52 protein-coding genes and 1 tRNA gene (2 of these 53 running past the window's edge) are annotated in these 57,671 nt (G+C 34.0%); 36 read left to right on the plus strand and 17 right to left on the minus strand.

Annotation, left to right across the window (positions count from 1 at the left end; genetic code table 11):
• Both BW951_RS22390 and BW951_RS11715 read right to left on the minus strand, forming a co-directional pair.
• On the minus strand, positions 1 to 1,121 hold the beginning of the coding sequence (locus BW951_RS22390) for a DUF11 domain-containing protein (protein WP_084196423.1). It extends 2,233 nt beyond the left edge of the window; only the first 1,121 of its 3,354 coding nucleotides appear in the window; it begins with the start codon at positions 1,119 to 1,121; its stop codon lies off the left edge, out of view.
• A gap of 153 nt (positions 1,122 to 1,274) precedes the next feature.
• The gene (locus BW951_RS11715) at positions 1,275 to 1,793 is read right to left on the minus strand and encodes a hypothetical protein (protein ID WP_139326148.1); all 519 of its coding nucleotides are present in this window, start codon (positions 1,791 to 1,793) and stop codon (positions 1,275 to 1,277) included.
• 236 nt (positions 1,794 to 2,029) lie between these two features.
• Here BW951_RS11715 and BW951_RS11720 point away from each other — a divergent pair, with 236 nt between their 5' ends.
• Entirely contained in the window at positions 2,030 to 3,736 is a 1,707-nt protein-coding gene (locus BW951_RS11720) for a tetratricopeptide repeat protein (protein WP_076392963.1), read from the plus strand.
• Between the two features lie 60 nt (positions 3,737 to 3,796).
• Here the strand turns inward: BW951_RS11720 and BW951_RS22760 are convergent, their stop codons facing one another.
• Together BW951_RS22760 and BW951_RS11725 are read right to left on the minus strand one after the other, a co-directional pair.
• Positions 3,797 to 3,958 carry a hypothetical protein gene (locus tag BW951_RS22760; RefSeq protein WP_175608813.1) on the minus strand — a complete coding sequence of 54 codons (162 nt, stop codon included), beginning with the start codon at positions 3,956 to 3,958 and terminating at the stop codon, positions 3,797 to 3,799.
• A 35-nt stretch (positions 3,959 to 3,993) separates the two neighbouring features.
• Positions 3,994 to 4,848: a hypothetical protein gene (locus BW951_RS11725; RefSeq protein WP_076392965.1), complete on the minus strand. Its 855-nt coding sequence runs from the start codon at positions 4,846 to 4,848 to the stop codon at positions 3,994 to 3,996.
• 302 nt (positions 4,849 to 5,150) lie between these two features.
• Here BW951_RS11725 and BW951_RS11730 point away from each other — a divergent pair, with 302 nt between their 5' ends.
• The 5 genes from BW951_RS11730 (at position 5,151) to BW951_RS11755 (ending at position 10,788) form a co-directional block, all read left to right on the plus strand.
• Positions 5,151 to 5,867 carry a hypothetical protein gene (locus tag BW951_RS11730; protein WP_076392967.1) on the plus strand — a complete coding sequence of 239 codons (717 nt, stop codon included), beginning with the start codon at positions 5,151 to 5,153 and terminating at the stop codon, positions 5,865 to 5,867.
• 603 nt (positions 5,868 to 6,470) lie between these two features.
• Entirely contained in the window at positions 6,471 to 7,244 is a 774-nt protein-coding gene (locus BW951_RS11740) for a sensor histidine kinase (RefSeq protein WP_076392971.1), read from the plus strand.
• Positions 7,245 to 7,252: 8 nt separating this feature from the next.
• Complete coding sequence (locus tag BW951_RS11745; protein ID WP_076392973.1) at positions 7,253 to 7,915, plus strand: response regulator transcription factor; 663 nt, start codon at positions 7,253 to 7,255, stop codon at positions 7,913 to 7,915.
• A gap of 619 nt (positions 7,916 to 8,534) precedes the next feature.
• Entirely contained in the window at positions 8,535 to 9,599 is a 1,065-nt protein-coding gene (locus BW951_RS11750; RefSeq protein WP_076392975.1) for a nucleoid-associated protein, read from the plus strand.
• On the plus strand, positions 9,592 to 10,788 hold the full coding sequence (locus tag BW951_RS11755; RefSeq protein ID WP_076392977.1) for a hypothetical protein: 1,197 nt from the start codon (positions 9,592 to 9,594) through the stop codon (positions 10,786 to 10,788). The genes BW951_RS11750 and BW951_RS11755 overlap by 8 nt, the downstream gene beginning before the upstream one ends.
• A 335-nt stretch (positions 10,789 to 11,123) precedes the next feature.
• Here BW951_RS11755 and BW951_RS11760 read toward each other — a convergent pair whose 3' ends face one another.
• The 3 genes from BW951_RS11760 to BW951_RS11770 are packed head-to-tail and all read right to left on the minus strand — an operon-like array spanning position 11,124 to position 13,166.
• Positions 11,124 to 12,305, minus strand: a complete 1,182-nt coding sequence (locus BW951_RS11760) for a hypothetical protein (RefSeq protein WP_076392979.1) — start codon at positions 12,303 to 12,305, stop codon at positions 11,124 to 11,126.
• A complete protein-coding gene (locus BW951_RS11765) occupies positions 12,295 to 12,570 on the minus strand; it encodes a MerR family transcriptional regulator (RefSeq protein WP_076392981.1) in 276 nt (91 codons plus the stop codon). The genes BW951_RS11760 and BW951_RS11765 overlap by 11 nt, the downstream gene beginning before the upstream one ends.
• Positions 12,567 to 13,166, minus strand: coding sequence for a hypothetical protein (locus BW951_RS11770; protein ID WP_076392983.1), 600 nt, complete (start codon positions 13,164 to 13,166; stop codon positions 12,567 to 12,569). Before BW951_RS11770 ends, BW951_RS11765 begins: the two co-directional genes overlap by 4 nt.
• A gap of 282 nt (positions 13,167 to 13,448) precedes the next feature.
• On the opposite strand from BW951_RS11770, the gene BW951_RS11775 reads away from it, so the two are divergent.
• Together BW951_RS11775 and BW951_RS11780 are read left to right on the plus strand one after the other, a co-directional pair.
• On the plus strand, positions 13,449 to 16,541 hold the full coding sequence (locus BW951_RS11775; protein ID WP_076392985.1) for a DUF262 domain-containing protein: 3,093 nt from the start codon (positions 13,449 to 13,451) through the stop codon (positions 16,539 to 16,541).
• Position 16,542: 1 nt separating this feature from the next.
• Positions 16,543 to 18,450, plus strand: a complete 1,908-nt coding sequence (locus BW951_RS11780; protein ID WP_076392987.1) for an AAA family ATPase — start codon at positions 16,543 to 16,545, stop codon at positions 18,448 to 18,450.
• Between the two features lie 379 nt (positions 18,451 to 18,829).
• On the opposite strand, the gene BW951_RS11785 is transcribed toward BW951_RS11780, so the two are convergent.
• From BW951_RS11785 to mce, 5 genes are all read right to left on the minus strand, one after another.
• A complete protein-coding gene (locus tag BW951_RS11785; RefSeq protein WP_139326149.1) occupies positions 18,830 to 19,462 on the minus strand; it encodes a hypothetical protein in 633 nt (210 codons plus the stop codon).
• 2 nt (positions 19,463 to 19,464) lie between these two features.
• Positions 19,465 to 20,151, minus strand: a complete 687-nt coding sequence (locus tag BW951_RS11790; protein WP_139326150.1) for a hypothetical protein — start codon at positions 20,149 to 20,151, stop codon at positions 19,465 to 19,467.
• 243 nt (positions 20,152 to 20,394) lie between these two features.
• Positions 20,395 to 21,405 (minus strand): tyrosine-type recombinase/integrase, encoded by a 1,011-nt coding sequence (locus BW951_RS11795; RefSeq protein ID WP_076392993.1) that lies wholly within the window; start codon positions 21,403 to 21,405, stop codon positions 20,395 to 20,397.
• Between the two features lie 500 nt (positions 21,406 to 21,905).
• Positions 21,906 to 21,979: transfer RNA gene (locus BW951_RS11800), tRNA-Ile, on the minus strand.
• 62 nt (positions 21,980 to 22,041) lie between these two features.
• The gene (gene mce / locus BW951_RS11805) at positions 22,042 to 22,440 is read right to left on the minus strand and encodes a methylmalonyl-CoA epimerase (RefSeq protein ID WP_076392995.1); all 399 of its coding nucleotides are present in this window, start codon (positions 22,438 to 22,440) and stop codon (positions 22,042 to 22,044) included.
• A 90-nt stretch (positions 22,441 to 22,530) separates the two neighbouring features.
• Here mce and rbfA point away from each other — a divergent pair, with 90 nt between their 5' ends.
• The 9 genes from rbfA to BW951_RS11845 all read left to right on the plus strand — a co-directional run bounded on the left by rbfA (position 22,531) and on the right by BW951_RS11845 (position 30,902).
• Positions 22,531 to 22,890, plus strand: coding sequence for a 30S ribosome-binding factor RbfA (gene rbfA, locus BW951_RS11810; protein ID WP_076392997.1), 360 nt, complete (start codon positions 22,531 to 22,533; stop codon positions 22,888 to 22,890).
• A 3-nt stretch (positions 22,891 to 22,893) separates the two neighbouring features.
• Positions 22,894 to 24,099, plus strand: a complete 1,206-nt coding sequence (locus BW951_RS11815) for an ABC transporter permease (protein ID WP_076392999.1) — start codon at positions 22,894 to 22,896, stop codon at positions 24,097 to 24,099.
• Positions 24,100 to 24,146: 47 nt separating this feature from the next.
• Positions 24,147 to 25,940: an endonuclease gene (locus tag BW951_RS11820; protein ID WP_076393001.1), complete on the plus strand. Its 1,794-nt coding sequence runs from the start codon at positions 24,147 to 24,149 to the stop codon at positions 25,938 to 25,940.
• Positions 25,941 to 26,001: 61 nt separating this feature from the next.
• The gene (locus BW951_RS11825) at positions 26,002 to 26,739 is read left to right on the plus strand and encodes a shikimate dehydrogenase family protein (RefSeq protein WP_076393003.1); all 738 of its coding nucleotides are present in this window, start codon (positions 26,002 to 26,004) and stop codon (positions 26,737 to 26,739) included.
• A 78-nt stretch (positions 26,740 to 26,817) separates the two neighbouring features.
• Positions 26,818 to 28,623: a DUF349 domain-containing protein gene (locus tag BW951_RS11830; RefSeq protein ID WP_076393005.1), complete on the plus strand. Its 1,806-nt coding sequence runs from the start codon at positions 26,818 to 26,820 to the stop codon at positions 28,621 to 28,623.
• A 60-nt stretch (positions 28,624 to 28,683) separates the two neighbouring features.
• Entirely contained in the window at positions 28,684 to 29,715 is a 1,032-nt protein-coding gene (gene ribD, locus BW951_RS11835; protein WP_076393007.1) for a bifunctional diaminohydroxyphosphoribosylaminopyrimidine deaminase/5-amino-6-(5-phosphoribosylamino)uracil reductase RibD, read from the plus strand.
• A 101-nt stretch (positions 29,716 to 29,816) separates the two neighbouring features.
• Positions 29,817 to 29,999: a bacteriocin-like protein gene (locus BW951_RS11840; RefSeq protein WP_076393009.1), complete on the plus strand. Its 183-nt coding sequence runs from the start codon at positions 29,817 to 29,819 to the stop codon at positions 29,997 to 29,999.
• 9 nt (positions 30,000 to 30,008) lie between these two features.
• A complete protein-coding gene (locus BW951_RS22765; RefSeq protein ID WP_165796592.1) occupies positions 30,009 to 30,173 on the plus strand; it encodes a bacteriocin-like protein in 165 nt (54 codons plus the stop codon).
• A gap of 126 nt (positions 30,174 to 30,299) precedes the next feature.
• Positions 30,300 to 30,902 carry an IMPACT family protein gene (locus BW951_RS11845; protein WP_076393011.1) on the plus strand — a complete coding sequence of 201 codons (603 nt, stop codon included), beginning with the start codon at positions 30,300 to 30,302 and terminating at the stop codon, positions 30,900 to 30,902.
• Here BW951_RS11845 and BW951_RS11850 read toward each other — a convergent pair.
• Positions 30,899 to 31,588: a zinc metallopeptidase gene (locus BW951_RS11850; RefSeq protein WP_076393013.1), complete on the minus strand. Its 690-nt coding sequence runs from the start codon at positions 31,586 to 31,588 to the stop codon at positions 30,899 to 30,901. The two genes, BW951_RS11845 and BW951_RS11850, sit on opposite strands and share 4 nt — an antisense overlap.
• Before the next feature lie 105 nt (positions 31,589 to 31,693).
• Between BW951_RS11850 and BW951_RS11855 the strand changes: the two genes are divergently transcribed.
• The 18 genes from BW951_RS11855 to BW951_RS11935 all read left to right on the plus strand — a co-directional run bounded on the left by BW951_RS11855 (position 31,694) and on the right by BW951_RS11935 (position 49,835).
• Positions 31,694 to 32,821, plus strand: coding sequence for a GNAT family N-acetyltransferase (locus BW951_RS11855; RefSeq protein WP_076393015.1), 1,128 nt, complete (start codon positions 31,694 to 31,696; stop codon positions 32,819 to 32,821).
• A gap of 42 nt (positions 32,822 to 32,863) precedes the next feature.
• On the plus strand, positions 32,864 to 33,040 hold the full coding sequence (locus BW951_RS22770; protein WP_175608814.1) for a hypothetical protein: 177 nt from the start codon (positions 32,864 to 32,866) through the stop codon (positions 33,038 to 33,040).
• A gap of 121 nt (positions 33,041 to 33,161) precedes the next feature.
• Complete coding sequence (locus BW951_RS11860) at positions 33,162 to 33,533, plus strand: NADH-quinone oxidoreductase subunit A (RefSeq protein WP_027380112.1); 372 nt, start codon at positions 33,162 to 33,164, stop codon at positions 33,531 to 33,533.
• Positions 33,534 to 33,637: 104 nt separating this feature from the next.
• Positions 33,638 to 34,198: an NADH-quinone oxidoreductase subunit B gene (locus BW951_RS11865; protein WP_047397471.1), complete on the plus strand. Its 561-nt coding sequence runs from the start codon at positions 33,638 to 33,640 to the stop codon at positions 34,196 to 34,198.
• 5 nt (positions 34,199 to 34,203) lie between these two features.
• On the plus strand, positions 34,204 to 34,698 hold the full coding sequence (locus tag BW951_RS11870) for an NADH-quinone oxidoreductase subunit C (RefSeq protein ID WP_076393017.1): 495 nt from the start codon (positions 34,204 to 34,206) through the stop codon (positions 34,696 to 34,698).
• Positions 34,699 to 34,760: 62 nt separating this feature from the next.
• On the plus strand, positions 34,761 to 35,984 hold the full coding sequence (gene nuoD, locus BW951_RS11875) for an NADH dehydrogenase (quinone) subunit D (RefSeq protein ID WP_076393019.1): 1,224 nt from the start codon (positions 34,761 to 34,763) through the stop codon (positions 35,982 to 35,984).
• Positions 35,985 to 36,122: 138 nt separating this feature from the next.
• The gene (locus BW951_RS11880; protein WP_076393021.1) at positions 36,123 to 36,632 is read left to right on the plus strand and encodes an NADH-quinone oxidoreductase subunit NuoE family protein; all 510 of its coding nucleotides are present in this window, start codon (positions 36,123 to 36,125) and stop codon (positions 36,630 to 36,632) included.
• A gap of 102 nt (positions 36,633 to 36,734) precedes the next feature.
• Positions 36,735 to 38,093 carry an NADH-quinone oxidoreductase subunit NuoF gene (nuoF, locus tag BW951_RS11885; protein ID WP_076393023.1) on the plus strand — a complete coding sequence of 453 codons (1,359 nt, stop codon included), beginning with the start codon at positions 36,735 to 36,737 and terminating at the stop codon, positions 38,091 to 38,093.
• A gap of 1 nt (position 38,094) precedes the next feature.
• A complete protein-coding gene (locus BW951_RS11890; RefSeq protein WP_139326151.1) occupies positions 38,095 to 38,979 on the plus strand; it encodes a hypothetical protein in 885 nt (294 codons plus the stop codon).
• 42 nt (positions 38,980 to 39,021) lie between these two features.
• Positions 39,022 to 40,020 (plus strand): NADH-quinone oxidoreductase subunit G, encoded by a 999-nt coding sequence (locus BW951_RS11895; protein ID WP_076393025.1) that lies wholly within the window; start codon positions 39,022 to 39,024, stop codon positions 40,018 to 40,020.
• Between the two features lie 79 nt (positions 40,021 to 40,099).
• On the plus strand, positions 40,100 to 41,164 hold the full coding sequence (nuoH, locus tag BW951_RS11900) for an NADH-quinone oxidoreductase subunit NuoH (RefSeq protein ID WP_076393027.1): 1,065 nt from the start codon (positions 40,100 to 40,102) through the stop codon (positions 41,162 to 41,164).
• A gap of 91 nt (positions 41,165 to 41,255) precedes the next feature.
• Entirely contained in the window at positions 41,256 to 41,813 is a 558-nt protein-coding gene (locus BW951_RS11905) for a NuoI/complex I 23 kDa subunit family protein (RefSeq protein ID WP_027380121.1), read from the plus strand.
• Entirely contained in the window at positions 41,813 to 42,310 is a 498-nt protein-coding gene (locus tag BW951_RS11910) for an NADH-quinone oxidoreductase subunit J family protein (RefSeq protein ID WP_076393029.1), read from the plus strand. The genes BW951_RS11905 and BW951_RS11910 overlap by 1 nt, the downstream gene beginning before the upstream one ends.
• Positions 42,311 to 42,314: 4 nt before the next feature.
• Positions 42,315 to 42,644, plus strand: coding sequence for an NADH-quinone oxidoreductase subunit NuoK (nuoK, locus tag BW951_RS11915; RefSeq protein ID WP_034703571.1), 330 nt, complete (start codon positions 42,315 to 42,317; stop codon positions 42,642 to 42,644).
• A 2-nt stretch (positions 42,645 to 42,646) separates the two neighbouring features.
• Positions 42,647 to 44,560 carry an NADH-quinone oxidoreductase subunit L gene (gene nuoL / locus BW951_RS11920; protein WP_076393031.1) on the plus strand — a complete coding sequence of 638 codons (1,914 nt, stop codon included), beginning with the start codon at positions 42,647 to 42,649 and terminating at the stop codon, positions 44,558 to 44,560.
• Entirely contained in the window at positions 44,560 to 46,053 is a 1,494-nt protein-coding gene (locus tag BW951_RS11925; RefSeq protein WP_076393033.1) for a complex I subunit 4 family protein, read from the plus strand. Before nuoL ends, BW951_RS11925 begins: the two co-directional genes overlap by 1 nt.
• A gap of 16 nt (positions 46,054 to 46,069) precedes the next feature.
• Positions 46,070 to 47,455, plus strand: a complete 1,386-nt coding sequence (locus tag BW951_RS11930; protein WP_076393035.1) for an NADH-quinone oxidoreductase subunit N — start codon at positions 46,070 to 46,072, stop codon at positions 47,453 to 47,455.
• 76 nt (positions 47,456 to 47,531) lie between these two features.
• Entirely contained in the window at positions 47,532 to 49,835 is a 2,304-nt protein-coding gene (locus BW951_RS11935) for a GAF domain-containing protein (RefSeq protein WP_076393037.1), read from the plus strand.
• 47 nt (positions 49,836 to 49,882) lie between these two features.
• Here BW951_RS11935 and BW951_RS11940 read toward each other — a convergent pair whose 3' ends face one another.
• The gene (locus tag BW951_RS11940) at positions 49,883 to 51,055 is read right to left on the minus strand and encodes a Pycsar system effector family protein (protein WP_076393039.1); all 1,173 of its coding nucleotides are present in this window, start codon (positions 51,053 to 51,055) and stop codon (positions 49,883 to 49,885) included.
• 26 nt (positions 51,056 to 51,081) lie between these two features.
• Between BW951_RS11940 and BW951_RS11945 the strand changes: the two genes are divergently transcribed.
• On the plus strand, positions 51,082 to 54,798 hold the full coding sequence (locus BW951_RS11945; RefSeq protein ID WP_076393041.1) for a metallophosphoesterase: 3,717 nt from the start codon (positions 51,082 to 51,084) through the stop codon (positions 54,796 to 54,798).
• Between the two features lie 448 nt (positions 54,799 to 55,246).
• Here BW951_RS11945 and BW951_RS11950 read toward each other — a convergent pair whose 3' ends face one another.
• The 3 genes in view from BW951_RS11950 to mazG are tightly spaced (at most 2 nt apart) and all read right to left on the minus strand, a layout consistent with a single transcriptional unit that may run on beyond the window.
• Positions 55,247 to 56,119, minus strand: coding sequence for a hypothetical protein (locus BW951_RS11950; RefSeq protein WP_076393043.1), 873 nt, complete (start codon positions 56,117 to 56,119; stop codon positions 55,247 to 55,249).
• Positions 56,120 to 56,121: 2 nt separating this feature from the next.
• Entirely contained in the window at positions 56,122 to 57,201 is a 1,080-nt protein-coding gene (locus BW951_RS11955) for an FUSC family protein (protein ID WP_076393045.1), read from the minus strand.
• On the minus strand, positions 57,202 to 57,671 hold the 3' portion of the coding sequence (gene mazG, locus BW951_RS11960) for a nucleoside triphosphate pyrophosphohydrolase (RefSeq protein ID WP_076393047.1). The gene runs 298 nt beyond the window's last position; the window shows 470 of its 768 coding nt (coding positions 299–768); its start codon lies beyond the right edge, outside the window; the stop codon is at positions 57,202 to 57,204.

The raw sequence follows: 57,671 nt of genomic DNA on the forward strand, positions 1-57,671 counted from the left end.
AAAATAATTGTTTTTGAAACTCCCGAAGTATTGTTCCAAGTTCCGGTATATCTCGTCCATCCGTTCGCATCTGTTGTACTTTTTGTTAATCCCGTATTAATAGTGCTACTCCCCGTTAATACAAAAGAATGGGTTCCACCTTGTCCATTATTGTCTGAAAACTCAGCCACATTTTGATCATCTATACGCAGCCCCATGGTATCTACTCCATCTCTTCCTCTGTGAAGAAAAGACCATGTAAAGCTTTCTCCCGGCAACACACAAATGGGCTCTTGCTCCAGCATACCACTAGTAAATGCATTTAATTCTGCCCATGCGTTTCCCTCAGAAGCAAGGACAGGAATTCCCCCACCTATTTGACCACTAGTCCAGTACTCAATTAAACTTCCCTGTGTGGGAATTACCGGAGTCCTATTGCCGTTCATTGCTACCGCCTCCGTAGTACTCCATCCTCTTACATCGCCTTCTCTCGGAAGACCTGCATAATCTAATTCAAATCCTCCATTCACAAAAGTTCTAACAGCTGGTGTAATAGATCCATACACCTGCAATTCTGTAAATTCAAGATTGTTATCCTGTAAGTTAAGAATTAATACATACCTTGCTTTGTGCTTACCCACGTGCATATTGATTTGTCCACCAGGAAAAGCAGGTCCTCTTTTAGAATTGTCTACCGCGGGAACCGGACCGCCTCCAAACACGGTGTTGGAATCCACAACGCCTGCAGGATCTGTATAAATCAATCTGTTATACAAATAACTTGTATTGGTTCCTGAGACATACGTGTTCGGATCAAATCCAAGATTTCCTCCAACTGTGCTGGGATAGGTAATCAGCATAAATCTTCTGGAACGCCCGTTGTCCGGAACTACCGATCCTAATGTTACGTTATCGATAATATAGTCTGAACCCAGATCCACCAGAAAATATTCCGCATTAGGCGGAACTGCAGCATTACCCGTAATCGCTGCTGTATTAAAATTACCATCTACCAGATTAGACAGTGAACTTCCGCCTGCCGAAGAGGTTACGGTTTTTCCTAGTGCCAAATTCGTCTGGGCATTTGCCCCGCTTCCTAATAAGAAAAGCAGGCAAACCAAAAATAGTTTTATGTTGTTCATTTTTATATTTTATATGAATCTTAATTATTATGTAACCATATTCCATTATCTGTCTGAAAACCTGTAGTTTTAATCTCTTTCAGTAGAGTGAATCCTTAAAACAAAATGTTTGACAAACCCTATGACTATTTTGAAGATGACAGATATTGATCTTTAAACAATAAATGGCGGAGGCTTGTTGAAAAATTGATACCATTTTCCTGAATCCTTAAAAAACAGATAGAAATAGGTGTTTTTTCTGATGAAATGTTCTTTGAATAGTCTTTTTAAGAAAATATAATTATTAGAGTTATTTTTGAGATCGGGATTTGTATTCGAAGAAAAAACAGCAGAAATCTTTTTCACCAGTGAAGTTGAAAAAAGCCAATCATCATCTGAACTCTTATATGTTTTTATTTGTGTTTTTTTTTCAGAGCGATTTTTTCTGCTGTCTACTGAACCTAATTTAGTATTTCTCTTTTGAATGTTTTTATGTTGCTTAGTCTGTTTTTTTCTGATAACGAAAAGAGATTTTCTTTCTGCTTTTACTTTATCTGCAATGGGATCTGAATCATAATTCTCAATAATTATTGCGCCTCCCATCTTTGTGATTTGGGTATTAACGACATCCTGTGAGTGCATCCAACACCCGCAGGAAAAAGACAGTAAAAACCCTAACCAGAATTTCATCATTTTCTATTGAAGAAAGACTTTATTCTTTCCGTTGTGTCTGCGAAATTATATACCTACGAGTGCAAATGATGAAAATGAGGTATTAAAAAGTATTAATAAAAAGAAGAAATAATTAAAATATTCATTAATTTTAAAAAATTAATAATCTAATAATCAGTAAGTTAAATTTACATTACTGTTAATAATGTTTTACAGCAATTTTTTATCGTATATGTTTGCAACCAACAAGTAATCCAATGAAGAAAAATCTATCTTTTTTTATTTTGTTCTTTTCTATATTTTGCTTTTCACAGGAAGAATATCTTCAGAAACTGAAAAAAAGAATTGAATATAATATCGATAATAAAACACAACTTCAAAAAATTGCAGATCTTGAAAAGAATAAATTCGAAAAAACGAAAGACAGCCTTTATTTTATGTCTTACAAATATGCCTTATTATTTACTTTTGATCAGGATAAAAAAGACAGAATTTCCCATTTCCTTACTCTTATGGAATTATGGAAAGCAAATAATAACAAATACTCTATTGTTATCACCGATGTTAATTTTTCTCTGGCTCTGCATTTTGAAAATTACTCCAGTAATCTGAGCTTTTACTACCTGAATCAATCAATAGAAAACGAACTCAAAATTAAAAACTCTCAATCTTTACCTCATCTATATCACGTTAAAGGCAGGCTGTATTACAATGAGAAGAAATATGATAAAGCCTATGAATATTTCACAAAAGCTCTTAAGCTTTACGCTCCCAACGAATATTTATATATTGCGTCCATGCACAATAATTTCGGATTGATTTATATAAAAAAAAATGAAAGGAACAACGCTATTCAGGAATTTAAAAAAGCTTTAGAAATTCTGACTAAGAAAAAAAACATGACTCATCAAGAACATTTGTTTTTTTTACATATTAATGAGAATCTTGCAGAAGCGTATATAAAAAACGGCAATCGAAATGAATCTCAGGCGTTATTAGAAAATCTTTTTAACCAAAATAAAAACAGAGAAGATCTTGTGCGGGATCTGGTGATTATCTGCAAAGATTTATATGGAGTTTATAAATCTGATCAGAATACAGGAAAAATGAATGTTATTATTGATTATCTGAAAAATTCAGAAAAAAAATCACCCGATTTTGATACCCGATTACTTATATCTGAAACCCTTACAGATTATTATTTCAACCTCAAAAATTATAATGAAGCCAAAGTCTATCATTTTAAAACACTTCAGATTAAAGATGAAATGATAGCAGACAACAAGGAAATGATGGGATATTTAAATGAAGCTTTAAATAAAACCATCATTAAAAACATTAATCAGAAGTATGATAATGAGATACATTCTCAAAAAGTGCAAAGATCATGGATTATTCTTATCGGCATTATTATTATTTCATTTTTAACCTACTTTTTCATTTCTACATTCAAGAAAAGAAAAATAGAAAAAGAAATGAACGCTCAGCAGAAAACAATCTCAGACCAGAAAGAATTAATCTTACAGCAGAATCTGAAATTGCAGGAAGAGAAAATAAGAAATCTGCATCTTAATCTCAATATAAAGCAGGAAACCGCAAAAGCATTTTTAGAAAAAATTAAGAAGGCCAGAAAGTCTAACCTGAACAATCCGGAAAGTATACTTAAAGAGCTTTATTTCGACTTAAACAATTTAATAAATATTGATAAAAGAAATATCGATTTTACTGAACAAAACTCTGTGGAGAACCAAAACTTCATCAAAAAACTATCCGAACAATACCCTATCCTTTCGGAGCAGGAACTTCAGTTATGTGTTTATTTCAGGCTGAATTTAAGCGCAAAGGAAATTTCAATGTTAGAAAAAATTACCGATGGCAGCGTTCGCGTTTATAAGAGTAAAATTAAATCTAAAATGAACATCCCAAAGGAAAAAAGCATTGAAGAGTCTCTACAAAATATATAATATAAACCGGTTTATACTTAATCTGTTTTAAAGTTATTCAATTTGATTGCAACTGTCAGATTAAGTATTGACTAATTCAATTAAGTATACTTCATCTTCTCCATTTTCTGTTGTCTCGTTACACCATATTCTATCCATGGTGAAAATTGCTGGTTGCTGAGCTGAAACTTTATGTGTTATTACCATTATTATAGTTATGACAACTGCAAATAGTGTTTTCATGATAGTGAAATTTTATAGTGAAATGATTGTGTTATTTAATTACCATTTTTAGATGCCTCTTTAGGTTTAAAAAAATCATAATTTAAGCTAAAGCTTAACCATGGTTTATTATTATAAATGAATCCCTTTCCTAAATTTCCAGTTCCTTTATCAAAACCTATTATGACGCCTGGTGAAATATTTCCTAATCTCAGGGAAATACCTCCTCCATAAGTAAACCCACTACTGTTTTCCTCAATAGATAAATCCATAATCTTGGTATTGTTTGTGGAGTTATATTTTAATGTTGTAATTCCTGCAAAGAAAAATGGAGCAAAAAAATAGGGTCTGGTTTTACTAAGTCTAAATTTCCATCCAAGAAAAGGAGCAACATTAAAATCACCATCTATTAGACTTTCATTAGAACCTCCGAAACGATATTTAAATGGCGCAGTTAATAAGCCGGAAAAAAAGTCATTTGAAAATTTTGAGTAATTTCTCTCAACATTATTTTCATTTAAATCTTCATGTCCATTTTTATCTTCAATAAAAATATTTTCTTTTTCCGTCCAAAATTCTTTATCATAATCTAAATTATTTATACGGGATCCATTTGTATTTTCTTTTTCAGATTGATTTCTATATCCAGGTACGGCAATTAATATATAGGTCTTTTTATTGAATTTGATTTCTTTATTCTGTTTTGAAACTTCAAAATATACGGAAGGATCTAATCTTCTATAATTAGTTGTGTCTATCTTGAAATTATTATTCTTATATATATGAAAATAATTTTTCTCACCTTTTTTCACTCTGAGCCCATTAGGAGTATTGGAATGTTCTAATTCTTGGGCTTTAAGATTAAATGTGACCATTGAGATTACAATAAAAAAATAAAATTTCGTTTTCATAACTGTAAATTTTTAGAAATTTGTCTACTCTATACCGTTTTCGACTGCCCGGATAAATTCTTATCCCAAAATTATCGCGGTAACAAGCTATCAATCAATACGAAAAACACTATATTTATATTAGGATTTTTCCTAATAAGATCAACAACAAGGGATTGCCCATTTTTTTTTGGAGACGTAGTATTAATCGAAGTTTAATGGAGTAGGAAAAAACAGAAGATAGAAATTAGAGTTTTTCCTATTGCGAGAAAAACAAAATTCAAAGAAATTTGTTTCAACATTAACAATCAAAATATCTAATTATGAAAAAATTATTTTTATTCTCTGTATTGGTTTTTGTTTGGAATTGCAGAAGTGGCAGCTTGTCTATAAAATCTGCGAAAAATGGAGTGGGGTTAATTGAAGAAGAAATTAAATTTAAAACAGATTACAAGAATTCATCTAAAAATGTTCTGATTATTGCGCCATTAGAAAATAAACAAATTACTGATAATCTTATTTTTGATCGTATTCATAAAATAAGTGACACAATGTATGAACAAAACGTTGCTGTATATAAAAAATCTATTAATCAGGGAGGTAATTCATATTATGTAATGGTTTTACAAAATGATAATAGATTTAAAAAGTTAATAGATTCCTTAAATGATAACAAAATAGAAGATGAATATATAAAATTCAATTTGCCAAAAACCAAAATAGCGAAAGACATTACTTATAGTAAAGCAGAGAACGGGTTTTGTGATTTTGCAGATGGAGTGTCGGTATATCATGAAAAATTTCTAAAGTATCTATTGTCTAAAAATCCTAAAGAACTAAAAATAGTCAAAGGCAGGGAAACAATAGATAGATCAAAATATGACAGCATATGTTCAAAGAAAACAAAAATTAATGCTCATCTCTCCGAATTTACTGAAGCCCAGATTTATTTACTGCTTAATGATGGTACTGAAAAATACTATAATCTCTCACATATTCCGCCAGGGAATATAAATTTAATAAAAGATAAAAGTAATTAAAAATGCAATTCACTATCATTAGTTATATCGCAATTATTACTCTTTTTGTGGCCATTATTTTTCTGAAAAAGAAAAATAATGGCTTATTATTCTCTATAATTATACTGAATGCCGTCACAGAAACCATACTTTCAATTAATAACAACCTGATATGCACAATGTTATATTGTTATGTTCATTTCATCTTATGGTTCTGCTTATTATTCAAAATTTTTAAAGAAAAAAGACAGTTAAAATATATTATTTCGTTTTACAGTTTTTTTTGCTTATTAAATGGGCTTTGTTGGGAAGGTTTAAAATCTTTTAATAATTATTCCTTTGCATTAGGAACATTTATTTATGTGGTATCATTTATTATTTTCAGTCTTAAATCCCTAAAACAAGAAAATTTCCAGTTATTATTATCTAACAACTATATACTTCTTTCTTCTCCAGTGTTATTTTTTTTAGGAATGACATTTATATTTGCTTTTGACATTAACGAACTTTATAAAGAGGAAATTGCGGAAAAAGGTAGTTTTTTATATTACTGGATCAATTATCCAATGAATATAGTTTACTATAGTTTGATCAACTTATATATTTACAAAGAAAACAAAAGCCATGTCCACGTATAAAATTGCAATAGGTATAATCATTGTAATGCTATTGGTATGCTTACTGGTAATATTCTGCGTGATCCTGATACGGCTTCATATTCACAAAATAACCAATTATCAAAAAGACATCCACCAAAAAGATCTGGATTTTCAGAAAACCCTTACTCAAAGTATTATGGAAAGTCAGGAAGAGCTTCGCTCTCAGATTGCCGGAGATCTTCATGATGATATCGGTCAGCAGATTACCGTTCTCAATTTCCAGATCGAAAATATGAAACTGGATCATCCCGAACTCAACCCGCCTTTAGAAAACCTTTCCTCTTCTTTGGGAAAGCTATCAGATTCTGTACGATCCACAAGCCATCGTTTACATCCTTATTTTTCAGATAAAGAACCCATCGAAAAACGAATCAAACAGGATCTGGAATATCTTAAGCAAAATCACACCATCAATTTTTCCTATATCTATCCAAAGAATACCTCATCTGATTTCCCTGTGGAATACTCCCATATACTGTTCAGGATGTATCAGGAAATCATCAACAATATCCTCAAACATTCTGAAGCAACTGAAGTTGTTATAAATCTGCAGTTCCGGCCTCAGTTTTTACTTGAAATTTCTGACAATGGGAAAGGATTTGCAATGAAGCAGGAAAAAGGTAAATTAGGATTGAATACTTTGAAAAAAAGAGCGAAAATTATTACTTTTGAAGTAAAGATTGTAAGCGAATTGCAAAAAGGGACATCGGTACAGATCTTTGAAAAAAACTCAAATTAAAAACTCATTTGGAAAAATCTACTATTGCTCTTATTGACGACCATAAGATTGTTCGCGAAGGCTTGAAACAGCTTATCGAAAAATTGGGAAATTTTATAGTGACTCATGAATTTGAAGACGGGCAGTCTTTTCTTAAGTCTTTACCTTTTAATGAAAAGAAACCTGATCTTTTCATTTTAGATTATTCTATGCCCGTATTTAACGGAATAGAAGTTCTGCAAGAGCTTGAACAAATAGAAGATGAAGAGTACAAAGTTCTTTTACTTACCCAACATTTAGAGAAAGATATTATTGACAGAGCTTATCATCATGGAGCCAGAGGTTTTTTACACAAAAATTGCAGTGCCACAGAGCTCAAATTCTGTATTGACAATATTCTTTCCGTTGGGTACAGCAATATTACTGATATCCTGAAACGCATTAAAAACTATAAAAGAAAAGAAGATAAAGAGGCAGGAAATATAAAATTATCAGACAGGGAACAGCATTTTCTTACTTTGGTTTGTGATGAAAGGGAACTCACGTATGAACAAATAGCCGATGAAATGAGCGTTTCTGTAAAATCGGTAGATGTATATCGTAATGCTCTTTTTGAAAAATTTAAGATTAAATCAAAGGTTGGGTTGGTTCTTTTCTCTTTTCACAACAAGCTTACTGCTCCTTTTTACTGATATAAAATTTTGTGAGAAAATTGATTACTTTGCAATAAAGCTATCTTTAATGCAATGCTTATTTTTATCAATAAAATCGTGATAAGTTTGCCTACTATAATTTCAAAATACTAAAAGTTAAAATAATCTTGTAGAACATACATTGAAAAAGCAACAGGAATCATACAGAGAACTTGAAGATATTTGAATATCGTTTTAAACAATTCATACCTATTGCTTGTTTTCTAAAAACCGAATAGAAAGCTAACGAAGTCGTTCGGCGTAGCCAATGCTGTTTGATGAAGATAAACTCTTATCACAGGTTCAATAAATTGTGTTGATTAATCCAAATAATTCAACAAAAAAGCACCTACATTATTGTAAGCGCTTGATTTTCAATGTAGTCCCACCTGGGCTCGAAAATTTTTTATTTTTCTGTTTATTTAAAGGACTTTCAAGCAATTGTATTTACAAAGGGGAAAGTATAGGGGAAACTTTTTCTTTAAATCATGTAAAAATATATATAGAGTTTCTATAATTATTTTATAAGTTTAAAAAATAAATTATGGTAAACCGTAAATACTACATTTACTAATGTTTGTATATTTGAAAAAACTAATCGAATGTAAACAATTTAAATATGGCAAAAAAATTCGAGAAAATTGGAGAAAATTTAGAGGTCAAAAACATAGTAATCCATCAGCTATTAAAAGATGCTGGAAATAGGCTCGTTAATCCTAAGGCTGCTGATAATTTATTAATAATTGGAGAAAAAGAAAAAACATTTCTTGGAAATCTTGATAAGTCTTATCATAAAAAATCAAGTCCAATTTATGGAATTTTTGCAGAGGAAAACCCTAAGTTTAGAGATTGTTTAGTTGATTATATTAATGAAGATTGTGAGTTTTACGATTTTTCGATTAATGTAATGAATCATTACAAAATTATATTAGAAAACACAGTAGCAGCAACTGGGGGCTACATGATTATATGTGAATATAAAAATTTAATAACATCCAATGATCTACTTTTAATTTTGATGATTAATAACAAGGAAGGGTTTGTTATTGATGAAAAGAAACTAACATTAGATAATATTAAAAATTTGGACTTGAGCAAGGTAGATGTTGCTTGCTTAATTAATCTAACAGAGTGGAGAAATATAGAAAATAATCTTCCTTCTGAGCGAAAGACATATTTATCTTTCGTGAAGGGAATGAAGGAAGTTAGTTATTATTTCATGTCATTTATTGATGTTGACAATAAGAATACTAGTACTGAATCTACAAAACGATTAATTACTGCCATTGAAGCATACGCTGATATTGAACAATGGGATAGAAATACAAAAATTAATAAAAAAAATAAAGTATTTACTTATTGCCATGATTGTATAGATAATAAAAAAGAAATTCTTTTATCGACAATTTCTAGTATTTTAAATCCTGATAATCCTGAACATTTTCAAGATTTTGCTACTGAAGAAGATTATAGAGTTAGTGAAATCATAAGCGGAGATAAAGCACGTATGAAGTTCCTTAAGACAATTACTTATTCTGATAAAGAATTTAAAATTGAGTTTGATACCAAACTAATTTTAGATAATACAATTGTCTTAGATAGTAGTGGAAACAAATTAACTATCAAAAATATTTCTCCTATATTAAGAGATAAAATTAAAGAATTGAGCAACAAAAATGCTTAATCAAATAGTTGATATAATTAATACTTCATCCTCAAAAAGCATCGAGGATAATGTTTTATTTTGCCAAAATGTAATTGACGATAAATCATTTTTAGATACACTATACGATTCAGGATTAATTGAAAATTCTGATATTGATGATTATTCAGTAGGAGATTCTATAATTTTAGAATTTTCTCTCCCAAGACTTTCTAGTATTGGTTTTTTTGAAACTAGAGAATCGTTTTTAAGAAAAAACTATTATAATATTCCTACTGAAGAAATTTATATTTTTGAAAAAAACTCATATTTATCAGATGATTTACTTTTTAATAAAAATTATTCTGTAATTGTTAATTTAATATCCGAAATATCCAATTGCTCAAAACATACTTATGAAGATGCAGAAATCTTAAACGCAATTATCTTAAGAGAGGAAATTTCTTTATTTCTACCGTTAAAATATTCCTATGAAGATTTAGAATCTTTGAATGAGGACGTAACAAAGAAAATAGAACAGTTTGTTTCACTTCTCCAAAGTAATTCTTTTGCAGATAAGAAAAATGTTTATTTAAATTTTTTAGTTGAATATTTAACACCAAAAGAAGAAAATACCCGTTTTTCATTTTTAATCCAGCGTTTTTACGACTATGACGATAAGGCAGAATCTAGTTATAACTTTTATTTACGAAATTTTTCATATAACAAGCTGAAAGTCGAACTTGATTCAAAAGCTTTGGAATTTAATCAAAAATTACAGTCTGTTATAAATGATTCGCAAACAAAACTAATTGCTATTCCAACCGCTTTAGTTTTTACTTTATCTACTTTGGACTATGAAAATATAAATTCTTTCAAAAATTATTTATTAATTATTGGACTAATAATTTTTTGCATTTTCATCCAAATCTTTATTAATAACCAAAAATCTTCTATCAGTTTCATCAGTGATAATATTAGTCAGTATAAGTCAACTTTTGAGCAAAATAAAATTGTAGAATTAGAAAAATCTTTTAGTAAGGTTGAAAAAGAAAAAATAAAACAAAGCAATAGAATTTTGCTTATGCAACTTTTTCTATGGTTATCTCCAATAATAGCTACTGTAATGGTTTTATTTTTAAATACCTACAAATTAATAGCAATAATTATTTTACTAGTTTATATTATATTTTCTTTAATTATATATACAGCAGCACTTTGTAAGGGATAAATTTTAGATTTCTTAAAAGAGATTAAAGATTTATGAATAACTACGTAAATTAACTTATAGTACTTAAAACTTATTTCTAATATTCAGATTTCACTTCTAATTTATAAATAGTAAATTTATACCTTAGTTAAAAAATCAGCGAAATTTGACTTATTAATCAAACTTCGCCGAATTATAATTATTTACTATATCAGACTAAACTATTTCATCGAAATATTTTTGAATCTTAAGAAAAATTTAAATTTTGCGCAAAGTATATAACCTTCTTAACATTAATTAAACTTTATTAGGTTATAGTTATATAGTTTAAGATATATATTACTCTTATATATAAACTATCCGCCAGACTTCATCAACTTTTTAATTTTGTCTTCAAACTTTTTATTAAAAATTTCGGAATATCTATTTTCTTCCATTTCCACAAAACGGTTATAACCTCTCTCTATCTTTTTTAAATATCCTGATGAAATCTGGTTAGGAAGTAATTTTGATATATAAGTATTAAACAATTCCATATTTTTTTGACTTTTTATTGCTAAATAATACATAAAATCGTCAAAATCAGCTTTACTTTTACTTTCGCTTAATTTAGCGGATAATAAAGCTTTTTCCATTTTAGGAGATAAAAAGTCTGCAAAACTAATATTATCCAATAAGTTATGTAATGATTTCAATATTATATCCCAGTTCTCTCTAAGACCTATAAGAGTATTTATTCTACCTTTAAAAGCCTCCTGATTAAATTTAGAGACAGAATCAACCCTCAATTCAAACCTTAAGTAATACACCGATTTATTTGCCAGTTTTCTATATTCTTCTCTTCTTGTTTTTGTAAGTGTTTTTAATAATTCACGATTTTGAAGAGCACGTTTCAGTTTATCATAAATGCTGACACTAAAATTCTCAGCTTTATAAGAAATTCCTGAATTGCCATAAATAAATTTTTCAGGTACGTTGTCATACTTCCCAAAACAGGAAAGAATACTCACCATATTAGATTTAAACTGCATTGTAACCCCTAATTCTATTTTCGTAATTTTTGCAGCATTCCAAAAATCTGGTTTTGAAATTTTAAACTGTAGAGCGTAGGTATTTATAGTCTCTACAAACGCATCATAGTCCAAATCATTTAATATACCTTTACCATGTTTTTCTTTTATTCTTATATAGTCTTTTCTTAAATTCTGATGTACAATTAATTTACCTTGTTTTGAGCCTATATTTCGAACAAAAACAATAGATAAGTTTTTATAATTTTTGTTTACGAATTGCTGGTCTTCATTTATATAACCTTTTTCGTCATCATCTTCATCATTATCATCATCTGTTTTTTGATTTGCGGTTATAGCATCTTCATTTTTATATCGGAAGAAATGCAGAAGCTCAAGTTTTTTGTAATCAAAAACAAACCATTCTTTATTTTTTCTTTTATTTTGTTTTGTATATAGTTTTTTGTCTTGTAAAATATCTTCGGCTATACGAATATTTTCAACAATAAATTTAATCTTATCTACCATTATTATTAGTCTTTAAAAAATTATCAAAATCAGATTTTTTAACAAAAATATGAGCATTCGGCTTAAGTTGTATAACCTTTAAGCCATCCCGTCTATAATTATCAAATGTCTTTCTTTCAATTCCGTACATTTCGCAAATTTCTTTTACTGAAAATTGTTCTTTTAAACTACTTTTTTCCGACAAAAGAGCTTCTAAAGTTTTAACTCTACGTTTTAGTTTTAAATTTTCATCTATCATGTATGCTATTAAGTTCGTCTTTTTCATCTTACAATTTTTAGATATGAATTACTTGCTACATTTAGTTTTTCATCCCAATATTCAAGGTGAAAATCTTCAATATCTTGAAGATAATATAATTCAGTATCGTCTTGAAAGTTTGAAAATTTATCTCCGACAGGAAAAGAAGAAAAATGTAAATCTCCATTTATGAACAGAAAATCTATATCAAAAGGTTTTTCATTTCCGTTCTTAAATAACGCAATATTTCGGGTCTTAACAGGATCTATAAAAGTATTATAGTAAGGACTCTCCTTGTAAAAACGCTCATCATAAAGGTCTTCAAAGCTTCTAATTGTAAATCCGCTTTCTTTTACATTTGTATCAATATTCCTTTTTAAAGATTTTGATTTTATAATCTCATCTTTTATTAAATCCTCTATAATCATAAATATTCCAACTTTACCGTAATTAGTCTCTTGTATAAAAGAGATTTCAAAGTTTTTTAAAAATTTGTTTCTAAATTTTCCATTTTTTCTTTTTTTAAATACAAAATAGGGGTTATTAAATCCTGATTTTTGATTTACAGAATATAATAATCTAAATACTTCGCTTTTTGCTGCGTTAGCAAATCTTCTTTCCATAGAATAAAAAATTTTTGTTATTTATATTATATAACTCTAGTGGAAATATGAAAAAGCTCAAATAAGGCAAAATACAGTAAGCCATGTATATCTTAAAACGTAAAACACTGAAAATCAATACTAAAATTTTTACATAAAAAAAGCGGTTATAAAAAACCGCTGGGTCATGTATATCTCAAAGTGTATAATTTAAATTTGACGCAATAATTTATAAATTAAACTATATCATTATTATATGATTCATATCTTTGTTATTTAGCAATTGTAATCCGCTAGCATATTATGGATATAAAAGAAATTTTTGAAAATAAAATAAAGATTGAAGCAAAGGTTATGTCTATTGACAGTCTTTTTTATAATCCTGAAAGAGTAAAAAACACAGATTTTAAACCATCATATCAACGAAATTATGTTTGGGACGATGAAAAAGCTTCCTATTTCATTGAAAGTATTTTACTTGGAACAGAAATACCTCCATTAGTATATTTTCGAAATTCAGATAAAATTGAAGTTATAGACGGGCGTCAAAGATATCAAACCATATTAAGATATAAAAATAATATTCTTAAATTAAAAAAAGGAGGTCTACAGAAATTAGGTAATACAGGTATAGCAAATAAATTATTTAAGGATTTAGATTTAGATTTACAAGAATTATTTAGAGATACCAAATTAAGAATTATTGAATTTAGTTTTCATTCACGTGACGGTATAAATGACGATATCGAAGAAATTGTGAAAAAAGAAATTTTTAAAAGATATAATTCTGGCATTACACCACTAAAGCCCCACGAGATAAACAATGCTGTTTATTTTGATGATGATGTAAATTCATATTTTAAAAGAAAATTACAAAATGATGAAATAATATACAGAAATATTTCTAACGTTTTTCATTTTGAAAAAAACAATATTGAGGTCATTTTAAAACAAATACGTCAACTTTTAGTACAGCATGAAATTCCTATCAAATATTATTCTGTTAAAAAGCAAACTATAATTTCAAAATTTTATGATGGTCTCTTTGCCAATATAGAATTATCTCAAATAGAACAAATTTATTCCAGCTTTATAAGAAAAATAAACTTAGTAATTAAGGTTAAAGATAAATATACAAAAGCTAAAAATAATTCCTACAACAGATTAATATCTGAAACGTTATTTTGGGGATTTTCAATTCTTGAAAATGAAGAAATTGATTATTTAAAGTATAGTAATAATCAATTCATTACAGATTTGGTTAATTTTATTGATGAAAACATTGAAGTCTTTGACACTTATAGAAGTTCATTTTCACAAGAATTATATAGCAGATATTCATCAATAGCCTTATTTTTAGAACAATACTTTGATTTAAATCTAAAAATTTATTTAGATTATAATTTAGATTTTAAAAATAAAAATAAAGAGATTTTACCTGAAAATGAAGAAAGAATAAGTTTTGATGAACTTCGAATTAACAAGCCAGAGCCATCTTCAATTGCAATAATGGATGTTTGTAGAATGACGGAAAGGCAAAAATTTTTAATTCGTCCTCCATATCAACGTAATGAGGTAATTAATCAAAAAAAATCGTCCTCTATAATAGAAAGTATTATTCTAGGGATAAAATTACCTCCTATTTTTGTTTATAAGAGAGAAGATGGTATATCAGAAGTCCTTGATGGTCAACAAAGATTATTGAGTATATTAGCATTTATTGAAAAACCTTATTTAGATGAAAATAATAATATTAAATATTCTAATAAAAATGGTTTTTCTTTAAATCTTAAAAATCAAATTCTAAAAGATTTGCATGGAAAAAAATTTCAAGCTCTAAATATTGAAAATCAAGAAAAAATAAAAAATTTTGATCTCTGGATAATAGAAATTGATTATAAAAACAATAAAAATTTTGAACCTATTGATTTATTTGTACGATTAAACAATAAACCTTACCCTATCAAGGATGATACATTTGAAATGTGGAATTCTTATATTTCGAGAGACATCATTACTTCTATTAAATCCGTTCATAGTAACCATTCTAATTGGTTTTACTTTAGAAAAAATAATTCAAGGATGGAAGATGAAAATATTTATACATCACTTGCATATTTTCAGTTTTGTTGGAATAATTATAGTAACTCCAAAAATAACGAAAATTATTACCCTGAAGAAATCGACATCTATAAGGTCGGAAGTAAAATCAATTTTAGAGTAAAATCAAAAATTGAAATAACTAGAGTTTTAGAAAATCTTGAAGACAAGGAAGGTTTTATAAAAGCAATTAATCATTTAGAATTTGATTTTATAAAAAAATTAAAAATATTATTAAGTGATGATGCAACAAGCTCAAATATTACTCTTAGTAAAAACCTTGATGACATATTTATGATTGGTAATGCAAGAAGAACCCAACAAAGCTTTTATGCTTTATGGTATTTTCTTTATGATATACCTATTCAGAATATTATCAATAATACAATAGCTATGCGTAATGATCTCAAAAAGCTCTTTAGCGATATGAGCAATATTAAAGATAAATCAACTTTTGAAAAAAATGTAATCAATTTCAAAGATAGATTTAAAAAAAATGCAAGTAATGATAATTTAACAAAAGCCTATCTTAAAGAAATTGCATATATAAACTTTGGCTTAACAGCATCTAAAGAAATTCAAAATAATACTTATAATTCAATAGATTATAAGTTTCTATATAATCTTAACTTTACAAATCTAAAAATTGATAATGATAACTTAACTAATATATCAATAGATGAAGACTCAACTCTAAGAAATATTTTTGATTCTAAATCAAAAATTCTTTTATCAAGAATATATAATTACACCGATCGTTTTAATCTTGCTATTGTTAATGAAAAAATTGCTTTTAGTAATCAGATGGCAGGAATTGTTGTTCACAGACCTTCAATTTTACAAGAATTTGTTTTAGCATTATTAAGTAGCAAATATTATTACTTTAAATATTTTAAAAACAAAGTCACAAGTTCAAATATTGCTCAGCTTACATTATCTGATATTAATAATATAGAAATACCTATTATAAATACCCACGAGCAATTACCTTTTAGACTAATTATCGATTATATCATAAATAGCGAATATACTTCTAAAGTTAATTTATTCTACAATAGAGTTTTAGATGCAATGGTATATGAGATATTTTATAAGGAAAAATTTGAAAATTCAAATATACATATAGCAAAATATATTACAGAACTGGAAGATCTTACTAATTTTGATTACATAGAAAAGCAACAAAAAATCATTGCTTTTTATGAGCTTTTTAGTAATCCTCAACATCCTTTAGGTGCACACTTAATTCAAATAATGAATATTTCAAATCTTAAAGAAATTGAGTCAAGTTTATAATATGGAAAAAAAGATTACGAAAATTCAACTGAATAACTACAAAGGATATTTTGGAGAATACGAGCCTATTTCATTACTTAAAGCTGAAAATGTACTAATCTATGGAGAAAATGGTAGTGGAAAAAGTTCTTTATATAAGGCAATCAACAACTTTTTTTTAAGCTCAAGAGATAACTCCGTATTATTTGCAAAAAATAAACATAATGAAAATGAAGATGGAGCCATTACAATTGAATTTTCTGATTATGACGTAACAAATTCTAAAATCATTGAATCATCAGAAATTAATTATCAGTTTTCTAGTACAACATCAAACCATAATGTACAGTTTATTCAAGATGCTGCATTAACTAAAGGATTCCTTGATTATACTGATTTATTAAAAATATATTTTCATGATGATCCTAAACCAAATTTATTTGAGCTAATTGTATTGATAATTCTTGGAGATCACATTCCCGTTAGTAGTGGTGGTAATTTTAAATTTAAAGAGAGATGGGATAAACTTCAAAAAGATTTAATCGATTATTCATATACTCGTAATGATTGGACTCACCGAAGAGCTTTTAATTTCTTACCAATATTTGAAACTCACTTAAGATCCACTCTAGATGAAGTTTTCCAAAAAACAAATCATTATTTAGACAAATATTTTATTGATTTCAATATAGAATTAGAATATACTTTATTGCCTCTAACATTTAATTATGAAGACTATAAATCAGATTGGTTTACAACTGCAGATTTAAGGTTACAAGTAAAGAAAAACGGTGTAACTTACGAAAATGGCTACAGTGATTATCTGAATGAAGCTCGACTTTCTGCTATAGCGATTTGCATGTACCTTTCAACCTTAAGCATTACAAATGATAATTTCGATATTAAAATTTTATATTTAGATGATGTATTTATTGGATTAGATTCTGGAAATAGAATACCAATACTAAAAATACTACAAGATGATTTTGGAGACTATCAAAAGTTCATTTCCACCTATGACAGACACTGGTACGAACTCGCTAAAAGGCAATTTCAAATTTATAACCCAGACTCTTGGAAATTTTTAGAAATTTATGTCGGTTATGATTTTGATGTAAATGGTATGAAAATAAATAAACCTATTATAAATATAGGTTCTGATTATTATGAAAAAGGAACTTTTTATTTGCATCATGATACTAAACCTGATTATCCTGCTGCAGCTAATTATTTTAGAAAAGCATTAGAAGAACTTCTCTCCACAAGCTTACCTAGTTGTGAAATAGTTGATAGTGATAATACTAAAATCCCAGAATATAAATTGGGAAAATTCATAACAATTTGTCATAATGTTCTAAAAAAGACTGGGCATGATGTTACACATATTAATACAATAAATAGCCATCTTTACACTTTACTTCACCCCCTATCACACCACGAAACAACTACATTAGTCTATAAAAGAGAGTTAGAATCAATTGAGCATGCATTTTTTAAATTGAAAGAACAATTAAGAAATATAGATTATTTAACAAATTATCAATGTATACAAGGGGGAAATAGTCGTTTAAGAATACATTTCAAAATTAGTTTGGCTGATAAACATATTCAAAATTATGAATTTATCTTGCAAGAACCTCTTCTTATCTTTAAAAAAGCTGATGGAACTCTTGAGCTTATTGACTGTAAATGTTACATAACAAGACTTGAAGGAATTAAAAATGGAACATTTTTCTTTCAAAAAGATGTAAAAAAAGAAGACCCACATTTTCAATATAAATCATTTATTGAAGCTGTTTATAAAACGTATGATCATATTATAAATCATGAAGGTCTTTCTTTTACTAGACCCATTAAGGCAATCGATGTTATAGAATATTATAATGGTAAAACATGGGAAGCATTGCAAAATATACTGATTTGGAAGTAAAATTCAATATTATATATTAAAATTATAATTCCACTCAGACTGAGTGCAATGTTTTCTATATAGCCATTTAAGAAATTAAATAATAAATATTATTTAATTATTTTTTTTTGATTAAGTCGGATTGGTACATTTCACTTTCAATTATACGTAAAAAATCACATATTTTCTAAATATTTCTCTTGCATTATTGAGTCTACTTTAAATCAAAACAGTTAAATTTACTATAAATGTTAGCATTTTTTAACCTCTAATGCATATATACTCTGTTATTGACCTATACTTACTTCTTCTTATATTATAGCTTATACTTTCTCTTTAATATTCCAGTAAACCATAACTTCTTTCTACTTGCTTTTCCTTGTACTATTTTTTACAGAATTTATTTGTAGTATTTAATTTTTTCTTTTTTCATGAATCCTTCCAAATCTCTGATCGTAATATTATTTAAAAATTTTATAGAATTTTTTATCATCCCGTCTTTATCAGCTATTTTTACATCTTTTGATTTTGAATCAACTATCTTATCTCCCTTAGCATAATAATTACTTGTTTTTTCAAGCTTACCTAGTTTGTTATTTAAAACATATTCTATGTTGTAACTGATATCTTTAAAATCTCCATAAGAATTGAATGTCGATTTCTTTACTCCAATCAAATTTTTATTTTCATCAAAATAATATTCATAAGATGATTCATTGAAAGGTATTCCCTCTGCCCAATAATATAGTAATTGCTTTATGTAAACTATTTTTTTATCTTTTTCTAAAATCTGATAAATATTCTCATAAATCATATCCCCATATTCATCGTAAACATCTGTTGTTTTTAAAGGATATATCTTACCATTTTGAGAATTTTTTACATATGATTTAATTATTGTAGAATCACTTTTATAGACATTATTTACATAAGTTTTCAAGTCTTTCAATTTCTTGGTATAATAAAAAGTCTGAGTTTGAGAATAAACAATAGAACAAATAGATAGAGTAGCAATTAATAGTAGTTTTTTCATGATTATATTTTTATAGAATCTTCTTTAGGTTCGTTTTTATTTTTATCGTCGTAAGAATTAACGGATTTATTCTTTTTTATAATCAAATCCCCATTAGCCGATTCTGCCTGTTTTTCTATCGGAACTGATACCTTTTTATCAAAAGAAGTTTTGTAAGGGTAATTTTCGTAATTATAGGAGGTACTTTCATAGTGGTTATGGGATTCTCCCTCTTTTCTTTTGTAACTTGGCTTTCCATAGCCTAAACTGCTCCTATCATCAGAAGTATTCTTTTCGTTCAGATTATCGGAATTATAATCAATAACTACTTTTGTATAGTCAAACATACCATAACCCGTAATTAAACTTTCGCCCGTATCTTCATTACGGAACTCTATTTTTCTTAGAATTACATAATCCTCATCGTAGATACCGATATTTTTATATCCATTTTTTCTCAAAGTATTTTTTATAAAATTCTGAGCAAAGCGCTCGTTCATTTCTTCTCCAAAAAATAAATTCTTAAATGCCTTAACAAGATTGGGTTGGGTTAACATTAGTCTATCGACGATTTTGTTTTCTACGCTTAATTTATCAGGCTTAGTAAATATTGCTACTCCTACGAACATAACAAATAAAATAATTAAAATTAGTGAGGTGTAGCTACCGCCAGAATTGCGGTTTGAATAACGAGTATCAATATTTCCCATGATTAATAGTTAATACCATCGTCCCAAATGGCTTTAAGTATAGACATAGAAAAAGCGTGGAACTAAACCTTTGTCTATTAAGGGGAGGCTCTGGTAAGCCTATACACTACAAACAAGGATAGCCCACGCCGTAGCGTGAGCATCAACTCATTTATTCCGTAGTGTATTGAATTTACCAGATTCCCCCTAACAGAATAAAAGCGACGCTTTTATCTTTAAATTATATTTTTATCTTTTGCAAAGTTAAGATTTTATCCCATATCTAAAATCCTTCATAGCGTTTTGTAATACAGCAAAATTAGAATTAGTATAAATCATAGTGTTAGATATATTTACATGACCTAATAACTTGCTAACAATAGTTATGGGGACATTACATCTATTTACCAAATTAGAAGCAAATGTATGCCTCCCAATATGAAAATGAACCCTTTTATCAATTTTCGCCATATTAGCAATATCTTTTAATTTTAAATTAATTGTTTGATTTGCTATTTTAGGAAAAATCTTTTGATCTTTATTTTTCCCAACCATATATTTACAAAGAATAGTTTTTGCCTGACTATTAAATGGTACTTTTAAAATTTCATTTGTCTTTTTCATAACAATTAAAAGTATAGAATTTTTTAAGTCAATATTTGACACTAATAGTTCATCACAATCGCAAAATCTCAATCCAGTATAACAAGCAAATAAGAACATATCTTTTGATAATTTATATTTTTTTTCGTCGTTTTCATCAAATATTAAATCTTTAATTCTTACAACTTCTTTTTCTTCTAAAAAAGTTTCACATCGTTTTGCTCCTTTAAATTTAAATCTTTTATATGGTGAAGATTCTATCTTATCCAAAAGAAAAGCCTCATTTAGTACCGATTTTAAAGACTTATGCATATTATATAAAGCTCCTCCATCTTTTAAACCGTCTTTTCTCAAATATGAATCAAAACTTTTTATAAATTCATATGTTATATCAGAAGTAAATAATCTAGACTTAAAATTCTTCAATCTTTGTCTTAGAAGAGTATATTTATATTTTGTTGATACTCTTAAATTCTTTTTCGAAACTATATCATCATATAGTTGATAAAAATCATTATCATTTTTACCACTTAGGAAATTATCTATTAAATCAAAAGTAATAGGAATTCCACCAGCTTCTTTCAAACTACAAAAAGTTTGTATATCAGATTTTATCTTATCAAATTTAACATTCAAAGTTCTATATCCCTTTCCTTTCGCTTTTCCAGCCACATCATCCCAATAATCTGGATGAATTTTTTCTTTAAGACTTATGAATTAATAATAATTTGTAATGCTAATGGAAGTTTTCCTTGCATATCACTTTTTTTGTCCTTTCGTATAACTACTTTAATCGAAGAAATGCTATTCATTTTTTTTAATATTTATTTACAATAACTCTCCTAAGATTTAAAAAAGAGAAAAATCAGCTAAGTTAGAACTTTTTTTTCAATAAAAAAAAATTCAAACAATTGATAATCAATATTTTATAAAAATAAATGAATTTCAAAATTTTAAGCTTGATACAAAACCTCCTAGTCATATCTAACTCAAAACAGGAATATTTAAATCAATATGAGATTTTAGCAAAACTACAACGGGGGAAATTAGAGGGGAAAGTTTTTTGATAAAAGAATACTACAAAAGACTAAATAAAAAAAGTATAAACATGAAAAAAGCCCCATAAACAGGGGCTTCTTAATTTTCGAAGAAAATTTCATTCTTCACTTACGTGGTCCCACCTGGGCTCGAACCAGGGACCACCTGATTATGAGTCAGGTGCTCTAACCAACTGAGCTATAGGACCTCAAAACTTGGTTAAATTTTGTGTTTGCAAAAATAGTAAAATTTCTTTCACTACAAAATTTTTTATTGCTTTTCTTGGCAAAGTTCTACCAGTACGCCGTTTGTGGATTTGGGATGAAGGAAGACAACTAATTTATTATCAGCACCTTCTTTCGGCTCTTCCGAGATAAATTCAAAACCTTCTTTCTTCAGTCTTTGCACTTCCTCAAGAATATTTTCCACGCCAAAAGCCAGGTGATGGATGCCTTCTCCTTTTTTTTCAATAAATTTTGAGATCGGGCTATCCTCTTTACTCGCCTCCAAAAGTTCAATTTTGCTTTCTCCGGAAGCATAAAATGAAGTAACCACCCCTTCCCTTTCTACAGATTCCTGTTTGTAAGATTCCTTTCCTAAAAGCTTAGCAAAAAGTTCATCAGAAACGCCTAAAGATTTTACGGCAATGCCGATATGTTCTAATTTCATAAATATTTAAATAAATTAAGTCGTAAATTTGATACAGCGAACAAATTTCAAAGTATCAATTCAAACAAAAGTACTAAATTTGCAGAAATTATGGAAAGTAACAGACAAAGAAAAGTAGCACAGATTATACAGGAAGACTTCGCAGAACTTTTCCGCAAACAGGCTTCAGAAAGCAAACAAAGCATTCTGGTAACGGTTTCGGATGTAAAAGTAACGGCGGATCTGGGTATTGCCAAAATTTATTTAAGCATATTTCCGCAGGAACACCGCAAAGCCGTGATGAAGGAAATTGAAGAAAATAAAGCACAATACAGAAACTTCATCGGTCAGAAAATGGCGAAGCAGGTTCGTGTAATCCCTAATCTTAATTTCTACTTAGACACTTCTCTGGACGACGTTGAAAAACTGGAACGTGAATTGAGAGGTGAAGGTGACAACCCTATTCTGTAACCCTTGAAAAACATTGCATTTTATATCGCTTCCCGATACCTTTTGTCTAAAAAAGGAAGTACTGCCGTTACGTTTATTACGTGGTTGGCAGTTGGGGCGATGACGGTTGCCGTAACTGCAATGTTCGTTATTATCTCAGTTTTTTCGGGGCTTGAAGACCTCAATAAAGAATTGATTTCAAATCTTCATGCCGATCTTACCCTTAAAAGTTCTTCCGGAAAAACACTGAAAGATTTCGATAAAATTAATTCCGTTCTCAAAAACAATAAAGAGATCAGTAACTTTTCGAGAGTTATTGAAGAAAAGGTCTACATCAGTTATAACGGAAAAGGCGATATTGCTTATTTAAGAGGAGTAGATTCTGCCTACACGAAAGTGAACCCCATCAATAAGGATGTTTTTTACGGCGCTTATCCGAGCTTTAAGTATTCCAACGAAGTTTTAATGGAAAACTCTCTGGATAACAGACTTTCGATTCCTGTACCATCCAGTTCAGATTATGCAACGATCTTTATGCCGAAACCGGGAACCGGAATCATTAATAAAGAAGAAGATATTTACAACAAGAAAGATATCCTCGTCTCCGGAGTTTTTGCTGGAAAAGACCAACTGGACAATTATATTATTGCTCCTGTTGAATTGACTGAAGAGCTTTTAAATCTTCCTAAACATTCGGCTTATCAAATCGTTATCAAATTAAAGAATCCTGAAAATACAGACTCCGTAAAGCAACAGCTTATTTCTTCCCTTGGAAAAAACATTGAAGTAAAAACCAAAGAGGAAGAAAATGCGGCATTCTGGAAAATGATCAATACCGAGAAGCTTTTTATTTATTTAATTTTTGCTTTGGTAATCTTTATTACCACCTTCAATTTAGCAGGAGCCATCATCATTCTTCAACTGGATAAAAAAGAACAGGCAAAATCCCTTATTTCGTTAGGTTTTCCGTTAAGTCATTTAAGACAGGTTTACTTTTATACCGGAGTTTTAATTGTCGTTCTAGGAATTATTTCAGGCCTACTTATAGGAACCGGACTTTGCTATTTCCAGCAGTTCACAGAGTTCTTTAAAGCCAACGAAACTTTACCTTTTCCGGTGAAAATAGTGGGTAAAAATTACATCACTGTTGCTGTTACCGCATCCTTATTCGGCTTTGGAATTTCATGGGCATTTTCCAAGATCAGCAAAGATTATATTACTAAAAATTAATACATAAGCTTTCATTTTTTCGTATCTTTGCGTCCCAATTTTTAAAAATGAAACGTAAATTATTCTCTTTTTTATTGAGCTTTGTCTTGATAAGTACCTTTGCTCAGATTCCTACGGGATATTACGACGGAACTGCAGGTCTTTCCGGAGCTGCTTTAAAAACCAAACTGAAACAGATTATTACCAACGGTCACGTAGACAATGGATATAGTGCACTATATAGTGGTTATGCAACAACGGATCGCGATAATATTGCAGGAATTCCGGGACTGGAAAACGATAATACGGTTTTAGACATGTATTCCGAGAATCCTAACGGAACAGATCCTTACTCATACAGCTATCCGGGAGCGCAGTGCGGAAACTATAACAGCGAAGGCGACTGCTACAACAGAGAGCATATCGTTCCTCAAAGTTTATTCAACAGCAATGCTCCGATGGTTTCAGATATTCATTTCATCAGACCGACCGACGGAAAAGTAAACGGAATGAGATCAAACTTTCCTTTCGGAAAAGTAGGATCGGCTTCTTTCACTTCTCAAAACGGATCAAAACTGGGGACTTCTGTTTCTCCGGGATATTCGGGGACGGTTTTTGAGCCTGTTGATGCTTTTAAAGGAGATATCGCGAGAATGGTTTTATATTTCGTAACAAGATATGAAACTCAGCTTTCAGGTTTCGGAACAGGAAATATGTTGGGAGGTTCCGCATTTCCGGGATTACAGACCTGGGAACTGAACCAGTTATTGGCATGGCATATCGCAGATCCTGTTTCTGCTACCGAAATTGCAAGAAACAATGCTTCTTATACTTATCAGGGAAACAGAAATCCATACATCGATCATCCTGAATACGTTGCTGAAATTTGGGGAACTCCGGTTGCCGATACACAGGCTCCGACTGCTCCAACCAATTTAGCGACCAGCAACCCTACTTCCAACACGATTTCTTTAAGCTGGACGGCTTCTACAGATAACATCGGTGTTGTAGGATATGAAATTTATAAAGACGGCGTTTTATATGCTACGGTTACCGGAACAACGGCTACGGTTTCCGGGCTGAATCCTTCTACTACCTATAATTTCTATGTGATTGCTAAAGATGCAGCAGGAAATGCTTCAGCAGTGAGCAATACCGCTTCAGGAACAACTCTTGCAGGAGGACAGCCGGGCGGAAGCTGCGGAACAGAGGATTTTTCCAATATTCCGGCGGCGGCTTCAAGCTACACAACGCAAACATGGACGAGCAATAGCATTACATGGACTGCCACTGATGCAAGAACCGATCAGACAATTAACAGCCGGGCTATTACCATCAGAAACGGAAATCTTACAAGCTCTACAATTTCAGGCGGAATCGGAAGTTTAACAGTGACTACGAAATTACCGTTTTCTGACTCTGCAGGTAATCTGACTTTACAGATTAACGGAACTAATGCGGGAACTATTCCTTTTACTACTTCAGCTACCACTACTACAATCAGCAACATCAATGTTCCTAACAATGTGGTTATTAAAATAATCAATTCTGAAACAGGAAAAAGAATTTCTATTGATGATTTAAGCTGGACCTGCTTCACTTCATTGGCAACTGCGGAAGTTTCTAAAGACAAATCTCAGTTTACCATCTATCCTAATCCTGTAAAAAACAATGAATTGTTTGTAAAAGGAGAAAATCTGAATAAAATTTCGAAAGCTCAGATTTATGATCTTTCAGGAAAACTGATCGAAACGATTGAAAATCCGTTCAGAACTTCCAATAAAATTCATCTGAAAGGTTTGGCAAAAGGAAATTATATTCTGAAAACAGATTCTTCCTCAGCGAAATTTATCGTAGAATAAAACAAAAAAAATATTTATCTCAAAGACCGGTTTTTCCGGTCTTTTTTTTTAATTTTATCCTATGGATTCCAACAAAAAATTAGGCTTGATCGGGAAAAACATTTCCTACTCTTTCTCGAAAAAATACTTTGAAGATAAATTCCAGAAACTGATGTTGAAAGATTATTCTTACAACATTTTTGATTTAAACGAAATTGATGAAGTGGAAGATGTCTTTTCTGCTCCGGAATTATTGGGCTTTAACGTAACGATTCCCTACAAGGAAAAAATCATCGATTATCTGGACGAACTGAGCGATGAAGCGAAAAACATCGGAGCCGTAAACTGTGTACTGATCGAAAACGGGAAGAAAAGAGGCTATAACACGGATGCTTTCGGGTTCGAAAAGACTTTGCTGCTTCACAAAAAAAACCACCATGATTCAGCCATCATTTTAGGAAACGGAGGTGCAGCAAAAGCGGTAAAATATGTTTTGGACAAACACGGAATTCCATCGGTTACGGTTTCCAGAAGCACGGAAATTAATTATGACAATTTAAATGCTGCTTTTGTACAGGATCATAAACTCATTATCCAGTGTACACCGGTAGGAACTTTTCCGAATGTGGAAGACTGTCTGAATTTCCCTTTCGAAGGGCTTTCAAAAGAACATTTGATTATCGATTTAATTTACAACCCAAACTATACCAAATTCATCATCAATGCCTCTGAAAAAGGAGCCAAAACAGTAAACGGATATTATATGCTGGAACAACAGGCAGAAAAAGCCTGGGAAATTTGGAATTTTCAAAAAAAATAACATAAATTAGTACTGTATTTAGCTTTTTAGCTCTATATTTAGAGGATATTTTAATGCCACTCACATAAACGATTTGCTATGATTACAGAAAACAACCTTTCTGAAAACGAGGAAAACAAAAATTCTAACGAAGTCCCTCAGGAAAAAACATCAGAACCTGCAGAACCTCAGGATGAAAGCACTCATCATGAGGAAACGGAACATGAAGAAGAGCACGAAGAAGTAGAAATTTCTCTTGCCGATGCCCTGAAGGAAATGGAAAAAATCATCAATGCGCCCAATGCAGGTGAAGATTTCAAAAAATTCAATCAGCTCAAAGAAAAAGCAAGTCATTACATCCATGATGAAGTGGAAGATAAAAAGCATGAATATGCCGAAGCGGGAAATGCTCCTGAAAATTTTAGTTATGAGCATCCTTCTCAGGCGAAATTCTCTGCTTTGGTGAATATTTTCAGAGAAAAGCATGATGCTTACCAAAAGGGGCAGGAAGAAGAACAGAAGAAAAATCTGGAGCACCGCCAAACCATCATCGAAAGACTTAAAAATCTTTATACGAATTCCGAACCGGGAACCAATCTTTTCAAATCGATAAGAGAGATTAAAGAAGACTGGTCGAAAGCGGGACAGGTTGCGAAATCTGAATTCAAGATTCTTAACAACAATTATTTTCATCATCTGAACCAGTTTTATCAGATGCTTGATCTGAATAAGGAATTTCTGGAGCAGGAGTACAGCCACAATCTTGAAAAAAGACAACACATCATTGAGCGTGCAAAACAGCTTGAACATGAGCCTGTGATTCAGAAAGCGCTGAATGAGCTGCAATATCTTCACAAATTATGGAAGGAAGAAGCGGAACCGGTTGCCGAAGAATTCCGTGAGAAAACATGGGAAGAATTTAAAGAAATTTCCAACAAAATCCACGAAAGAAAATCTGAACTTTCTGCCGCCATTGAAACGGAGCAGAACGAAAATCTGGAAAAGAAAAATCAGATCATCGCTGAAATTAAGAAACTTTCTGAGCCCGGTGAAAATCCTAACCATAATTACTGGCAGAACGCCATCCGCAGAGTGGAAGATCTCCGTTCAGAATTTCTGAAAACAGGAAGCGTTCCGAGAAAGCTCTCTAACCAGAACTGGAACGAGTTCAAAACGATTCTGAGAGGATTCAATACAACAAAAAACACCTATTATAAATCATTAAAAGGTTCTCAGCAGGCGAATCTGGAAGAAAAATTAAAACTGATCCAGACTGCAAAAGACAACCAGAATAATGAAGAGTGGGACATCGCCGTTCCTTTATTCAAAAAACTTCAGGAAGACTGGAAAAAAATAGGTCATGTTCCGAAAAGCATGACGAATAAAATCTGGGATGAATTCCGTGATGCGTGTAATGCGTTCTTCAACAATTACCGTGAAAAAAGCAACGCTTCTACAGATAACTGGAAGGAAAATTACAAGCATAAAAAGGCAATTCTTGATGAGTTAAAAACAATCGGGAACGAAGATGGAAGCATCGAAAGAATTGAAGCCATTAAAACCGCATGGAACAACATCGGAAAAGTACCGAGAGATAAAATCTCCATCAATACAGAATTCAACAAAACGTTGAGAGAAAAATTGAAATTAAATAAAATCAACGAGCTGGAACTTAAAGAAGAAGGTTTATCTGAAAATCAGCTTACGGACAAAGCAAGAAAAATCAAAAGCCAGATTTCTGATCTTGAAGCTGAAATCGTAAAACTGGAAAACAATCTCGCTTTCTTTAAAAATCCTTCAAGAGAAAACCCGATGCTGAGAGATACGTACGAATCTATCGACGAGAAAAAAGCTCATCTGGAAACTTTAAAACAAAATCTTCACAGCATTATTGCGGGAGAATAAAACTATTTAAAATATTAGAAAGCGGAGCAAAGCAATTTGACTTCGCTTTTTTCATTCAGTATGCAGGACGAATTTTATATTAAAAGAGCCATCGAACTGGCTCAGAAAGCCATCGGAAAAACCTATCCGAATCCTTTAGTGGGAAGTGTGATTGTTCACAACGGTACAATTATCGGTGAAGGCTATCATCAGAAAGCAGGAGAACCTCATGCGGAAATTAATGCCATTAATTCTGTTGAAGACCCATCTTTAATCCCCGAATCCACTATTTACGTTACATTAGAACCTTGTGCACATTACGGAAAAACGCCGCCCTGTGCTTTAAAAATCAATGAATTAGGCTTTAAAAAAGTGGTTGTTGGGGCGATGGATTCTCATGACAAAGTGAACGGAAAAGGAAAAAAAATTATTCAGGATGCCGGAATTGAAGTGGTTTCAGGCGTTCTGGAAAAAGAATGTATTGATCTTAATAAAAGATTTTTCACCTACCACGAAAAGAAAAGACCTTACATCATTCTGAAATGGGCGCAATCGGGAGACGGATTTCTGGATAAGGATTTTAAACCAACCGCAGTTTCAAATTCTCTCGTAAATCAGTTCGTACATCAGTTGAGAGCCGATGAACACGCTATTTTAGTTGGAACACAGACCGCACTGAATGACGATCCAAGTTTAACGGTAAGAAATGTGGAAGGCATTAATCCTGTGAGAATTTTAATTGATTTTGATCTTAAAGTTCCTCAGAATTTTAAAATTTACAACGAAGAATCAAAAACCATCGTGATTAATTCTGTAAAAGAAGAAATTGCAGATCATGTTCATTTTATTAAAACCGAAAAGGACAATTTCCTTCAGAATCTTATGGAAGCTCTTTATAAAGAGCAGATTCAGTCTGTGATTATCGAGGGTGGAAAATTCACTTTACAGCAGTTTATAGATGCCAATCTCTGGGACGAAGCGATTGTTATTACCAATGAACATCTTCTTCTTGGGAACGGAACCCAAGCTCCTGTTTTTGACCGGTCAAATCCATTTAAAACTGAATTTATCAGAGATAACCGCGTTGATTTTTTTCTTCCGGAAAACATTTAAATATTTAATAATCAAAAATTTAACATAATAAATATTTTATAATTTTTCACCACAGTTTGAAATTAAATATGTAGCTTTATGATGAACTAAAAATCATCATCATGAAAAATCTGAGAAAATTATCCAAGCATGAACTGAAAAGCGTTTTGGGAGGAATCGAAAAATGTTATTATCTTCAAAACGGAACAAAAGTGTGTCCTTGCAACATCCACACGCAATATAACTGCAATGGTGTCTGTATTCCGATCGGACAGGCTTGCTTTGACCCACCTATTTCACTTTAAAAATATTATATGAAAAATCTGAAAAAACTACCAAGAAAAGAGCTTAAACATCTTGTTGGCGGAATAGCACCGGTTTGCTGTTCTTATTATCCTGCAAACCTGCAAAGATGCTGTAAAACACCTTCGAGTATGAGTTGTCCTCCGCCTTGGCTGGAAGGAAGCTTTCCTTGTTAATGGATTAAAGAGAACTGGAACGGTTCTCTTTTTTGTTATCTGTTTACGGGACTTTTCTTAAAAAAATTTTACCTTTGAACAATTAAATCTAACATTCTCAGCAGAATCATTTTTTCTCTATTATATATGTTCAATTTTAAGACGATAGAATCTCCGGTAGAAAATACTTTATTAAAAGAAAAGGGAAGCAAATTTCTGGGTTTTGCGTTTCCCGTGAACAATGAGGAAGAACTGAAAAATGCTTTGGAAAAGATTCGTGCGGAACATCCAAAGGCAACGCATCATTGCTATGCTTTCAGAATGGGACTTAACGGAGAAAACTATCGGGCAAATGACGACGGAGAACCTTCCGGAAGTGCAGGACTGCCCATTTACAACCAGTTATTAGCACATGAAATCACCAATGTTCTGGTTATTTCCGTCCGTTATTACGGAGGCACAAAACTGGGCGTTTCCGGTTTGGTAAAAGCGTACAAAGAATCGGCAAAAATTACACTGGAAGAAGCAAATATTGTTACGAAAGAGCTTGAAACTACTGTTGAGATTCAGTTTAATTTTAATCAGCAGAATATTATTTTTACTTTGCTGTCTAAATATGATGCGAAAGTCCTGCAATTTGATGCGAATGAAAACTGCATAGTAACTGCTTCCCTGAAACTTTCACAAAAAGAAAACATCTCGGAAAAACTATCCGAGATGCAGTATGTTTCATTCAAATTTAAAGATTAATCCCTTCTTCCTCCCATTAATAAAGAGATAAAATAAAGAAGCTGTACCAAAGATCCGATTGCAGCTACTACATACGTTCTTGCCGCCCATTTCAGACTGTCTTTTACGCCTACATATTCTTCTGTTGTTACCGTCCCCGTATCACGAAGCCATTTCATGGCTCTGTTGCTTGCATCATATTCCACCGGAAGTGTTACAAATGCGAAAAGCGTCGTGAAAGCAAACATAATAACCCCTATTGTAAGAACAAGTTTACTTCCACTAAATGCCATGATTACGAGTCCTCCCATAATTACAAACTGCATCAGATTGGAACTTATGCTTACTACCGGAACCAATTTGGACCTTAACTGCAACATTGAATATCCTACTTTATGCTGAACCGCATGACCGCATTCGTGTGCTGCAACAGCCGCTGCCGCTGCATTTCTCTGCATGTACACTGCCTCAGAAAGGTTAACTGTTTTATTTTCCGGATTGTAATGATCTGTTAACTGTCCCGGAACCGACATTACCTGAACATCGTTAATTCCGTTATCTCTCAGCATTTTTTCCGCCACTTCTTTTCCTGAAAGCCCGTTTCTGAGATAGACTTTAGAATATTGTTCGAATTTCGATTTCAGTCTCCACGAAACAAACCAGCTCACCGCCATCGAAACAATAATAATCAAATAATAACCATTCATCTCTGTAATCTTTATAATATACTTTTCATCCGATATGATGTAAAAACTGTGCCAAAGTATTGTATTAATTTAGTTATATTTGTTCCATAATTTCACGAAAAAATCATGTCAGAGATTTCAGTTATTGAAGTAAAAAACAGCGAACAGCTAAAGCAATTCGTAAGATTTCCCATGGATCTGTACAAAAACAATCCGTATTACGTTCCGGCCTTTATTAATGATGAGATTAAAATATGGAGTCCGAAAGAAAATCCTGCACTGCAATACTCTGAAGCCAAACAGTTTCTGGCGTACAAAAACAGCAAGGTTGTCGGAAGAATCGCCTTAATGATCAATCATAAGGAAGAACGCGAACTAGGGATAAGAAAAGTACGTTTTGGCTGGATTGATTTTATTGATGATGAAAAAGTTTCTCAGGCACTCATCGGAAAAGCAGTTGAGTACGCCAAAGAAAAAAACATCGGAAAGATTGAAGGACCGATGGGTTTCACCAACCTTGATAAAGCCGGAATGCTGACTTTAGGCTTCGATAAACTGGCAACCATGATCGGAATTTACAATCATGCGTATTATCCTCAACATCTGGAAAAACTGGGTTTAACCAAAGAAAAGGAATGGGTGGAATTTGAAATTATGTTCCCGGATTCCCTTCCTGAGAAAATTTACAAGTTCAATGAACTGATTTCCCAGAAATATCATCTGAAAGTTTTAAGATTTAAATCTAAAGAAGAAATTCTGCAGTATGTGGATGCGATGTTTGATCTGCTGGATGAAACGTACAAGCACCTTTCTACCTACACTCCTATTTCAGATGAACAGCGAAAAACCTACAAAGAGAAATATTTCCCTTTAATCGATAAAGATTTCATCGTGTGTATCGCAGATGAAAATAACAATCTGGTTTCTTTTGCCATTACAATGCCCTCCTATTCAAAAGCTTTGCAAAAATCCAAAGGAAAACTGCTTCCTTTCGGGTGGTGGCATTTTTTACAGGCAGGAAAGAAAAACGACAGGGCTAATTTTTACCTGATCGGAATTCACCCAGATTATCAAAGACGTGGCGTTACTTCCATTATTTTTAAAGAAATCTGGGATATCTTCAACAAAAAAGGAGTAAAATATCTGGAAACCAATCCTGAACTGGAAGAGAACAAAAGCATTCAGCTTCTTTGGCAGGATTACAATCCCGTGAACCATAAAAGAAGGAGAACCTACGCTCTGGAAATTAAATAATTTTTCATCATCAAAAAGTAGACTTATTGTAAGTTTTAAAATATGAAACCACAACTCATCATTTTCGGAATTTTAATTGCCGGATTTATTGCATACAATTTATTTTTCCAGTTACCGGACGACAGAACCAATACAGCGGTGAATATTATCTACGCAAGTCTCCTTTTTGCCTATATTTCCTTTATGGCGTATTCTCTCATCAGAAAAATGAAAAAATAACTGTTATTTTTAATGATTCTAAATTATCCGTTTTCCCTATTTTGGAGCCACTTTTAACCTCATAAATTTCATGCTTTCTTGTTTATTCGCTAAATTTGCAAATTGAGATAATAATGCAAAAATGAATTTACCTGAAAGTTATATTCCAATCCTTATACAAGCAGGTGTTGCGATCGGTTTCGTAGCCATTTCTTTGCTTGGAGCGCATTTTTTAGGTCCGAAACAGAAAAAAGGAAATTCTGTGAAAAACCAAAGCTGGGAGTGTGGAGTCCCGGTAGAAGGAAATGCAAGAACACCGTTTTCCATTAAGTACTTTTTGACGGCGGTATTATTCGTATTATTCGATATTGAAATCGTATTTTTTTATCCGTATGCGGTAAACTTCAGAGAATTCGGAATGGAAGGATTCCTTGCCGTTCTTACATTCGTAGCGATCTTCTTCATGGCATTTTTCTATGTATGGAAAAGAGGCGCTTTAGATTGGGATAAATAAGAAATTATAAATTTTAAATTACAAATTTTAGATGGTGATTTTCGATTAAAGTTAACATTAACAATAATTTAGAATCTAAAATTTAAAATCTAAAATCTACTAAAATGTCAGATAACAAACCAGTAATAAGAACAGATGCACCGGCTCCGGAAGGATTTGAAGGAGAAGGGTTTTTCGCAACGAAACTGAGCAGTGTAATCGGGATGGCAAGAAAATTTTCTCTTTGGCCGTTACCATTTGCAACCTCTTGTTGCGGTATTGAGTTTATGGCTACCCTGAATCCAACGTATGATGCTTCCCGATTTGGTATGGAAAGAAACTCTTTCTCCCCAAGACAGGCAGATATGTTAATGGTTTGCGGAACGATATCCAAAAAATTAGGACCGGTACTTAAAGAAGTGTACACTCAGATGGCAGAGCCGAAATGGGTGGTTGCAGTTGGAGCCTGTGCTTCCAGCGGTGGTATTTTTGATACGTATTCTGTTTTACAGGGTATTGATAAAATTATTCCGGTAGACGTTTACGTTCCGGGATGTCCTCCGAGACCGGAACAGATTATTGAAGGTGTAATGCAGGTTCAGGCTTTGGCAGAAAGCGAAAGCATCAGAAGAAGAGATATGCCTGAATATCAGAAATTACTAGATTCTTACAACATTAGCAACTAACGGAAATGACAAACGAATTTGTATTAGAAGCAATTACAAGAGAATTTCCGGAGTCTGTTATTGCAAGTTCAGAGCCTTATGGAATGTTGACGATTGAAGTAAAGAAGGAAGATCTGAAAAAAATCGTTCACTATCTGAAAGATTCATCACTGGAAATCAATTTCCTTACCGATGTATGCGGAATCCATTATCCTGAGTTTCCGGAAAAGGAAATCGGCGTGGTTTATCACCTGCACAATATGATGACGAACTTCAGATTACGTCTGAAAATATTCATGTCCAGAGAAAATATCGAAGTAGATTCTTTAGTGGAATTGTATGCAGGAGCTAACTGGATGGAAAGAGAAACGTATGATTTCTACGGAATCAAATTTAAAGGACATCCGGATCTGAGACCTATTTTAAATATGGAAGATCTTGGTTACCATCCGATGCTGAAAGAATATCGTCTGGAAGACGGAACAAGAACAGACAAGAACGACAGCATGTTCGGAAGATAAAAAAGCGAATGGCCAATGGCAGCTAGCCAATAGCCAGAAGCAAATAGCTAAAAGCAATCATTATGAAAGATAACTCATTATCTAATATACTAAACCAATACGAAAGTAAGGAACAGATTGACGGACAGTTATACACCCTCAATTTAGGACCTACCCACCCTGCAACGCATGGTATTTTCCAGAATATCTTAACGATGGACGGAGAAAGAATCCTTCATGCAGAGCAGACTGTGGGATATATCCACAGAGCATTTGAGAAAATTTCTGAAAGAAGAAACTACTCTCAGATCACTACCCTTACCGACCGTATGAATTACTGTTCTGCGCCCATCAACAATTTAGGTTGGCACATGACGGTTGAAAAGCTGATCGGCGTTGAAGTTCCAAAACGTGTAGACTATATGCGCGTTATTTTAATGGAGCTTGCGAGAATCGGAGATCACCTGATCTGTAACGGTGTAACGGGAATGGACTCCGGAGCAATTACCGGTCTTACCTATATGTTCATCGAAAGAGAACGTATCTACGATATGTATGAGCAGATCTGCGGAGCGAGAATGACGACCAATATGGGAAGAATCGGAGGTTTTGAAAGAGATTTCACTCCAAAATTCCATGAGTTATTAAAGGATTTCCTTAAAACGTTCCCGCCAAGATTCAAAGAATTCTGTACATTATTAGAAAGAAACAGAATCTTTATGGACAGAACCATCGGAGCAGGATCTATTTCTGCAGAAAGAGCATTAAGCTATGGTTTCACAGGTCCGAATTTACGTGCAACAGGTGTTGATTATGACGTGAGAGTTGCGCAGCCTTATTCTTCTTACCAGGATTTCGACTTCATCATTCCGGTAGGAACTTCCGGAGATACCTACGACCGTTTCATGGTTCGTCAGCAGGAAATCTGGGAATCTATAAAAATCATCAAACAGGCATACGAAAACCTTCCTGAAGGACCATTCCATGCGGATGTTCCGGATTTCTATCTTCCTGAAAAGGCAGATGTTTACAAGAAAATGGAAGCACTGATTTACCATTTCAAAATTGTAATGGGAGAAACAGATGTACCTAAAGGTGAAGTTTACCATGCTGTAGAAGGCGGAAACGGAGAATTAGGATTCTATCTTGTGAGTGATGGCGGAAGAAGCCCTTACCGACTGCATTTCAGAAGACCTTGTTTCATCTATTATCAGGCATATCCTGAGATGATTACAGGTTCTGTAATTTCAGATGCGATCGTTACGATGTGTAGTATGAATATTATTGCGGGAGAATTAGACGCATAAAAGAAATTATAGATTTTGGATTATAAATTTTAAATTAATCTAAACTCTTTAAATATAAATTAATATCAAAATTGATAAGATTTTTAGAACTAAGATTTTCATCTAAAATCTAAAATCTAAAATCTAAAATCTTTAAATATGAGCGAAACAATAGCTTTTAAACCGGAAAGTTTAGCACAGGTACACAAAATCATCGCAAGATATCCTGAAGGAAGACAAAAATCTGCCCTTATTCCTGTACTTCATTTGGCACAGAAAGAATTCGGAGGCTGGTTAGACGTTCCGGTAATGGATTATGTTGCAGAATTATTGAGTATCAAACCTATCGAAGTTTATGAAGTAGCTACTTTCTACACTATGTTCAACATGAAGCCGGTAGGTAAATATGTTCTGGAGGTTTGCAGAACCGGACCTTGCATGGTTTCGGGAAGTGAAAAAATCCTTGACCATATCCGTACAAAACTGAACATTAAAGACGGACAGACTACGGAAGACGGAATGTTTACTTTAAAACCTGCTGAGTGTCTGGGAGCTTGTGGATATGCTCCGATGATGCAGTTAGGGAAATTTTTCCATGAAAATTTAACGATAGAAAAAGTAGACGAGATCCTTGATCTTTGCAGAGAAGGACAGATCGCTTTAGACTAATAGAAATTTTAAATTCTACATTTTAGATTTTAAATTATTCACTTAACGTTTAATCATAATTAATGCAAGAAGCCAAAAGCCTATTGCAAGAAGCAAATAACAATGAGTAAAAAACTTTTACTTAAAAACGCACATATTGAAGGCATCCGCTACTTTGAAACCTACCGTAAAAACGGAGGTTATGAAGCTGCTGAAAAAGCCTTAAAAATGACTCCTGACGAAATTCTTGAAGAAGTAAAAGCTTCAGGGCTTCGTGGACGTGGTGGAGCAGGATTCCCAACAGGAATGAAATGGAGCTTCCTTGCAAAACCGGAAGGTGTTCCGAGACACCTTGTTGTAAATGCCGACGAATCTGAACCGGGAACGTTCAAAGACAGATATCTGATGGAGTTTCTTCCTCACTTACTGATCGAAGGAATGCTTATTTCATCGTACTGTTTAGGTTCAAATGTTTCTTATATCTACATCCGTGGAGAATACTCATGGATTCCCGATATTCTGGAAGAAGCCATTGAAGAAGCGAAGGCAGCAGGATTTTTAGGTAAAAATATTTTAGGAACCGGTTTCGATTGTGAAATTTACGTTCAGAGAGGTGGTGGAGCATACATCTGTGGTGAAGAAACCGCATTGCTTGAATCTCTTGAAGGTAAAAGAGGAAATCCGAGACTGAAACCGCCATTCCCTGCTGTAAAAGGACTTTGGGAAAGACCAACGGTAGTAAACAACGTTGAATCTATTGCGGCAGTTGTTCCGATCATTGAAATTACAGGAGCTGAATATGCTAAAATAGGAGTTGGAAGATCTACAGGAACAAAATTGATTTCTGCTTGTGGAAACATCAACAAACCCGGAGTGTATGAAATCGACATGACCATTACGGTTGAAGAATTCATTTACTCTGAAGAATATTGCGGAGGAATTAAAGACGGGAAAAGATTAAAAGCCTGTATTCCGGGAGGAAGCTCTGTTCCGATTGTTCCGGCTAATTTATTATTAAAAACCGTAAACGGAGAACCTCGATACATGAACTACGAATCTTTGGCTGACGGTGGATTTGCTACCGGAACCATGATGGGTTCGGGAGGATTCATTGTTTTGGATGAAGATCAGTGTATCGTAGAACATACCATGACTTTAGCGAGATTTTACAATCACGAAAGTTGCGGACAATGTACGCCTTGCCGTGAAGGAACAGGATGGATGTACAAGATTTTAAAGAAAATCGAGAAAGGAGAAGGAAAAATGGAAGACATCGATTTACTTTGGGACATCCAGAGAAAAATCGAAGGAAACACAATTTGTCCGTTAGGTGATGCAGCAGCTTGGCCTGTTGCAGCGGCTATTCGTCACTTCAGAGATGAATTCGAATGGCACATTAAAAACCCTGAGTTATCACAGACTCAGAACTACGGATTGGCACATTATGCAGATCCGATTCCTGCAGTTGAGAAGAATGCTTAAGATGAAAAAAATATTGGCAGTAGGTCTAATGATGTCGGGTTTTGTTTTCGGACAGGTAAAAAAAGATACATTAGAAGAAAAAGAATATAAACTGGAGGCGACTCCATACAAAGCTGAAAAAAAAGAAAAACCTTTACCCTTAAGCAAAAAAGGTCAGGTTTTCGTTTTCTACGGATGGAACAGAGCGGCTTACAGCAATTCTGACATTCATTTCTCGGGAAACGGTTATGATTTTCAGTTGAATAATGTCTCTGCGAAAGACAGACCAACGAAATTCGGAATTGTTTATTTCGATCCAAGCTGGTTTACAGTGACACAGTATAATTTCAGACTTGGTTATTTTATTAAAGATAATTTAGCTTTGGTTTTAGGAATTGATCACATGAAATATGTAATGAACCAGGATCAGACGGTTGGGTTTTCAGGAAATATTTCAGATCCGAAATATGCAGCGATGGTACAGAACGGGCAGGTAAATCTTGCTGATGAAAAGTTCCTTACTTTTGAGCATACAGACGGATTAAATTATGAAAATGTCGGGCTTGAAAAATATAAAAATCTGGTTCATAAAAAAAACATTGATCTGGTATGGTCTTACGGAGCCGGAATCGGGTTTATGTTTCCAAAAAGTAATGTAAAGCTTTTTGGTAATGAGAGAAGCGACCGTTTTCACGTTGCCGGAATGGGAACCGATTTAAGATCCAGTCTTAACCTTGTATTCTGGAAAAACTGGATGCTGAGAGCAGAAGTAAAAGCCGGGTACATCAATATGTGGGACATTAAAACGACATTAAATAATAAACCGGATAAAGCCAGACAGGATTTTGTTTTCGGACAGGTTCTCGCCGGAATCGGATATACATTTAATACAAAAAAGTATAATTAAAACAGAGCTTAATTGCTAAGGCAAAAGCGAAAAGCATAGAATATGAGCGAAGAGGTTAAAAAATTCAAAATAACGATAGACGGACAGACTACTGAAGTTTTGCCGGGTACTTCTATTCTGGAAGCTGCAAGACAAATCGGCGGAAAATCTGTACCTCCTGCAATGTGCTACTACAGCAAACTGGAAACCAGTGGCGGAAGATGCAGAACCTGCCTTGTGGAAGTTTCCAAAGGATCTGAAGCAGATCCGCGTCCTATGCCGAAATTGGTGGCAAGCTGCAGAACCAACGTAATGGATGGGATGGAAGTAAAAAATCTTACTTCCGAAAAAGCTCAGGAAGGTAGAAAAGCAGTTACGGAATTCCTTTTGGTAAACCATCCGTTAGACTGCCCTATCTGTGATCAGGCCGGTGAATGTCATCTTCAGGATTTAGGTTACGAACACGGAAATCTTGAAACCAGAACGGAATTCGAAAGAAATACGTACGATGCCGATGATTTGGGTCCGCACATCAAACTGAATATGAACCGTTGTATTCTTTGTGCAAGATGTGTACTCGCTGCAAACCAGTTAACCGGAGAAAGAGAACACGGAATTTTGTTCAGAGGAGATCACGCTGAAATTTCAACCTACTTAAATAAAGCTTTGGATAATGATTTCATCGGAAACGTAATCGACGTTTGTCCGGTAGGAGCATTAACCGACAGAACAGCACGTTTTTCAAGCAGAGTATGGTTTACAAAACCAATGAACGCTACCTGCAAATGTGATAAATGTTCCGGAAAAGCCGTAGTCTGGATGAAAGGTGACGAAATCGTGAGAGTTACCGCAAGAAAAGATCAGTGGGGAGAAGTTGAAGAATTTATCTGCGACACCTGCCGTTTCGACAGAAAAGAACTTTCTGACTGGAATATTGAAGGTCCGAGACACATCGACAGACATTCAGTAATTTCATTGAACCACTACGAAAAGCCTAAAGATGAACTAAGAGTTTTAGATAATCCGATGGCAAAGGAAATCAGTGAAAAAGACGAAAAATAATACTAAATTATAAATTTTAAATTATAGATTTTAAATGAATTACAATCTATAATCTAGAATCTAAAATCTAAAATTCAGAATGGATTTACTTACATTTAAACTTATACTTGTATTTGCGCTTTTCCTGCTTTCGTTAACGATTGCAGCCTACTCTACCTGGGCAGAAAGAAAAGTTGCTTCTATTATGCAGGACAGAATTGGTCCCAACCGATCAGGACCTTTCGGATTGCTTCAGCCTTTAGCCGACGGTGGAAAGTTTTTCTTTAAAGAAGATTTTACCCCTGCGAACGCAGAAAAATTCCTTTTCGTACTGGGACCGGCTTTGGTGATGTTTATTTCATTAATCACAGGCGCAGTTATTCCTTGGGGTAAAAGTTTAAATATTGCAGGTACTTCTTACGATCTTCAGGTGGCAAACATTGATGTTGGTGTACTATTCATAATCGGAATGGCTTCCATCGGAGTTTACGGAATTATGATCGGAGGTTGGGCTTCTAACAACAAATATTCATTATTAGGAGCGATCCGTGCTTCTTCTCAGATGATTTCTTATGAATTGGCAATGGGATTGGCTTTGCTTTCCATCATTATGATGACAGGAAGTTTAGATTTAAAAGAAATTACGGAAAGCCAGACAAACGGAAAACTGTGGGGATTCATTCCTTGGGTTTCGGGGCTTAACTGGAATATTTTCTACCAACCGATTGCTTTCTTAGTATTTATTGTAGCGGCTTTGGCAGAAACCAACAGACACCCTTTCGATTTACCTGAGTGTGAATCTGAATTGGTAACAGGATATTCTACAGAGTATTCTTCCATGAAATTAGGATTGTATATGTTCGGCGAATATGTGAATATGTTTATTTCGAATGCTTTCATGGTTGTTCTGTTCTTCGGAGGTTACAATTATCCCGGAATTGAATGGGTTACTCAGAACTGGGGCGAAAATACAGCCGGAATTTTGAGTATTGTGGCATTTTTAATTAAAACCATCATCGGAATTCTGATCTTTATGTGGATCAGATGGACACTTCCGAGATTCAGATATGATCAATTAATGCACTTAGGATGGAAAACTTTAATTCCAATGGCATTGGTTAACCTGCTGGTTACAGGAGCTGTAATTTTAGCATTTGGAAATTAATTAATTTGAAAATGAGCTGATGTGAAAATGTGATGATGCGATCAACTTCCATCTCCCGGCTTCCATCTTCTAACATTTAATAATAAAAAAAATGAAACTTACGAACAGATCAAAAGTTGTTTCTAATAAAGAAATGACCCTTGCTGAAAAAATCTACTTACCTGCGATTTTTACAGGAATGGGGATTACATTTAAGCATGCTGTAAGAACCGTATTGAAAGGGGCTCCCGCAGTATACTCGTATCCGGAAGTACAGAAACCGAGAGCAGAAATCTGGAGAGGTCAGCACGTTTTGAAAAGAGACGAGGAAGGCAGGGAAAGATGTACGGCTTGCGGACTTTGTGCGGTGGCATGTCCTGCAGAAGCAATTACCATGACTGCTGCAGAGAGAACCAAGGAAGAAAAGCATCTTTACAGAGAAGAAAAATATGCATCGGTATATGAAATTAATATGCTGAGATGTATTTTCTGCGGTATGTGTGAAGAAGCCTGTCCGAAATCTGCGATCTATCTTACCGACAGATTAGTGGACGTGGAAACCAACAGAGGTTCTTTCATTTACGGAAAAGATAAATTGGTAGAAAAAATAAATGAAAGGATTGACATCACAGAAAGACAATCCGAGAAACAAAAAAATGCGGTAAAATAATGGATCAGTTTTTATTTTTCTTGGTGGCGTTTTTAGCAGTGGCAAGTGCGGTTTACTTCGTTTTTGCGAGAAATCCTCTGTACGCTGTTTTGTCATTAATTGTTACAATGTTCTCTATTGCGGGCATGTACATCCTTCTGAATGCACAGTTCCTTGCGATTATCCAGATTATTGTGTATGCCGGAGCGATCATGGTATTGTTCCTTTACATTCTGATGATGCTTAACCTTAATAAACAAGACGAAAGTAAGAAGGGCAATACTTTAAAATTTGCCGGAGTTTTTACAGCAGGACTTTTGTTAATTGGAGTTTTAGGCGTTTTCAGAGGTGTTCAGCAGAACCAGATCGTTGTTGAAAATGTAGACAACGGAGTTGGTTTGACGAAAAATCTGGGAAGACTTTTGTTTAATGAATATGTTTTGCCGTTTGAGCTTGCATCCATCCTTATTTTGGCAGGTATTGTAGGTGCGGTATTAATCGGTAAAAAAGATCTATAAAATTATGGGAGAAGTAAATACATTTATACAAAGCGTCCCTCTGAATTATTTCATCATACTTTCATCAGTACTGTTCTGTTTGGGAGTTTTAGGAGTATTACTGAGAAAAAACGCGATTGTTATTTTGGGTTGTGTAGAGCTTATGCTGAATTCTGTAAACCTTTTACTGGCTGCGTTTTCTGCATACAAAGGTAATGGCGACGGACAACTTTTAGTTTTCTTCATTATGGTGGTTGCTGCTGCGGAAGTAGCGGTAGGTCTGGCAATTATTGCTATGCTGTATAGAAATACCCGTTCTGTTGATGTAAGTATATTTAATAAATTAAGAGGATAAGAATGGAAAATTTAGTGTATGCAATAATACTTTTACCACTTTTAGGTTTTCTTATAAACGGACTTTTCGGAAAAAATCTTCCAAAAATAGTTGTCGGTAGTTTGGCTACAGCAATGGTTTTTGCATCTTTCTGCATCGCAGTAAGTATTTTCATGAATTTTGATTCTGAAAGCCAGCCTGTCATTGTAAAAGCTTTTGAATGGTTCAGAGTAAACGGAGTTCAGATTAATTTCGGGTTCCAGATCGATCAGTTATCATTAATGATGGTGATGATCATCACAGGGATCGGATCTTTAATTCACCTCTACTCTATCGGATATATGAGCCACGATAAAGGTTTCTATAAGTTTTTCACTTATCTGAATCTGTTTATCTTCTCTATGTTGTTATTGGTAATGGGAAGCAACTACTTAATCCTGTTCATCGGATGGGAAGGTGTAGGATTGTGTTCTTATCTACTGATCGGATTCTGGTACACCAACGAAGAGTATGGTAAAGCGGCAAGAAAAGCGTTCATCATGAACAGAATTGGTGATCTTGCTTTATTGATCGGTATTTTCATGTTAGCTTCACAGACGAATGCTGTAGATTATTTAACAATCAAAGAAAATGCAGGAAAATTTGAATTGGACGGAACGGTAATCATTTTCATTACAACGAGTTTATTTATCGGTGCTACCGGTAAATCTGCTCAGGTTCCATTATATACATGGTTGCCGGATGCGATGGCGGGACCTACTCCGGTTTCAGCGTTAATTCACGCCGCAACGATGGTAACGGCAGGTATTTATTTAGTGGTAAGATCCAACTTCTTATTCACTTTGGCACCTACCGTTCAGGGAGTAATTTTATTCATCGGATTCTTAACGGCAGCTTTAGCTGGATTCTACGCGCTTCGTCAGAACGATATTAAAAAAGTACTGGCGTATTCTACCGTTTCCCAGTTAGGATTCATGTTCATCGCTTTAGGTCTTGGAGCTTATACAACAGCGATGTTCCACGTAATGACACATGCTTTCTTCAAGGCATTATTGTTCTTGGGAGCAGGATCTGTAATCCACGCGATGAGCAACGAACAGGATATGCGTTTCATGGGAGGTCTGAAAAAGTACATCCCGATCACACACGCTACATTCCTTATCGGAACATTGGCAATCTCAGGATTCCCTTTGCTTTCAGGGATGATTTCCAAAGACGAAATTTTAGTGGCAGCTTTTGCTAAAAATCCGGTATACTGGGTAATTTTATTTGTTTTAGCGGCTGTTACGGCTACTTATATGTTCAGATTGTATTATCTTACTTTCCACGGAGAGTTCAGAGGTACAGAAGAACAAAAACACCACTTACACGAAAGCCCTTCGAATATGACATTACCATTGATCGTATTGGCTGTTCTTTCTGTTTTGGGTGGATTAATTAACCTTCCTCACTTCATCGGTCACGGTCATTATGCCAAATTAATGGAATGGCTGAAGCCGGTTCTTACAGAGGAAAGCTTTAAACAAATGGAAGCAACTCTTTCGGGAGTTCCGTTTGGGACTGAAATGATACTTTTAGGAGCAACAGTAGTAATGTTCTTCTGCGTTTGGTTCCTTGTTAAAAATACTTATGTGAATAAGAAAAAACAGGCATTACCGGAACAGCAGTACACAGGATGGGAAAAACTGTCTGCTAAAAAATTATACATTGACGAAATTTACAATGCATTAATTGTAAAAACTGTTGAAGGATTAGGACGCGGAGGAAAGATGTTTGATAAAGGTATTCTTGATCGTTTTGTGGACTTCGTAGGTGAAGGAGCTGAAGACAGCGGAAAAGCCATGAAACGTATCCAGAACGGAAATGTTGAGAATTACATCTTAATCATGTCTTTGGCTGTGGGAATTATACTGATTGTTAACTTTATATTACAATAATGTCTGGTTTATTATTAACACTATTACTATTACCTCTGGTAGGTTCGGGATTAGTTTTTGCATGGAAAGATAAATCCAGCAAATATTTGGCACTGGGAATTGCGTTGGTACAAATGCTGATTACCTTCTACATCACTGCGGATTTTGATTTTAATCCTACGGTAGACAGCGTATTGCAGCACGAGATCAACTATCCTTGGTCACAATTCATGAAGAGCTCTCTTCATTTCGGAATCGATGGAATGAGTCTGCTTCTTTTATTATTAACCAATATTCTGGCGCCCATCATTATTTTATCTTCATTTAATGAAAATGTAAGCTACAGAAATACATTCTATGGTTTAATTCTGTTAATGCAGTTCGGTCTTGTAGGAGTTTTCACTTCGCTGGACGGTTTGCTGTTCTACATTTTCTGGGAAGTTACTTTGATTCCGATCTGGTTTATTGCCGGAATCTGGGGTCAGGAAAATAAAAGATTTGAATTCACTACGAAATTCTTCGTTTATACCTTCGTTGGATCATTATTCATGTTAGCAGGATTGATTTATGTATACAATCACTCTGCATCTTTTGCGCTGACAGATCTTTATAATGCCCAGTTAAACGAAACACAACAAACCGTTGTATTCTGGTTTATCTTCTTTGCTTTTGCAGTGAAATTGCCGGTTTTCCCTTTCCACACGTGGCAGCCGGATACGTATACCTATTCGCCAACACAAGGTTCCATGCTTTTATCAGGGATCATGCTGAAAATGGCGATCTATGGAGTTATGCGTTATTTATTACCAATCACTCCCCTTCCGATTGCAGGAATTTCAGGACAGATTGTGATCATTTTAGCTATTGTGGGAATTGTTCACGGAGCTTTAATCGCGATCATCCAGACTGATATGAAAAGAATTATTGCATATTCTTCTTTCTCTCACGTTGGATTAATGGTGGCAGGTATTTTTGCTTCAGCCGTAATAACCTTAAGAGGAAACTTCAATATCGAAGGAGCTGAAGGAGCTTTGGTACAGACTTTTGCTCACGGTATTAACGTTGTAGGTCTGTTCTACTGCTGTGATATTTTATACAAAAGATTTAAATCAAGAGACATCAGACAGATGGGAGGTTTGGCGAAAGTTGCTCCTAAGTTTGCCGTATTGTTCTTGATCATTATATTAGGTTCAATGGGAGTTCCATTGACCAATGGATTCATCGGGGAATTTATCCTGTTGAAATCGGTATATGATTTTAACGGATTGGCAGCAGTAATTGCAGGTCTTACCGTAATCCTTTGTGCTGTCTATTTATTGAGATTCTACGGAAAAGCAATGTTCGGACAGGGTGATGAAGCTGTTTTAAGCACAGTAAAAGATCTTTCTGCAGTAGAATTCTCTGTATTGGCAAGTTTAGCGGTTTTTGTGATTGTATTTGGTATTTTCCCACAACCGATAATCGAAATGGTGAATAGTTCGTTGAAGTTTATCTACCAATCAATGGTAAGCTAATTTGATATTTTAAGAAATGAGTGTTTTAATTATTGTTTTCCTAACGGCAGTTGTTGCGTTATTTTCAGGAGTTTTTGAACAAGGGAAATTCGCAAGATACATTGGGATTTTGGGATTAATCATCGCATTATGGGTAAGTTTCATGCCGGAATGTGCTTTCTTCGGACAGTACAAACATATGTATGACTACACCGCCAATACTGCGCTATTCACAAAAATATCAATCGTAACGACATTATTGTTGTTCTTTCTGGGCGGTTTTGCATTCAGCAACCACAGAAGCCACCAGTCTGAACTGTATGCTTTAATGCTTTTCGCTCTTTGTGGCGGGATTATCCTTTTCGGATATCAGAATATGGTAACGCTGTTCTTAGGAGTTGAAATCCTTTCTATTCCTTTATATGTAATGGCGGGAGCTAACAAAACAGATCTGAGATCCAACGAAGCTTCCATCAAGTATTTCCTGATGGGTGCATTCGCAACAGGTTTCCTGTTATTCGGGATCGCATTTATCTACGGAAGTGTAGGAAGTTTCGATTTATATAAAATTCAGGACTTCGGAGTTTCAAACCCGAAAGATGTGATGTTCATCTTAGGTGTTCTTCTGATTCTTTGTGCATTGGCATTTAAAGTTGCTTTAGCACCTTTCCATATGTGGAGTCCGGATGTTTATTACGGAGCCCCTTCATTAATCACGGCTTTCATGGCGAGTGTGGTAAAAATCTCAGGATTTTTCGCATTATTCAGATTAATGACGATAGGATTTGGCGGAGTTACAGAAAACTGGATTAATGTTTTCGGAGTATTTTTAATCATCACATTGCTTTTGGCAAACGTTATGGGATTGGCTCAGACAAATGCGAAAAGAATGTTGGCATACTCTTCAGTTTCTCACGCAGGATACATCGGTTTGGTATTCTTCGGAATGACAAGTCTTTCTACTTATAATTTAGCCTTCTATTTATTTGCATACGCTTTGGCTACAGTGGGAGTTTTCATGTGTCTGATTTATGTTGAAAAACTGAAAAGAGAAACCTCTTTCGGAGCGTTTAAAGGATTGGCAAAAACAGAACCTTTATTGGCAACGACTGCATCAGTTTCCATGCTTTCAATGGCAGGAATTCCTTTAACCGCAGGTTTCATGGGGAAATTCTCTTTATTTTCTCAGGCGATGAATTCTCAGCACGGAGTTTTCCTTGTTTTGATCGCTGTTTTAGGTTCAGCCGTTTCCATTGCTTATTATTTAAGACTGATTATTTCTATGTTCTTCTTCAAAGAAAGTACATTTAAATCTTCAGAAAAAGTAACGATCACGTACAACATCGTAGGAGTATTTGTTATTGCTTCAATCGTTGTTCTGGGAGTTTTCCCTGATCTGTTTGCAAGACTTTTCGGATTATAAAAAATCTTATTAAAATAGAGAACCACAACCTTTAAGTTGTGGTTTTTTTTTACCTTTACTCTAAATTTCAGTTTTTGTGTCACAGCTATATAAAAAAGACACTCCATTTCAGGTTTTTATTTCATTCAAAAAGTATTTGGATGTGTTGGAACACATTCGGTACAACGACCGTCTGGAATACCGCGCCAATTATGCTGAATCTCTAATTGAGAAAACCAAAAATTTCAGCGAATTCCGCGAGGGATTTCAGGAAGTATCTTTTCTGGAAAAAAACGAAGACCTCATCAAGCTTTTGCTTGCAGACCTCTTCCCTACCGGACTTACAAACAACGAAATAAAAGCGGCAAGCGTTCCGGTTTCCAATATCACCTTTAATTATACAGACCGTTTTAAAGCCATCTTAAAAGATGCGGGAAAAGACTTTGAAATCGAGATGCGTGATATTGATGACGACGAATTTTATGTATTCTGCTGCTGTCTTATTTTACAGAGCTATTTTAAAAAAGACATCAAAAGTACCATTCCTTTTTATTATGACATTCCCAATGCGCAGGGAATCATGAAGCACTATAAAATTACCGTGAATGCAGATTTCACGGAAATCTATCCGGCTGAAGGAACAAAAATACCTTCGGATGAAATTCTGGATATTTTGCTGGAAAACTTAGACGATTTTAAGCTCTGGAGAAAATATTTCCCTCCGGAATCATGGATCTTAAAAGGTTTTACCATTATTTCTCTGGTAGACTGCACTACAGAAATAGCCCTGTCTGATCTGAAATCTACCATGATTGAAGTAGATACAGAAAATTTCTCGCAGGATAAAAACCTTATTGAAATATTTAAATCTTACTTTGATATTGCAGAGCTGAATTTTGGTTTGATGCTTTACAATAAGAAAGAACAGCGGCTGGAAAAAATGCCGGTGTATGAAAATATTTTCACCAATCATATTCTGAACTTCTGGATCAATGCCATAGACGAAAACACCAGGAAAAGTACAATCATCAATCTGCATTACAATCCGAAGCCTATTGTCATCTCAAACCTCAACCATCTAGATGAAGAGGCGAAAGCAAAACCTTCGTTCAGCATTTTAAAGGAAAATAACATCAACAGCTTTATGGTTATTCCGATTGTGAAAGACAATGAGCTTTTGGCTATTATGGAATTTACCTCCCCCATTCCGAACAGTTTCAACGGTCTGAAACTGAAAAAAATGGAATCGTTCAGCAACATGATTATTTTCTCGCTGAGCCGATTCAGTTTTGAAAAAAATTATCAGATCGAGGCGATCATTCAGCGTGAATATACAACGATTCACGACAGCGTGGTCTGGAAATTCAGAAACGAAGCCGAAAAATATTTCAATGCTTCGCTTGGCAATAAAATATATTCTTTAAAAGAGATTTCATTTAAAAATCTTACTCCGCTCTTTGGCTTTTCAGACATCCGTTCTTCTTCGGAAAAAAGGTATAATCTGATGCTCGAAGACCTCAACCAACAGATTGATGGTCTTCACGAGATTTTTAATCTAACCCATTCAGATTCGGAAAAGTTTTTACTGGCTTTAGATATTTTTGAAAATGAACTCAACAATGAAATAAAAGCGGATACCGAACAACGGTTCCAGCGATTGGTAAGAGAAGAAATTCATCCTTATCTTCAGGCTAAACTGGAAGTAAAATCCTCCAGTGAAGTAAAGGCAAAAATAAAAGATTATTTTGCACAGGTTTTTAGCCAGACCGATCTCTTTTACACCAACAGGAAAAGTCTGGATGATTCGATAACCTTGGTCAACAGAAAACTGGCGGATGTTCTGGATGAAGCCCAGATACAGGCACAGCAGATTTTTCCGCACTATTACGAACGGTTTAAATCAGACGGGGTGGAGCATAATTTGTACACCGGACAAAACATTGCGCCCGATCTTCATTACCATTCAAAAATTGTTAACAAACTTCGTTACTGGCAGTTAAAGACAATCTGCAATATGGAAATTGAATTCAGGAATTTCAAAAAAGATCTTCCGGTGTGTCTTGATATTGCCTCGCTGATTTTTGTGTATAACGAAAAAATAGATATCCGCTTCAGAATGGATGAAAAACGTTTTGATGTAGACGGAGCCTATAACTCGTACTATGAAATCATTAAAAAACGGCTCGATAAAGCGCACGTAAAAGATTCAGACGACAGAATTACCTGTCCCGGAAAAATAACCATCGTTTATTTCGGGATGGAAAACCAGAGAGAATATCTGGATTACATCAATAAGTTACAAAAGAAAGGAGTTCTCCAGAACGACATTGAATTCTTAAAAGTAGAAGACTTGCAGGGAATTACAGGACTTTTAGCATTAAGAGTTTCATTAGCACAATAAAAAAGCTCATCCGGTCGGGTGAGCTTCTTCATTTGTTTCGTATTTATCTAAAGACTTAAAAACGCATATCCGAAAGACAAAACAGAAATTACAATTCCTGCCATAAATATCTTGTATGTAATGGATAAAAGCCTGTATTTTCTGTCTAAAACCTTTCCTAGGAAATACAAATCTTTCACCATAGAATCATAGATATAATCGCGGTCTTTGATGAGAACATTCATTGCATTCTGATAATCATCAAAAATCATCCTGTTGAAATTTCCGAAGAATAAAAGATTCACCTTTCTGTCGGCAACATCCTGTAAGCTGAATTTTGCTTTTGTTACATTCGGTTTTGTGGATAAGATCGCAAAAATGATGGTAAGAACCGCAGATAAAAGCAGGATAAAACTTGGAATAATCAAATGCGAATTCTTAGGCGTATCCAGCTTCGGAACCAGAACGGAAAGACAAACCGAGATGATGATCGCATTTACAGAAAGAAGAATATTCGCTTTGCTGTCGGCAATATCACTCAGCCTTGTATGATTGCTTAACGTAACTCTGAACAGCGTATCTACACTTCTGTCGGATTTCGGCTCTTTTTCTTTCGACTTTTTATTTTCAGAACTTTCTTTTTTATCCTCGTCTTTTTCCAACTTCTTTTCAATTTTTTTAATGTTTTTCTCCTTCAGAGGCTGCCATTCTTTTTTTGCATACTCTGTGTAGAACTGATGCTTATTTTTAAGCATATCCAGATTTCCTGCATTCCATTCGTCGTTAGAATAGCAGCGTACATTCGTAAGCTCCCATTCTTTCCTCAATGCATCGGAAATATCGTTATAATCGTGGCTTGCAAAATGGCTGCAGTCTGCATCTTTCACTATTTTTTCCAGAAGATTCTGCGGAACGTACGTTATTTTGGTTGCCAAAATAAGCTTCGAAACATCCTCGATATAGCTTTCCGGATAATTTTCCTGCTGCAGAAAATTTTTCATAATCTTTACACCTGCCTCTTCATGATTTTTGGCACACTCTATGTAACCAGTATCATGAAACCAAAGAGCCAGAATCACTTTTTCCTGATCTTCTTCAGAAAGAGGAGTGCTTCTGAGAATTTCTTCGGCCTTATTTACCGTGAAGGTAGTATGTATAAAATTATGATAAGAATATACTGAAGATAGTTTATCTTTGAATAAGGTTTCGACATAGTCTTTTGCTTTTTGTAAAATATTCATCATCGAAATTTTATTAATGTAAATTTATGAATTTATCCTTTAAAACTCATTTAAAAAATACTTCTCTGGTGATCAGAGTAGCATTGTCTGCCGGAGTTCTCTACTCCTGCGCAACATATAACGTAAAAAAGGGTAAAAACTTATCTGAAATTAAAAATTCTGATATAAAATCTGCCACCGATTTTAAAATATTTCTCGTAGGCGATGCCGGAAATGCAGACGAAGCACAGGCTCAGAACACCCTGAATCTGTTAAAAAGCCAGCTTGAAAAAGCCGACAGCAATTCGATGCTGATCTTTTTGGGCGATAATATCTATCCTTCCGGAATGCCAAAAGAATCTGATAAAAATTATCCACTGGCAAAACAGAAACTGGAAGATCAATTATCCATTGTAAAAAACTTTAAAGGCAAAACACTCCTTATTCCGGGAAATCATGACTGGTACAACGGATTGGACGGCTTAAAAGCGCAGGAAGAACTCGTAAAAAATTATTTAAACGATAAAAAAGCATTCCTTCCTAAAAATTCATGCCCGATTGATGATATTAATCTTACCAAAGACATCAAACTGATTGTAATCGACACGGAGTGGGCTCTGGTCAACTGGAACAACTATCCGGGAATTAATAAAAACTGCGATATTAAAACGCGGGAAGATCTTTTCACAGAGTTTAAAGATTTAATTAATAAAAATCAGGACAAAAGAATTATCGTTGCGCTACATCACCCGATTATCAGCACCGGAACTCATGCAGGATATACCTCTGCAAAATCTCATCTTTTTCCGCTGAAAAGTAAAATTCCGGCTCCGGGAGTTGCCAGTCTCATCAATGTGGTAAGAAGTTCATCGGGAGTAAGTCCTGAAGATCTCAACAACCAGCATTATGCAGATTTAGCCAACAGAATAAAAAGCATTGTTCAGGAAAAGGAAAACATCATTTTTGTTTCCGGGCACGATCATAATTTACAGTATCACGAATTCAGAAACATCAGACAGATCGTAAGCGGTGCCGGTTCTAAAGTAGATCCTGCAACAATTGGCGAGAAAACAGATTTTTCTTACGGAGGAAGCGGTTTTGCGGTTTTGAATATCAGAAAAGATAAAAGCTCGGATGTAGAATATTTTTCAACAAAAAATAATACGCTGGAACAGCTTTCGCACATTCAGGTGATCGATCAGCCGAAAGAATTTGTTAATAATTACCCGAATTCTTTTCCTTCTGAGATAACCTCAACCATTTATCCTGAAAAATTAACGAAAAAAAGAAAATTTTATACGTGGCTTTGGGGAGAACATTACCGAAAATATTACGGAATGCCTATTGAAGCTCCGACTGCGAATATTTCAACGCTTGACGGTGGTTATACTCCTTTTCGTGAAGGCGGCGGAAACCAGTCTAACAGTTTAAGACTGAAAGCACAGGACGGACAGGAATTTGTGATGAGAGGCGTTAAAAAAAGCGCAGTCCGTTTTCTGAACAATATGGCTTTTAAGAAAAGTACATTCGGGAACGAGCTGAACAATACCTTTCCTGAGAAATTCCTCTTGGATTTTTATACAACCAACCATCCTTTTACGCCATTTGCGGTAGGAAATATGGCAGATAAGATTGATCTTTTCCACAGCAATCCACGATTGTTTTATATTCCTAAGCAAAAAGCTCTGGGAGAATACAATCTGAACTACGGGGACGAATTATACATGATCGAAGAACGTTTTTCTTCTGATCCGAAAACGCTGGCTTCGCTGGATAACGCAACAGATATTCTTTCCACAGATGATGTTCTGAAGAATTTCAATAAAAATTACAAATATTCCGTAGATAAAGAAACCTACATCAGAGCAAGAATTTTTGATATGCTAATCGGTGACTGGGACAGACATTCTGACCAATGGAAATGGGCGGAATATAAAGAAGGCGACAAAGTAGTCTACAAACCGATTGCCAAAGACAGAGATCAGGCTTTCAGTAAATACGACGGAGCTGCTTTTAAAATCATTATGAATATTCCGGCAATCCGCCACATGAAAACCTTTAAAGATGATATTAAAAGTGTAAAATGGCTTGCTATGGAACCTTATCCTCTGGATTTGGTATTTCTAAAAGGTTCTACGCAGGAAGACTGGATTGCACAGGCGAAATACATACAGGAACATTTATCGGATAAAGATATTGATGAAACCTTTGCCAATCTTCCGAAAGAAGTTCAGGATGAAACCATTGCAGATATTCAGCGAAAACTGAAACTGAGAAAGACAAAATTAGCAACTTACGCTTCACAATATTATGAGGTACTGCAGGAAAAAGTTCCTCTTGCCGGAACGGTGAATCCTGATAAATTTGTGATTACAAAAACGGCAAACACCGTTAATGTAAAGCAATATAAATTAGACAAAAACAAAGAAAATCCGGAACTGGTTTTCGAAAAAACATATGACGATTCCAAAACGAAGGAACTCTGGATCTACGGACTGGAAGATGACGATATCTACGAAGTTTCCGGAGAGGGAAGACCTAAAATGAATATCCGTCTTATCGGAGGATACAATCACGATACGTACAATGTTTCCAATGGAAGCAAAGTAAAGATCTACGATTTTAAATCGCAGAAAAATACGTACAATACAAACGGTGCGACAAAAAACATTTCCGACGATTACGACATCAATACCTACAACTACAAACATCCGAAATACAATTTTGTTGCAGGATATCCGAATGCAGATTACAATCCGGATGACGGAGTGATTCTCGGTGCGTTGGTTAATTACACGGTCAACAATTTCATCCGCTCTCCTTTTACCCAAAAGCACAGCCTGAAAGTTAATTACTATACGGCAACCGGAGGTTTTAATGCCTATTATAAAGGAATTTTTAAAAAAGCCATCGGAAGCTGGGATTTTAATCTTGATGCAGGATTTACCACGCCGCGTTTCGCCGAAAATTTCTTCGGATTATCCAATGAAAGTATCTATGATAAGGAAGCAGATGACAGAAGATTCAACAGGGCAAGAATTTCAAAGATCAATTTTGCACCTTCTGTTTCCAAGAAAAGTTGGTCGAATGTTTTCAACCAGTTTCAGTTGACTTTTGAAAATAATAAAGTACAGCGAAACGGCGACCGTTTTGTAGATCTTTCACCCGATGTAAGACCTGAAGTTTTCGATAATCAGCAGTTTGCAGGAGGAAATTATACCTTCAGCTATAAAAATCTGGATAACAACGCTTTCCCGACTATGGGAATGGAATTTAAAGTAAATGCAGACTGGAAAACCAATCTTGCCGATACCAAAAGAAATTTTCTGATCTTAAAAGGAACGCTTTCCATAGATCACAGGTTAGACAGCCGCGGAAATTTTGTTTTTGCCAACTCCAGCAACGGAATGTGGATCAACAATAACAATTTTGATTTTTATCAGGCTGCAGCCATCGGCGGAAACAACGGAATGAGAGCTTTCAGAAACGACCGATTCTCAGGAAAATCCTATTTTACCAATAACTCGGAGATCCGTTGGGATTTTGGAAGGGTAAAAAACAATATTGTTCCGGCAAACATGGGCGTTTTACTGGGATATGATGTCGGAAGAGTGTGGAATGACAATGAGGACTCTAAAAAATGGCATCAGTCTGTAGGCGCAGGATTCTGGCTGAGTATTGTAGAAATGTTCTCCGCAAGACTGAATTATTTCTACGGAAGCGACGGAGGAAGAATTTCCGGAGGTGTAGGAATGACGTTTTAAAGTTATACAATTAAGATAAAAATCCGCAGAAAGTTTCTGCGGATTTTGTTATTAAAGTTTACAGTAAAATGCCAGAAAACTCTTTGGAGTTTTATCTGTGTAGAAATCATATTAGAAGTAGGTTCAGCGTTGCGTAGGAACGCTATCTTTAGAACATTTATCGTATTACAGATATCAATCCTACGGATTGATTTATAAATTAATTCTTATTTCTACACAGATTCTGCTCCTAAAGGAGCAAAGATCTTTTACTTCATTATACTTCGACAGGCTCAGCAAGACATTCCTAATACTAACTGTTGTTTTATGATTGTGTCAGACTGAGCCTGTCGAAGTCTTTTTGATAAAAACAGACAATTAAAATATATTTTTCATTATTGAAAATACGTTGTTGAGAGCCTTTCAGCATGACATCATTCTGCATGAGGTTTTATCTGTCTAAATTCATTTATTTCAAACTAAATTGATACACATTTCCGCCTTCTTTCCCATCCTTTTCATCGGCGATAAGTAAAGTTTTATCATCAGCAAAAACAATGGCTTCTTTTTGAGAATTGTGGTTGAGTGAAACTTTTTCAATCTTGGTCTTGCTGAAATCATCTGCTGAAAAACCGGTGAGGATCTGGATATTTTTATGGTTCAGGAGAACAATTTTATCTTTCGTGCTGTTGATGGTTGCGGAAGTAATTGCCGCATCGCTGTATCCTCCGTCAAGTTTTAATTTCCCGATCAGTTTTGCTTCAAAATCTCCTGCTTTGTTAGGAACCTGAAAAACTAAAAAAGTGCCGTCGAAACCTTTGCTTCTGTTTTTGGTGAAAAGGTAGAAATTTCCATTCATCTCTACGAAAGCCTCACAATCGTATAGCCAGTTGGATTTCTTTGGCGGAAATTCCGTCTGTCCTTCATAGTGAAAAGTTGTGGTCTGGGTAACTTTTGTGGATTTTTGGGAGGCATCTTTTAAATCAACTTTTAAAATCGATAAATTCTGCCTGTCATTATCATTATTTCCAAAGTCGCCGATGTAGATATTTCCGGCTGCATCTTTGGTAATATCTTCCCAGTCGTGGTTTTCTGCATTTTCTACCAGAACATCACTCGTAAGGTTTCCTTTTCGGTCTACTCCGTAAATAACGTTTTTATTTCCCTGATCTTCAATTGCCCAGATTGTATTGCTATCCTGAGACAAAGTAATACCGGAAACTTCCTTTAGTTTTTTAGGCAAAGAAAATTCAACCTTCAGATCATCGGTTTTGGGAGCTTCCTGAGCTTTGGGATTACAGCTCAACAGTAAAAATGACGATAAAACGACGATGCGCAACATATTTATTTTTTTAATTTTTTAAACTGAAAATAAGAGAACCTTATATTTTTCTCTAATTTATTAATAATCTGCTGATGATGGAGGAAAAATCCTGCCGCCAAACCAATAAGACTTCCGATAATGGTATCCAATAATCTTGCCTTCATTAAAATTTCCACATCATGATGAATTTCACTTGCTGTTTCCGCCAGAAGAATCGTTAAAGGCGTGATGAAAACCACTGCAAAACCGTAGTTTCTTACAATTAACAATTCAATAATAAACTGTAAAACGGTGATGATAACAATCATGACGATCTTTTCGGGATTAAACAAAAGAATCACCCATGCCAAACCAATTCCAATGAAAGTTCCCAGAATTCTGTGCATATTTCTCTGTCGGACGTGTTCAAAATTCCTGCCCTGCATAATGGCGACTGCTGCAATGGAAATCCAGTAAGTGTTTTTAAATTCCAGAAGATGACCGATGATTAAAGTAAGCGCCATAAAAAACCCGATGATGGTACTTTCTACAAATTTTGTATATCTTCTTTTGTTGAAACTTCTTCTCGGTACGGTTAGCACTTTGCTTTTTTCAATAAAAACGGAGTACAGAAAAGCAAAGGAACAGGAAAGTATCGCTCCCATTGCAACCAGTCCTACTCTTGTGGGGATCATTTCCAGATCAAACTTATAGGTACTCGCCATTGCTGCGACCATAATGAAGAAAAAATTTCCCGGTGGCGGAATTTTAAAATACGAAGAAATAAAATGCGCCAGAAAAGAAATAACGGCAACCGACAGCGCGGCAAAATAAATATTAAACCCGAAAAAAGAACTTACCGTAAAAGAGAAAACAATTCCGAAAGCACAGATCGCGAGATGAATCATTCTCTGTGTAATCGGCGCAGAAGTAAAATATAAAATCGTTAAAGCGCCCAAACTCGAAAGCGCGCCGTAATTCGGTTTTCCTAAAAAATATCCGATAAAAAGGCAGCTTCCGATGCACAGCGCGGCAAGAAAAGGAAAATGCCATTTCCTTTCCGTCTGCTTAAACTCCAAGAGATACTGAAATCTTTTCTGCGTCGGGTTCTGTACCTTCATTTACTGTAAACGTTTAGCTTTTTCCCACAATACATCCATTTCTTCCAGAGAAAGATCGGCAAGATTCAGATTCTGTTCTGAAGCTAAATTTTCCATTTTCTGAAATCTTGAAATGAATTTAAGATTAGTTCTTTCGAGTGCAGAATCGGGATTGATTCCTGAAATTCGGGCATAATTGATTAATGAGAAAAATACATCACCCAATTCCTGCTCTTTTTTATCCAGATCTGTTTCCGCATGAAATTCCTGAATTTCTTCATCCACTTTTTTCCACGCATCTTCAGCATCATGAAATTCGAAACCGATTCCTTTTACCTTATCCTGAATTCTGTAGGCTTTTACAAGACTCGGCAGACTTTTCGGAACGCCGCCCAGAATAGATTTGTTTCCTTCCTTCAGTTTAAGTTTTTCCCAGTTCTGTTTTACTTCCTCTTCGTCTTTCACTTCCGTGTCTCCGTAAATGTGAGGAT

Source organism: Chryseobacterium gambrini (genome assembly GCF_900156825.1).
In the GTDB taxonomy this organism is placed as follows: domain Bacteria; phylum Bacteroidota; class Bacteroidia; order Flavobacteriales; family Weeksellaceae; genus Chryseobacterium; species Chryseobacterium gambrini.

Bases quoted from the DNA above. Each gene is read 5' to 3' on its own strand.
- nuoD (WP_076393019.1), top strand. From the start codon at position 34,761: ATGAAAGATAACTCATTATCTAATATACTAAACCAATACGAAAGTAAG.
- BW951_RS11880 (WP_076393021.1), top strand. From the start codon at position 36,123: ATGAGCGAAACAATAGCTTTTAAACCGGAAAGTTTAGCACAGGTACAC.
- nuoF (WP_076393023.1), top strand. From the start codon at position 36,735: ATGAGTAAAAAACTTTTACTTAAAAACGCACATATTGAAGGCATCCGC.
- BW951_RS11820 (WP_076393001.1), top strand. From the start codon at position 24,147: ATGAAACGTAAATTATTCTCTTTTTTATTGAGCTTTGTCTTGATAAGT.
- BW951_RS11925 (WP_076393033.1), top strand. From the start codon at position 44,560: ATGTCTGGTTTATTATTAACACTATTACTATTACCTCTGGTAGGTTCG.
- BW951_RS11940 (WP_076393039.1), bottom strand. From the start codon at position 51,055: ATGAATATTTTACAAAAAGCAAAAGACTATGTCGAAACCTTATTCAAA.
- BW951_RS11850 (WP_076393013.1), bottom strand. From the start codon at position 31,588: ATGAATGGTTATTATTTGATTATTATTGTTTCGATGGCGGTGAGCTGG.
- BW951_RS11760 (WP_076392979.1), bottom strand. From the start codon at position 12,305: ATGGTAGATAAGATTAAATTTATTGTTGAAAATATTCGTATAGCCGAA.
- nuoL (WP_076393031.1), top strand. From the start codon at position 42,647: ATGGAAAATTTAGTGTATGCAATAATACTTTTACCACTTTTAGGTTTT.
- BW951_RS11895 (WP_076393025.1), top strand. From the start codon at position 39,022: ATGAGCGAAGAGGTTAAAAAATTCAAAATAACGATAGACGGACAGACT.
- rbfA (WP_076392997.1), top strand. From the start codon at position 22,531: ATGGAAAGTAACAGACAAAGAAAAGTAGCACAGATTATACAGGAAGAC.
- BW951_RS11910 (WP_076393029.1), top strand. From the start codon at position 41,813: ATGGATCAGTTTTTATTTTTCTTGGTGGCGTTTTTAGCAGTGGCAAGT.
- BW951_RS11945 (WP_076393041.1), top strand. From the start codon at position 51,082: ATGAATTTATCCTTTAAAACTCATTTAAAAAATACTTCTCTGGTGATC.
- nuoK (WP_034703571.1), top strand. From the start codon at position 42,315: ATGGGAGAAGTAAATACATTTATACAAAGCGTCCCTCTGAATTATTTC.
- BW951_RS11730 (WP_076392967.1), top strand. From the start codon at position 5,151: ATGAAAAAATTATTTTTATTCTCTGTATTGGTTTTTGTTTGGAATTGC.
- BW951_RS11750 (WP_076392975.1), top strand. From the start codon at position 8,535: ATGGCAAAAAAATTCGAGAAAATTGGAGAAAATTTAGAGGTCAAAAAC.
- ribD (WP_076393007.1), top strand. From the start codon at position 28,684: ATGCAGGACGAATTTTATATTAAAAGAGCCATCGAACTGGCTCAGAAA.
- BW951_RS11785 (WP_139326149.1), bottom strand. From the start codon at position 19,462: ATGAAAAAACTACTATTAATTGCTACTCTATCTATTTGTTCTATTGTT.
- BW951_RS22760 (WP_175608813.1), bottom strand. From the start codon at position 3,958: ATGAAAACACTATTTGCAGTTGTCATAACTATAATAATGGTAATAACA.
- nuoH (WP_076393027.1), top strand. From the start codon at position 40,100: ATGGATTTACTTACATTTAAACTTATACTTGTATTTGCGCTTTTCCTG.
- BW951_RS11955 (WP_076393045.1), bottom strand. From the start codon at position 57,201: ATGAAGGTACAGAACCCGACGCAGAAAAGATTTCAGTATCTCTTGGAG.
- BW951_RS11765 (WP_076392981.1), bottom strand. From the start codon at position 12,570: ATGAAAAAGACGAACTTAATAGCATACATGATAGATGAAAATTTAAAA.
- BW951_RS11845 (WP_076393011.1), top strand. From the start codon at position 30,300: ATGTTCAATTTTAAGACGATAGAATCTCCGGTAGAAAATACTTTATTA.
- BW951_RS11770 (WP_076392983.1), bottom strand. From the start codon at position 13,166: ATGGAAAGAAGATTTGCTAACGCAGCAAAAAGCGAAGTATTTAGATTA.
- BW951_RS11725 (WP_076392965.1), bottom strand. From the start codon at position 4,848: ATGAAAACGAAATTTTATTTTTTTATTGTAATCTCAATGGTCACATTT.
- BW951_RS11755 (WP_076392977.1), top strand. From the start codon at position 9,592: ATGCTTAATCAAATAGTTGATATAATTAATACTTCATCCTCAAAAAGC.
- BW951_RS11855 (WP_076393015.1), top strand. From the start codon at position 31,694: ATGTCAGAGATTTCAGTTATTGAAGTAAAAAACAGCGAACAGCTAAAG.
- BW951_RS11870 (WP_076393017.1), top strand. From the start codon at position 34,204: ATGACAAACGAATTTGTATTAGAAGCAATTACAAGAGAATTTCCGGAG.
- BW951_RS22765 (WP_165796592.1), top strand. From the start codon at position 30,009: ATGAAAAATCTGAAAAAACTACCAAGAAAAGAGCTTAAACATCTTGTT.
- BW951_RS11905 (WP_027380121.1), top strand. From the start codon at position 41,256: ATGAAACTTACGAACAGATCAAAAGTTGTTTCTAATAAAGAAATGACC.
- BW951_RS11865 (WP_047397471.1), top strand. From the start codon at position 33,638: ATGTCAGATAACAAACCAGTAATAAGAACAGATGCACCGGCTCCGGAA.
- BW951_RS11775 (WP_076392985.1), top strand. From the start codon at position 13,449: ATGGATATAAAAGAAATTTTTGAAAATAAAATAAAGATTGAAGCAAAG.
- BW951_RS22770 (WP_175608814.1), top strand. From the start codon at position 32,864: ATGAAACCACAACTCATCATTTTCGGAATTTTAATTGCCGGATTTATT.
- BW951_RS11830 (WP_076393005.1), top strand. From the start codon at position 26,818: ATGATTACAGAAAACAACCTTTCTGAAAACGAGGAAAACAAAAATTCT.
- BW951_RS11860 (WP_027380112.1), top strand. From the start codon at position 33,162: ATGAATTTACCTGAAAGTTATATTCCAATCCTTATACAAGCAGGTGTT.
- BW951_RS11840 (WP_076393009.1), top strand. From the start codon at position 29,817: ATGAAAAATCTGAGAAAATTATCCAAGCATGAACTGAAAAGCGTTTTG.
- BW951_RS11715 (WP_139326148.1), bottom strand. From the start codon at position 1,793: ATGATGAAATTCTGGTTAGGGTTTTTACTGTCTTTTTCCTGCGGGTGT.
- BW951_RS11790 (WP_139326150.1), bottom strand. From the start codon at position 20,151: ATGGGAAATATTGATACTCGTTATTCAAACCGCAATTCTGGCGGTAGC.
- BW951_RS11720 (WP_076392963.1), top strand. From the start codon at position 2,030: ATGAAGAAAAATCTATCTTTTTTTATTTTGTTCTTTTCTATATTTTGC.
- BW951_RS11930 (WP_076393035.1), top strand. From the start codon at position 46,070: ATGAGTGTTTTAATTATTGTTTTCCTAACGGCAGTTGTTGCGTTATTT.
- BW951_RS11740 (WP_076392971.1), top strand. From the start codon at position 6,471: ATGTCCACGTATAAAATTGCAATAGGTATAATCATTGTAATGCTATTG.
- mce (WP_076392995.1), bottom strand. From the start codon at position 22,440: ATGAAATTAGAACATATCGGCATTGCCGTAAAATCTTTAGGCGTTTCT.
- BW951_RS11825 (WP_076393003.1), top strand. From the start codon at position 26,002: ATGGATTCCAACAAAAAATTAGGCTTGATCGGGAAAAACATTTCCTAC.
- BW951_RS11890 (WP_139326151.1), top strand. From the start codon at position 38,095: ATGAAAAAAATATTGGCAGTAGGTCTAATGATGTCGGGTTTTGTTTTC.
- BW951_RS11950 (WP_076393043.1), bottom strand. From the start codon at position 56,119: ATGTTGCGCATCGTCGTTTTATCGTCATTTTTACTGTTGAGCTGTAAT.
- BW951_RS11780 (WP_076392987.1), top strand. From the start codon at position 16,543: ATGGAAAAAAAGATTACGAAAATTCAACTGAATAACTACAAAGGATAT.